General features: G+C 66.1%; 54 protein-coding genes and 1 pseudogene. 32 read left to right on the top strand and 23 right to left on the bottom strand.

Going from position 1 to position 49275, the window contains the following annotated elements:
- The first annotated feature begins 163 nt into the window (after nucleotides 1–163).
- Nucleotides 164–580, top strand: coding sequence for a hypothetical protein (locus ABT352_RS39125; RefSeq protein WP_350950109.1), 417 nt, complete (start codon nucleotides 164–166; stop codon nucleotides 578–580).
- Nucleotides 581–738: 158 nt separating this feature from the next.
- Here the strand turns inward: ABT352_RS39125 and ABT352_RS39120 are convergent, their stop codons facing one another.
- On the bottom strand, nucleotides 739–921 hold the full coding sequence (locus tag ABT352_RS39120) for a hypothetical protein (RefSeq protein WP_350950108.1): 183 nt from the start codon (nucleotides 919–921) through the stop codon (nucleotides 739–741).
- Between the two features lie 29 nt (nucleotides 922–950).
- Between ABT352_RS39120 and ABT352_RS39115 the strand changes: the two genes are divergently transcribed.
- Nucleotides 951–1658 (top strand): tyrosine-type recombinase/integrase, encoded by a 708-nt coding sequence (locus ABT352_RS39115; RefSeq protein WP_350950107.1) that lies wholly within the window; start codon nucleotides 951–953, stop codon nucleotides 1656–1658.
- A 250-nt stretch (nucleotides 1659–1908) separates the two neighbouring features.
- Here the strand turns inward: ABT352_RS39115 and ABT352_RS39110 are convergent, their stop codons facing one another.
- The 3 genes and pseudogenes from ABT352_RS39110 to ABT352_RS39100 all read right to left on the bottom strand — a co-directional run bounded on the left by ABT352_RS39110 (nucleotide 1909) and on the right by ABT352_RS39100 (nucleotide 2851).
- Complete coding sequence (locus tag ABT352_RS39110; protein WP_350950112.1) at nucleotides 1909–2205, bottom strand: helix-turn-helix domain-containing protein; 297 nt, start codon at nucleotides 2203–2205, stop codon at nucleotides 1909–1911.
- Nucleotides 2206–2298: 93 nt separating this feature from the next.
- A pseudogene (locus ABT352_RS39105) lies at nucleotides 2299–2529 on the bottom strand (cyclic nucleotide-binding domain-containing protein); the annotation flags it as partial.
- Nucleotides 2530–2656: 127 nt separating this feature from the next.
- Nucleotides 2657–2851 (bottom strand): hypothetical protein, encoded by a 195-nt coding sequence (locus ABT352_RS39100; RefSeq protein WP_350950106.1) that lies wholly within the window; start codon nucleotides 2849–2851, stop codon nucleotides 2657–2659.
- Nucleotides 2852–3659: 808 nt separating this feature from the next.
- Here ABT352_RS39100 and ABT352_RS39095 point away from each other — a divergent pair.
- Nucleotides 3660–3992 carry a Het-E N-terminal domain-containing protein gene (locus ABT352_RS39095; protein ID WP_350950105.1) on the top strand — a complete coding sequence of 111 codons (333 nt, stop codon included), beginning with the start codon at nucleotides 3660–3662 and terminating at the stop codon, nucleotides 3990–3992.
- A gap of 22 nt (nucleotides 3993–4014) precedes the next feature.
- On the opposite strand, the gene ABT352_RS39090 is transcribed toward ABT352_RS39095, so the two are convergent.
- The 3 genes from ABT352_RS39090 to ABT352_RS39080 form a co-directional block, all read right to left on the bottom strand.
- On the bottom strand, nucleotides 4015–5043 hold the full coding sequence (locus ABT352_RS39090; RefSeq protein ID WP_350950111.1) for an IS3 family transposase: 1029 nt from the start codon (nucleotides 5041–5043) through the stop codon (nucleotides 4015–4017).
- Complete coding sequence (locus ABT352_RS39085; protein ID WP_350950113.1) at nucleotides 5043–5471, bottom strand: hypothetical protein; 429 nt, start codon at nucleotides 5469–5471, stop codon at nucleotides 5043–5045. The genes ABT352_RS39090 and ABT352_RS39085 overlap by 1 nt, the downstream gene beginning before the upstream one ends.
- Before the next feature lie 265 nt (nucleotides 5472–5736).
- Nucleotides 5737–5904 carry a hypothetical protein gene (locus tag ABT352_RS39080; RefSeq protein WP_350950104.1) on the bottom strand — a complete coding sequence of 56 codons (168 nt, stop codon included), beginning with the start codon at nucleotides 5902–5904 and terminating at the stop codon, nucleotides 5737–5739.
- Between the two features lie 63 nt (nucleotides 5905–5967).
- Here ABT352_RS39080 and ABT352_RS39075 point away from each other — a divergent pair, with 63 nt between their 5' ends.
- Nucleotides 5968–6231, top strand: a complete 264-nt coding sequence (locus ABT352_RS39075; RefSeq protein WP_350950103.1) for a hypothetical protein — start codon at nucleotides 5968–5970, stop codon at nucleotides 6229–6231.
- A 107-nt stretch (nucleotides 6232–6338) separates the two neighbouring features.
- Here ABT352_RS39075 and ABT352_RS39070 read toward each other — a convergent pair whose 3' ends face one another.
- Nucleotides 6339–6593, bottom strand: a complete 255-nt coding sequence (locus ABT352_RS39070; protein WP_350950102.1) for a helix-turn-helix transcriptional regulator — start codon at nucleotides 6591–6593, stop codon at nucleotides 6339–6341.
- A gap of 142 nt (nucleotides 6594–6735) precedes the next feature.
- On the opposite strand from ABT352_RS39070, the gene ABT352_RS39065 reads away from it, so the two are divergent.
- Entirely contained in the window at nucleotides 6736–8097 is a 1362-nt protein-coding gene (locus ABT352_RS39065) for a hypothetical protein (RefSeq protein WP_350950101.1), read from the top strand.
- Between the two features lie 83 nt (nucleotides 8098–8180).
- Here ABT352_RS39065 and ABT352_RS39060 read toward each other — a convergent pair whose 3' ends face one another.
- Nucleotides 8181–8546, bottom strand: coding sequence for a winged helix-turn-helix transcriptional regulator (locus ABT352_RS39060; protein WP_350950110.1), 366 nt, complete (start codon nucleotides 8544–8546; stop codon nucleotides 8181–8183).
- Nucleotides 8547–8760: 214 nt separating this feature from the next.
- Here ABT352_RS39060 and ABT352_RS39055 point away from each other — a divergent pair, with 214 nt between their 5' ends.
- The 12 genes from ABT352_RS39055 (at nucleotide 8761) to ABT352_RS39000 (ending at nucleotide 24538) form a co-directional block, all read left to right on the top strand.
- Nucleotides 8761–9165 (top strand): hypothetical protein, encoded by a 405-nt coding sequence (locus ABT352_RS39055; RefSeq protein ID WP_350950100.1) that lies wholly within the window; start codon nucleotides 8761–8763, stop codon nucleotides 9163–9165.
- Nucleotides 9162–9815: a TnsB C-terminal domain-containing protein gene (locus ABT352_RS39050; protein WP_350950099.1), complete on the top strand. Its 654-nt coding sequence runs from the start codon at nucleotides 9162–9164 to the stop codon at nucleotides 9813–9815. The genes ABT352_RS39055 and ABT352_RS39050 overlap by 4 nt, the downstream gene beginning before the upstream one ends.
- Nucleotides 9805–10770, top strand: a complete 966-nt coding sequence (locus tag ABT352_RS39045) for a TniQ family protein (RefSeq protein ID WP_350950098.1) — start codon at nucleotides 9805–9807, stop codon at nucleotides 10768–10770. The genes ABT352_RS39050 and ABT352_RS39045 overlap by 11 nt, the downstream gene beginning before the upstream one ends.
- 118 nt (nucleotides 10771–10888) lie before the next feature.
- Nucleotides 10889–11665: a TnsA-like heteromeric transposase endonuclease subunit gene (locus tag ABT352_RS39040; protein WP_350950097.1), complete on the top strand. Its 777-nt coding sequence runs from the start codon at nucleotides 10889–10891 to the stop codon at nucleotides 11663–11665.
- 74 nt (nucleotides 11666–11739) lie between these two features.
- Nucleotides 11740–13761 (top strand): TnsB C-terminal domain-containing protein, encoded by a 2022-nt coding sequence (locus tag ABT352_RS39035; RefSeq protein ID WP_350950096.1) that lies wholly within the window; start codon nucleotides 11740–11742, stop codon nucleotides 13759–13761.
- Complete coding sequence (locus tag ABT352_RS39030; RefSeq protein ID WP_350950095.1) at nucleotides 13752–14792, top strand: ATP-binding protein; 1041 nt, start codon at nucleotides 13752–13754, stop codon at nucleotides 14790–14792. The genes ABT352_RS39035 and ABT352_RS39030 overlap by 10 nt, the downstream gene beginning before the upstream one ends.
- 14 nt (nucleotides 14793–14806) lie before the next feature.
- Complete coding sequence (locus tag ABT352_RS39025) at nucleotides 14807–15790, top strand: TniQ family protein (RefSeq protein WP_350950094.1); 984 nt, start codon at nucleotides 14807–14809, stop codon at nucleotides 15788–15790.
- Nucleotides 15791–15836: 46 nt separating this feature from the next.
- Complete coding sequence (locus tag ABT352_RS39020; protein ID WP_350950093.1) at nucleotides 15837–16940, top strand: tyrosine-type recombinase/integrase; 1104 nt, start codon at nucleotides 15837–15839, stop codon at nucleotides 16938–16940.
- 340 nt (nucleotides 16941–17280) lie between these two features.
- The gene (locus tag ABT352_RS39015) at nucleotides 17281–21738 is read left to right on the top strand and encodes an NACHT domain-containing protein (RefSeq protein WP_350950091.1); all 4458 of its coding nucleotides are present in this window, start codon (nucleotides 17281–17283) and stop codon (nucleotides 21736–21738) included.
- Between the two features lie 237 nt (nucleotides 21739–21975).
- Entirely contained in the window at nucleotides 21976–22140 is a 165-nt protein-coding gene (locus ABT352_RS39010) for a hypothetical protein (protein WP_350950090.1), read from the top strand.
- Between the two features lie 553 nt (nucleotides 22141–22693).
- Nucleotides 22694–23347, top strand: coding sequence for a hypothetical protein (locus ABT352_RS39005; RefSeq protein ID WP_350950089.1), 654 nt, complete (start codon nucleotides 22694–22696; stop codon nucleotides 23345–23347).
- A 477-nt stretch (nucleotides 23348–23824) separates the two neighbouring features.
- Nucleotides 23825–24538 carry an acyl-homoserine-lactone synthase gene (locus ABT352_RS39000; protein ID WP_350950088.1) on the top strand — a complete coding sequence of 238 codons (714 nt, stop codon included), beginning with the start codon at nucleotides 23825–23827 and terminating at the stop codon, nucleotides 24536–24538.
- Between the two features lie 383 nt (nucleotides 24539–24921).
- On the opposite strand, the gene ABT352_RS38995 is transcribed toward ABT352_RS39000, so the two are convergent.
- The gene (locus ABT352_RS38995; RefSeq protein WP_350950087.1) at nucleotides 24922–25878 is read right to left on the bottom strand and encodes a nucleoside hydrolase; all 957 of its coding nucleotides are present in this window, start codon (nucleotides 25876–25878) and stop codon (nucleotides 24922–24924) included.
- 351 nt (nucleotides 25879–26229) lie between these two features.
- On the bottom strand, nucleotides 26230–26817 hold the full coding sequence (locus tag ABT352_RS38990; protein WP_350950086.1) for a helix-turn-helix domain-containing protein: 588 nt from the start codon (nucleotides 26815–26817) through the stop codon (nucleotides 26230–26232).
- An 80-nt stretch (nucleotides 26818–26897) separates the two neighbouring features.
- Here ABT352_RS38990 and ABT352_RS38985 point away from each other — a divergent pair, with 80 nt between their 5' ends.
- The 3 genes from ABT352_RS38985 to ABT352_RS38975 all read left to right on the top strand — a co-directional run bounded on the left by ABT352_RS38985 (nucleotide 26898) and on the right by ABT352_RS38975 (nucleotide 28918).
- Nucleotides 26898–27962, top strand: a complete 1065-nt coding sequence (locus ABT352_RS38985) for an alpha/beta fold hydrolase (protein ID WP_350950085.1) — start codon at nucleotides 26898–26900, stop codon at nucleotides 27960–27962.
- The gene (locus tag ABT352_RS38980) at nucleotides 27959–28123 is read left to right on the top strand and encodes a hypothetical protein (RefSeq protein WP_350950084.1); all 165 of its coding nucleotides are present in this window, start codon (nucleotides 27959–27961) and stop codon (nucleotides 28121–28123) included. The genes ABT352_RS38985 and ABT352_RS38980 overlap by 4 nt, the downstream gene beginning before the upstream one ends.
- Nucleotides 28124–28345: 222 nt before the next feature.
- Nucleotides 28346–28918: a hypothetical protein gene (locus ABT352_RS38975; protein WP_350950083.1), complete on the top strand. Its 573-nt coding sequence runs from the start codon at nucleotides 28346–28348 to the stop codon at nucleotides 28916–28918.
- On the opposite strand, the gene ABT352_RS38970 is transcribed toward ABT352_RS38975, so the two are convergent.
- From ABT352_RS38970 to ABT352_RS38945, 6 genes are all read right to left on the bottom strand, one after another.
- A complete protein-coding gene (locus ABT352_RS38970; RefSeq protein ID WP_350950082.1) occupies nucleotides 28845–29171 on the bottom strand; it encodes a DUF1048 domain-containing protein in 327 nt (108 codons plus the stop codon). The two genes, ABT352_RS38975 and ABT352_RS38970, sit on opposite strands and share 74 nt — an antisense overlap.
- A 1-nt stretch (nucleotide 29172) precedes the next feature.
- Nucleotides 29173–29529: a DUF1048 domain-containing protein gene (locus tag ABT352_RS38965; RefSeq protein WP_350950081.1), complete on the bottom strand. Its 357-nt coding sequence runs from the start codon at nucleotides 29527–29529 to the stop codon at nucleotides 29173–29175.
- Nucleotides 29526–29855: a PadR family transcriptional regulator gene (locus ABT352_RS38960; protein WP_350950080.1), complete on the bottom strand. Its 330-nt coding sequence runs from the start codon at nucleotides 29853–29855 to the stop codon at nucleotides 29526–29528. The genes ABT352_RS38965 and ABT352_RS38960 overlap by 4 nt, the downstream gene beginning before the upstream one ends.
- Nucleotides 29856–30425: 570 nt before the next feature.
- Nucleotides 30426–31283: a phosphotransferase gene (locus ABT352_RS38955; RefSeq protein ID WP_350950079.1), complete on the bottom strand. Its 858-nt coding sequence runs from the start codon at nucleotides 31281–31283 to the stop codon at nucleotides 30426–30428.
- A gap of 489 nt (nucleotides 31284–31772) precedes the next feature.
- Nucleotides 31773–32060 (bottom strand): hypothetical protein, encoded by a 288-nt coding sequence (locus ABT352_RS38950; protein ID WP_350950078.1) that lies wholly within the window; start codon nucleotides 32058–32060, stop codon nucleotides 31773–31775.
- An 81-nt stretch (nucleotides 32061–32141) separates the two neighbouring features.
- Nucleotides 32142–33002, bottom strand: a complete 861-nt coding sequence (locus tag ABT352_RS38945; protein ID WP_350950077.1) for an alpha/beta fold hydrolase — start codon at nucleotides 33000–33002, stop codon at nucleotides 32142–32144.
- Between the two features lie 109 nt (nucleotides 33003–33111).
- Here ABT352_RS38945 and ABT352_RS38940 point away from each other — a divergent pair, with 109 nt between their 5' ends.
- Both ABT352_RS38940 and ABT352_RS38935 read left to right on the top strand, forming a co-directional pair.
- Complete coding sequence (locus tag ABT352_RS38940) at nucleotides 33112–33741, top strand: TetR/AcrR family transcriptional regulator (protein WP_350950076.1); 630 nt, start codon at nucleotides 33112–33114, stop codon at nucleotides 33739–33741.
- Complete coding sequence (locus ABT352_RS38935; protein ID WP_350950075.1) at nucleotides 33738–34997, top strand: glycosyltransferase; 1260 nt, start codon at nucleotides 33738–33740, stop codon at nucleotides 34995–34997. The genes ABT352_RS38940 and ABT352_RS38935 overlap by 4 nt, the downstream gene beginning before the upstream one ends.
- On the opposite strand, the gene ABT352_RS38930 is transcribed toward ABT352_RS38935, so the two are convergent.
- Nucleotides 34986–38789 carry a tetratricopeptide repeat protein gene (locus ABT352_RS38930; RefSeq protein WP_350950074.1) on the bottom strand — a complete coding sequence of 1268 codons (3804 nt, stop codon included), beginning with the start codon at nucleotides 38787–38789 and terminating at the stop codon, nucleotides 34986–34988. The two genes, ABT352_RS38935 and ABT352_RS38930, sit on opposite strands and share 12 nt — an antisense overlap.
- Nucleotides 38790–38960: 171 nt before the next feature.
- Between ABT352_RS38930 and ABT352_RS38925 the strand changes: the two genes are divergently transcribed.
- Together ABT352_RS38925 and ABT352_RS38920 are read left to right on the top strand one after the other, a co-directional pair.
- The gene (locus tag ABT352_RS38925) at nucleotides 38961–39128 is read left to right on the top strand and encodes a hypothetical protein (protein WP_350950073.1); all 168 of its coding nucleotides are present in this window, start codon (nucleotides 38961–38963) and stop codon (nucleotides 39126–39128) included.
- Between the two features lie 79 nt (nucleotides 39129–39207).
- Complete coding sequence (locus ABT352_RS38920) at nucleotides 39208–39492, top strand: hypothetical protein (protein WP_350950072.1); 285 nt, start codon at nucleotides 39208–39210, stop codon at nucleotides 39490–39492.
- Between the two features lie 181 nt (nucleotides 39493–39673).
- Here the strand turns inward: ABT352_RS38920 and ABT352_RS38915 are convergent, their stop codons facing one another.
- The gene (locus ABT352_RS38915; protein ID WP_350950071.1) at nucleotides 39674–40339 is read right to left on the bottom strand and encodes a GbsR/MarR family transcriptional regulator; all 666 of its coding nucleotides are present in this window, start codon (nucleotides 40337–40339) and stop codon (nucleotides 39674–39676) included.
- 95 nt (nucleotides 40340–40434) lie between these two features.
- A complete protein-coding gene (locus ABT352_RS38910) occupies nucleotides 40435–41175 on the bottom strand; it encodes an SDR family oxidoreductase (protein ID WP_350950070.1) in 741 nt (246 codons plus the stop codon).
- A 98-nt stretch (nucleotides 41176–41273) separates the two neighbouring features.
- On the opposite strand from ABT352_RS38910, the gene ABT352_RS38905 reads away from it, so the two are divergent.
- From ABT352_RS38905 to ABT352_RS38885, 5 genes are all read left to right on the top strand, one after another.
- On the top strand, nucleotides 41274–41825 hold the full coding sequence (locus ABT352_RS38905) for a TetR/AcrR family transcriptional regulator (protein ID WP_350950069.1): 552 nt from the start codon (nucleotides 41274–41276) through the stop codon (nucleotides 41823–41825).
- 156 nt (nucleotides 41826–41981) lie between these two features.
- The gene (locus ABT352_RS38900; protein WP_350950068.1) at nucleotides 41982–42194 is read left to right on the top strand and encodes a winged helix DNA-binding protein; all 213 of its coding nucleotides are present in this window, start codon (nucleotides 41982–41984) and stop codon (nucleotides 42192–42194) included.
- Nucleotides 42191–42427, top strand: a complete 237-nt coding sequence (locus tag ABT352_RS40825; RefSeq protein ID WP_502992947.1) for a hypothetical protein — start codon at nucleotides 42191–42193, stop codon at nucleotides 42425–42427. Before ABT352_RS38900 ends, ABT352_RS40825 begins: the two co-directional genes overlap by 4 nt.
- Nucleotides 42428–42473: 46 nt before the next feature.
- The gene (locus ABT352_RS38890; RefSeq protein ID WP_350950067.1) at nucleotides 42474–42716 is read left to right on the top strand and encodes a hypothetical protein; all 243 of its coding nucleotides are present in this window, start codon (nucleotides 42474–42476) and stop codon (nucleotides 42714–42716) included.
- 116 nt (nucleotides 42717–42832) lie between these two features.
- Nucleotides 42833–43774: an NADP-dependent oxidoreductase gene (locus ABT352_RS38885; RefSeq protein WP_350950066.1), complete on the top strand. Its 942-nt coding sequence runs from the start codon at nucleotides 42833–42835 to the stop codon at nucleotides 43772–43774.
- Nucleotides 43775–43912: 138 nt separating this feature from the next.
- On the opposite strand, the gene ABT352_RS38880 is transcribed toward ABT352_RS38885, so the two are convergent.
- Both ABT352_RS38880 and ABT352_RS38875 read right to left on the bottom strand, forming a co-directional pair.
- Nucleotides 43913–44050, bottom strand: a complete 138-nt coding sequence (locus ABT352_RS38880; RefSeq protein WP_350950065.1) for an SDR family oxidoreductase — start codon at nucleotides 44048–44050, stop codon at nucleotides 43913–43915.
- A gap of 189 nt (nucleotides 44051–44239) precedes the next feature.
- The gene (locus tag ABT352_RS38875) at nucleotides 44240–44920 is read right to left on the bottom strand and encodes a polymer-forming cytoskeletal protein (protein WP_350950064.1); all 681 of its coding nucleotides are present in this window, start codon (nucleotides 44918–44920) and stop codon (nucleotides 44240–44242) included.
- 260 nt (nucleotides 44921–45180) lie between these two features.
- Between ABT352_RS38875 and ABT352_RS38870 the strand changes: the two genes are divergently transcribed.
- From ABT352_RS38870 to ABT352_RS38860, 3 genes are all read left to right on the top strand, one after another.
- Nucleotides 45181–46533: a PLL family lectin gene (locus tag ABT352_RS38870; protein WP_350950063.1), complete on the top strand. Its 1353-nt coding sequence runs from the start codon at nucleotides 45181–45183 to the stop codon at nucleotides 46531–46533.
- A 293-nt stretch (nucleotides 46534–46826) separates the two neighbouring features.
- Nucleotides 46827–47702, top strand: coding sequence for an SDR family NAD(P)-dependent oxidoreductase (locus ABT352_RS38865; RefSeq protein ID WP_350950062.1), 876 nt, complete (start codon nucleotides 46827–46829; stop codon nucleotides 47700–47702).
- A gap of 9 nt (nucleotides 47703–47711) precedes the next feature.
- Nucleotides 47712–48197: a MerR family transcriptional regulator gene (locus tag ABT352_RS38860; protein ID WP_350950061.1), complete on the top strand. Its 486-nt coding sequence runs from the start codon at nucleotides 47712–47714 to the stop codon at nucleotides 48195–48197.
- 166 nt (nucleotides 48198–48363) lie between these two features.
- On the opposite strand, the gene ABT352_RS38855 is transcribed toward ABT352_RS38860, so the two are convergent.
- Nucleotides 48364–49185: an alpha/beta fold hydrolase gene (locus ABT352_RS38855; protein ID WP_350950060.1), complete on the bottom strand. Its 822-nt coding sequence runs from the start codon at nucleotides 49183–49185 to the stop codon at nucleotides 48364–48366.
- Between the last annotated feature and the right edge of the window lie 90 nt (nucleotides 49186–49275).

Raw genomic sequence — 49275 nt, 5'->3', positions numbered from 1 at the left:
ACCGGGTCGATCCAGACCGGCCGCGGTGGCACGTCGACCTGGGTGGGCTGGTGTCGGCGCGCGATGGCCCGATTCGGCGTTCTGACTCCTGATAAATGTTTTTTCTCAGGAGCCAGACCATCACCATCACCGCCCTCTTCGCATCGCCCCCACGGAGCCCCGCATGGACGGCACGACGACCGACAGCACGCCCCACACCACCCCCGCGCCGGAGGCCTGCCCACCGTGGTGCACCGCCCAGCACGCCACCGCACACCTTCGCAGGTTCGGTTTCATCGACACCCCCGACGGCGGCCTCATCGCCGTCGAGGTAGCTCAGCCGGTCGCGGCGGCTGACCCGCCGGCCGTGCTGGTCACCATCGTCGACAACGAGCAGCCCGATCTGACTTTGTCACCCAGCCAGGCGCGTGGCGTGGCCAGCGCGCTGGCCGCCCTGCAGTCCTGTCCGATTGTGGAGCACACCAGGTTCCCCGAGGACAGCCTGGAGGAGACGGCAGCACTGTCCGCGGCCGCTGTGGCGGACTTCACCGCGGCACTCGATGCAGCCGCCGACTTCATCGACACCCTGACAACCGGGTAAGCGATGACGAGTCCATCTCTTCCCGCCCCGGCGCGAGTGAGGTCCGCCTCCCCTCCGGCCACGCAGCCGCCTGCGACGCACACCGACGTCGACCACCACCTCACCCCGGCCGCCCGCGCCGCCATCGAGGCCGGCGTGCCGCAGTCGACCCGCCGCGCCTACGCCACCGACTGGACGGCCTTCACCGCGTGGTGCACGGCGACTGGCCGCGCCCCGCTGCCCGCCACCGCCGCCACCGTCACCGAGTACACCGCGCACCTGAGCGCCGCACCCTCGGCGCGCACCGGCCGCCCGCTGGCCCCGGCCTCCATCGAGCGGGCCCTGGCCGCGATCCGCACCATGCACGCCGCAGACCAAGGGAGCACGCAAGGTGCTGGCTGGCTACCGCGAGATGCTGGCCACCAGCACCGACCCGGCCACCCGGGCCCGCTCGCGGCCCCGCCGCGCCGAACCGGCCATCCCCCAGGCGCTGCGCGCCATGCTCGCTACCGTAGATCGCACCACCCTGGCCGGGAGGCGCGACGCCGCGGCGCTGCTGCTCGGCTACGCCTGCGCCGCCCGGGTCTCCGAACTGTCCGCCCTGGACATCACCGACGTTCGCGAGACGCCCGACGGATTGCTGGTGGGCCTGTATCGGCGCAAGCTCAAGCGCCACGACGAGGTCGCGGTCCCTTACGGCGCTGACCCGGCCACCTGCCCGGTCCGCGCCGTACGCGCGCTGACCGCCGCGCTCGCCGAGGTCAGCCGCCCCGGCGGGCCGCTGTTCGTGCGCGTCGATCGGCACGGCCACCTGGCTTCGCCCCTGACGCGGCGCGGCCGCCCGATCGGGGATCCGGCCGGGCGCCTCAGCGCCGAGGCCCTGGCCGACGTCGTGACCCGGATCGCCGCGGCCGCTGGCCTGGAGGGCCGCTGGAGAGGCCACTCCCTGCGCCGGGGGTTCGCTACCGCCGCCCGCCGCGCCGGCGCCGACCTGGAACGCATCGGCCGCCACGGCGGCTGGGCCGACGGCTCCACCGCACTGCTCGGCTACATCGAAGAGGCCGACCGCTGGAGCGACAACCCGGTCACCGGCCTGTGAGGGACGAGTTGAGCTTTCTCACCGCCACGGCCGATTCGGCCACCGCCAGCTGACCTCCAGGCAGATCGGCGCGGACAATGTCGACATCGTCGATGCCAGGCACACCGCCCTACATCGCGCGCCTCATCGCCGAGCGGGAGATGGAGAAGGTAAGACGTAGCGCCATCGTTCCGACGTTTTTCAGCCCATGGGGGACGCAACAAGGTCTCGGAGAGAACTCTCTCCGAGACCTTGTTGTGCTGAGGCGGTGTCAGGCGGAACGGCGATGTCCAGATGGTTGGAATGGCGAGGGGATACCAGCGATCCACATGATGTCGGCGGGGCGCAGGACCGTGATGCTGCGATAGCCGGTGTGCACGATGCCGCGAGCTCGCCAACCCCGCAGACTGCGCTCCACGGTCTCTCGGGAGGCTCCGATCCAGGAGGCGAGTTCCGCCTGGGTCAGGGGGAGCACAATCTCGCTGGATCCTGTCCGCATCGCTTTGTTGTGGTCGATGAGCGAGGCCAGAGCTTTGGCGAGACGGCGGTTGGCCCCTTCAGAGGCCATCGTCGCGAGCCGCATCTCAGCCTCGTGGACCCGGGAGCCAAGCTCCTTGATCAACGCGAGCGATACGGAAGGGTGCCCCACCACGAAGTTGGCGAACTTCAGGGCGTCGATTGTGAGCGCTGTGGCGTATTCCAGGGCCATGGCGGTCGTTTCTCGTGTGGTCGTGCCTCCGCGTTGCAGTGCTTCACGTTCTCCGAGAACTTGGCCCGGGTACCTGATGGCGAGCATCCCCCCTGACCGGGTCCCGGCGTTCATCATCTTGACGTGACCTGACTGCAGGAGGAACACGTGACGATCTGTTTCTCCCTGGTAATAGAGAATCGTGTCAGGGGGTAGTCCTGCCGCCTGCCGAGACTGAGGAGCCCCTCTCGGTCTTCCTTGGTCAGCTCAGCCCAAAAGCTCCCGTGCTGAACCGCGTTTCCTCGCACGACTGCGTCGCGATCCCAGGCGATCATCGGCCCGACCCCCGAATGGCCCTGATGATTCGAGGAATCACAGCGAGCAGGGCGCACAGCCCCCCGAACATGCCCCCGATCACAGCGGGATCCGCCGTGCCGAGCGCCTTGAGCGCGTACGCCCCGAGGCCGATGACGGCCAACGCCACCAGCCCTGCCACACAAACAACGAACCAGTTGTCGATCTTCACGACCGAGGTCGCCTCCTTCGCCGAGCCCGAATTTCAGCCGCCCTGCTTGATCTCCTTGGTAAAGGGAAATCGGTACATCACAGGGGGCTACGTACTGCATTTACGATACGGGCACGCAAAAAGAAGGCAAAGGCGAGCGAAACTCGCCTTCCCTGGATTTTCGCCAATGCGGGAAGGTGGCGGGCCCTCCGGGCTACCACCCCCGGAGGGCTCCTGCCTGCAGCGATAGCCGGGCTCGGCGAAGAGTCACGGCTGCTGACCTCACAAGTATGTCAAGAATTCGGATCAGCAGCTTCCGGCATATGCCGGAAACTGCTGCGCTCGGCTCTTAAAAGGGCGATGCTGCGAACACCTGCTCGGGGACCAAAGATTGCATTGTGCCTGGCCACCGCAGCCGAGCCCGATGCGACTGGGCAGGTCGATTCGGGGAAACCACTGATGCTGGCCGAACACCTATTTCACGGTGAGTGATCTCGTGATACGACCGTGTACACACACGGTCGTATACGGACGAGCACGTTCAGACAGGCCAGCAAAACAGATGAGGCGTGGTGGAGATTGAGCTGGGGACCGCAGGACGCGGCGCGGGCAGTGAGATCGCATTCGTCGTGGGATCAATCAAGGTGAAGTGCGGATCTGCGGTGGAACTGAAGCTGGAGGCCCGGGCTGAGATCGGGGTCCCGGTGGGGATGTTCAGCGCCGATACCGAGGCATGTGGTGATGCAGGGCATGGTGGTGCCCGTCGTCGATGGGTTGGACGAATCCGGTGCCACCAGCGAGCTGGGGGGCGAGGACACGGAGGTGGGAGATGGATCCGGTGACGCTCATCGTCACGGCACTTACTGCGGGAGCCGCAGCCGGTGTCGGTGACGCTGCGACCACCGCAGTTAAGGATGCCTATCAAGGGTTGAAAGAACGCCTGTTCGCGCGGTTTTCCGGCAAGAACACCGCTGAGATCGTCTTGGCTGCACATGAGTCCGATCCGCAGACTTGGGCGGCCCCGCTGGCCAAGGAGCTCCTCGCCAGCGGGGCCGACACCGACTCCGATGTGCTCGAGGTGGCACAGCGGCTGCTGGCCCTTGTCGATCGGGAAGGTAGCGGCGCCGGCAAGTACACCGTAGATCTGCGTGGTGCCCGGTAGATGCCAAACCGGATGACACACGTCATGCTGCGTTGCTTGCCTGTAGGGCCTCCGTGGTCTCGATGGTGGCGGGTTGCGGCTCGTTGATCCACGCCTTCTCGGGCAGGGCGGGAGGGACGGGAGCCCGGCGGAACCGCTCGGGGTGGGCGGCGTGGGCCGCAGCGAGGACCTGAGCGCGTCGGCGCTGCACCTGGTGCGCGGTGCCGAAGTGGACGGACGCGGGCGTGTGCAACCCGATCCCGGAATGGCGATGCTCGTGGTTGTAATACTCAAAGAACTCTTGACAGAATTCTCGAGCGTCCTGGATGGAACCAAATCTGTCCGGGAACGCCGGACAATACTTCAAGGTTCTAAAGTTCGCTTCCGAGTACGGGTTGTCGTTGGACACACGCGGCCGTGAATGCGACTGGTCAATCTTCAGCTCGGCGAGGAACTGAGTGACGTTCTTGGACGTCATGGACGTGCCGCGGTCGGCATGGATCGTCCTGGGGGCGGCGCCTCCGTTCTTGATGATGGAATTCTCGATGAACCGTCTGGCGAGTTCACCGTTCTCGGTCGGCCAGATCTCCCAATGGATCACGTGACGAGAGAAGATGTCCAGCATCACGTACAGGTCGAAATAGACGCCTTTGGTCGGTCCTTTCAGTTTCGTGATGTCCCAGCTCCACACCTGTCCCGGCCCGTCGGCGACCAGTTCGGGCCGGACCTTGGGCGGGTGAGTGGCCTGGCGGCGCCGCTCCCCGCTCTGCCCGGCGGCGGCCAGTAGCCGGTACATCGTGCGGATGCTGCACAGGTAGACGCCCTCGTCGAGCAACGTCGCCCACACCTGGGCCGGCGCCTTCTCCCAGAACCGCTCGGAGTTGAGCACGGCGATGACCTGCTCGCATTCGGCCGGCGACAACTGCGCAGGATGCGTCACGGGTCGTGGCGGGCCATGCTTTTTCGGCCGGGGGTGGCGATGCCGGTACACGGTCGACCGGGATTTCCCGAGCGTGTCACACGCGAACGTGGTGTTGCTGATCGGCTCCAGCTCGGCGAATGCGGCGTCGATTACTTCTTGCGCTTCTCGTCGGAGTCCGCACTCTCGGAGAGCATTTCCAAGAGTGCGTGTGCTTTTCCCACGATTTCCAGGGCGGCTTTCGTCTGCGCGAGCTCCCTGGCGAGTTTCTCTTTCTCGGCGCGTAGTCTCTCGTTCTCGATTTCGGCCGGACTGCGCCCTGGTGTGCGTTTCCTGGACTCCAGTGCCTTGAGTGCCCCGCCCTTGCGGTCTCTGCGCCATTCGGAGATATGGGAGGTCAGCAGGCGTTCGCGGCGCAACAGCGCGCCTTTGCCGACGGTGTCGGCCTGGTCGTACTCCTCCAAGATTGCCAGCTTGTACTCGGCGGTGAAGGTTCGCCGCCTTGGCCGGTTCGAGCTGGATGCGCTGGAGGAAGTACCCATCGGCTCATCATGCCCCGCCGTGCCGGTCAGGTCGGTCATGCTCAACGTCACGATGAAGAAGGTCCTGTTCTCGCCCCACTCGTTCCGCTTAAGGTCTGTTTGTCCTTATGTGTCACACCAGTCTGGCAGAGAGGGGCCCGAACAGTAATGAGCATGTGAGTTCCCAAGGCGTCGGGTGAACCGCCCCGAGTTTGTGGACCATTTGGTGTGTCCCGACTCCACCGGACTCGGGACACACCACAGTCTCCACCAAACCCGGGACGATTCACTTCCCTGTCGCACCAGGATGGTGCGCTGCGGATGTTCAGTCGTCGTCGCCTTGCTCGTCCTCCCCTTGAGACTCATTTCTGTCTGCGGCCGATTGAGCCCGGCGATCGAAGTCGTCTTGGGCGCTGTCGCTGCCGGGATTCCTAGCGGCCGCGGACTGAATGCGGGCACTGGCTTCTTTGTCCATCGGTGTGTACTTGCTCATGCCCATCGCCGTACCCGCGCGTCGATTCTCTGAGGAGACAGCGCTCCCCAAGTCTTCGGCAAGGTGGCGGCCCTGTACCCGCTCGTCAACCGCAACCTGGTCCACTACGGCAAGGCCGTGCTGTGCACGCCGAACGACAAGTACATCACCGTGATGCGCGCCGAGCAGACCAAGGCGAAGCGAGAGTGGCTGCGCATCTGGTCAGGCCGGTGCGACACCACCAACGCCCCGACCCCGAATCCGACATCCGCGCCCACTTCGACGCCGAATTCGCCCTCGAGCGGCAACGATCCTCGCTCCCCCACGCGCATCGTCTGCGAGTGCTAATCCTGACTCCCTGAGCTCCCGCCCGTCACAGACGGGAGCTCACGAGATATCCGGTGAGGTATCGCTCGGCCTGCTTGTCGGCGACCTGAATCCCCAGCCGGTGGCCTTTACTCGCCGCGCAGGACTTCGCAGCCGTCGAACAACTCGCTGACCGAAACCTCGAGAGCGTCGGCGATCTGGAAGACGTTGTCCAGCCGAGGGCTGTACATGCCGTTCTCGATGCGGTTGATGGTCTTGCGGTCGACTTCGGCGAGTTCCCCGAGGCGTTCTTGGCTGAGTCCTTGACCTTCCCGCACGTCGCGTAGCCGCAGGCCGAACTGTCTGCGCAGCTCAGCGAGGCGTGGCGAGGTCGGGGCGGGCACTTACCCAAGGTGGCGTGCATGATCCTCAAAGGTCTGTACCAAGTTTGGTACATATAACGGAGGGTGATCAGCCTCCGTCCCGCGCAGCCGGGAAGCTGACTGCGACCCCTTTGCTCACCTCGGCAAACCTGAAGAGGCAACCATGATCACAACGGAGTCGCGTCATCCCGCACGCACGATCGCCGTACCACGCCGCAACCACCACGGCGGCCACTCCCCCGCCTGGCTGCTCGTCCAAGCCGCCCAGCTGTCATGGGAAATCAACTCCATCCTGTCCCTCATCCACGGCGCACGCCTCAACCTCACCGAAGAACTCTCCATCCAGCACGAGGCGACCCAAGCGTTGATCAACGCCGCGCACGCCGGCGTCATCGTCGAAGCCCGCCTACCACTCGCCCCCTCCTGGAGCAGCGGGGTACCGCGCCCGCGCTCGGTGTTCGCCCAAGCCCGCGAAGCCGGCAGCGATCCACAGACGGTCATCCCGGAGATGTACGCCCCCGCCAAACCCGACATCCCCGCCGAACACCTGCAAGCGCTGAGCGAGGCCTCCCGCCCCGACCTCTTCCCGCACGCCCAGTGCTCCGGCGTCAACCTCAAAGGCGCGCGCTGCGCCAAGCGCATCTTCACCGGCATCGGCGCCGAACACTGCCACGTGCACCTGACCACCGCCGAACAGCAACGACGCGAGCAACTGCGCGCCGCCCGCGACAAGGTCCGCCAGGCCGAAGAAGACGCCATCGAGTGCCAGCGGCTGACCTTGGCCCACGACTGGATCGACCGCTACGGCCGCCGCCCCCACCGGGTGGAACTGCCCACCTTGCCGACGCGGCCGCACCAGATCACCCTCACCCACCCCGACGTCCCACGGCCTACGGATGCGCCGCATGCGGTCATCGGGGTGTACGAGACCGGCTGGCTGACAATCTGCCCCCGCGCCGGTGAGATCATCAGGGCCTTCCTCGATACCCCGCGCGCCTCGGCGCAGGAGATCGCCGCACACGCCGCAGCCCAAACCCCTGGACGGTGGGCTGATGGTGAGCAGTGGCTGGGCTCCAGTATCTGGGACGGCATCCAGCCGCCCTTGGATTACCTACCGGCTACCGGGGAGGTGCCTGAGCTGGATGAATACCCTGGCATCTACACGTTGCGACTGCAGATGATCGGCGATGAACACAGCTGGGCTCACTGGGACAACGGATTCTCCGCACTGGTCCAAGCCTGCGGCCACCCGGAGGTGGAGACCATGGCGGATCTGCTGGCGTTCTGGAAGCACGTGGGCATCCTGACCCAAACGCAGGGCTCCGGCACCGACTCGTGCGCCGAACCTGAGCTGATGATCGGGACAACGGTGCGCTCGCCCTGGCGGATCCTGCACGCGGCGGGACGCCCCGAGACTCCGTACGCACTGATGCAGGCGGTGCGCTTCCTGACCGAGGTGGCCACCCCATGGGATCGAGAGATTTCTCCGAGGGAGGTTTTGGAGTTGGCCCGCGTCGCCATATAGGCGCGCACTGCGGGTATCACATCGGGCCGTGCGGCTCCCGGTGGGAACGTGGTGGGAACCGGGGATGGTGGGGTGAGGTCGGCTCAGGAGGCGCGGACAGGGTGGTGCGTGGCCGCCCAGGCATCGATGTGATCAAGAGCGATGCGCAGGGCGGCCCCCTGCTCGGTCAGACAGTAGGTGATCCGGGTGGGCGGCCCGTCTTCGACGATGCGCCGCACCAGCCCTTGGTCGGCGAGTTCACGCAGCCGCTCGGTCAGCACTCGGCGAGAAAGGCCCGGCACCGCCCGGGCCAGCTCACTGAAGCGGGCCTCGCCCTGGCACAACAGGTACAAAACCTGCAAGATCCAGCGCCGGCTGAGCAGATCGATCGCCGCGGCGGTCGAAGGGGGAAGCAGAAAGTTGGGAGATTTCGCAGAATCGGTAGCGCCATCATCACCGACGGTGTTCACTTCCAATGAGTTACTCCAGATAACCAGGTGATCAGAGATACCCCCTCGCCGGGGTGGTCTGCGCCTGTGACCGGGCGGCTGTCGGCGCACACCAGCTTAGCTACCACGGTCGCAGACAGCGGGATCCCCACGGGTTGACCGATCACCCAGTACACGGGGGTATTCGGTGAGCACGCACACGCAGCACCCGGCGACATCAGCACACGCTCCGCGCGTGACAACGGTCAGCCGCCTGTCCGTCCTGGACGAGCGCAAAGAACTCACTACCGTTCATGTGCGCCTGTCGACTCGATGCGTCGGCGTGACCGCGCACACCATGTGGCGCCAGCTTAAACGAGCCCGAACCACCGGGCACTGCACCGCCCCAACCCGCCAGCACTTCACCATCGACACCTTCTTGCGTCGTGAACCGATCTGCCATCGGGGCAACGTCGCCAGCATGTACCGCGATCTGATCAACTCCGCGGCGTATGCGAGGTGCCGGGCTCGCGGCTTGTCCAGTGTGCGTCGGGCCATCCGTCCAGAACTCTCTCTCGCGGAGCGAGCGGGCCTGCGTCATGGCGAAGGCGCCACACACGGCTTCGGTATGTTCGGCCCTCTCAAGGAAGTCCCGGCATGAAAGGGCCCGTACAGTGCGGTTCCGTCTGGCAGGTCGATCACCAGCAGGCCCCTGTCGAAGTCGATGTCGGCGGCGGGATGCTCGTCAAGCCGTGGATCATCTGGTTCGTCGACAGCACTACCAATGCCATCTGTGGGATTACGGTCGCTCCCGGATCGCCCAACCGCGCCAGCATCCTGGCGGCACTGCGCTTCGTACTGCTGGAGCAAGAACCTTACAACCCGACGGGCACAGCGTCCATCATCGTGTACGTCGATCGTGGCAAGGACTTCCTGTCACCGACGGTCGCTAGCGCTCTGAGGGGTTTCGGCGCCACCGTCGAGTTACTTCCCGCTTACAGCCCTTACCTGAAAGGCGCGGCAGAAGTGACCAGCCGCGCGATGGAGGTAATGCTGCTGTCGTCCATGCCGTGCTACAGCAGCGGCCGAAAAACCGTCAACAACATCCCTGTCGATCTCGACCAGCTTGCGCTGTCGTTCGAAGACTTCGTCTGTGCAGTATTGAACTGGGCAACGTGGTGGAACTCCAGCCGCCGAAACCTTGCCCTCGGCGAGAGCGCTCCGTTGCAGGCCTGGCAACAAGGTCCCGCCTCGATCGAAAGTGTTGAGACCTCTGCCGACAACATACGAGCTCATAGAGATGAAAATTGACATATCAACAAGCTCGCCAATACAACTGCCCCGGTTGTCCGTGCGGGCTTTGCCGCGCTCACTACCTCCCGTGGCGAACGAGACAATCGGTTCTTTTGTTGCACGCCTCGCTTTCGTAAACCATATCAATTGCCGTGATTTAATAAGAGTTTTAGCTCCTACGTGTCGGAGTCAACTACGGGCCCCAGAAAAGATAGTTCGCCTTCACTTGCTGGCCGGCGCAACCGGAATAAAGTCCACACATCTGGCCTATGCGTTACCAGAAATCAGGGGTCAGCTCCTCGATCAAGGCGTCTCCGGCCTTAAAGGCATGACCATCGCCGGTCATCCAAATCGAATACATCCGGCATGCCGACTATGTATGGGCGCCAAAAACGTCGTTGGCCGCGTTTCCGTGTGGAGACGACCGGATCAGAACATCTGCCTGCGGCACGGAATATGGATCGGCCGGGACGTGACCACCCCTGCTGACCAGTTTTGCGTGAACGACCTGCCGGAAATGCTTCAGGCTCAACGACGCCACGGCAAGCTGATCAGCAGATACGGGCACCGCGCAGTTAACTACCACTATGGGCACGCGCACAACATCGTTGACGTATCGAGCCGACTCCCCTCCCCCACCAAAAGATGGAGCCGAATGCTCTATTTTTTCGAACGCGAAAAAGTAGAGCGTCTTCCGCGTAGCTATAGCAGTGCAGCCATGTATCCAGAGGCTGTTGCGCTCACCAACATACTGATATCACCTTATTGGCGGCACTCCGCAGTCCATGGTTCCCCCATTGAGCAAGATAAATTCTTTCGCCATATTCAGCTTAAAGATCTGACGAATGGGCCCCCGAATCTCGACAGGTCTCTATGGGGGTGGATCCGCGAGCATCAACCACAGCCCTGGAGACATACCGGGCAACAGTTTCTCGACCTTCGCACCCACCTGCGATCACCGGTGGCCGAATGAGATGCTCCAGCGCAGATCTTCATCCACGAACCGTACGGCAACCCCCGACATACAGAGCGAATCTCTTCAGACGGCAACGCCTAGAAACCTTTCCGGGACTTCGGGCCAGGAGGTCAGCGTGAATCAGGTTCGACACAGCACATCGTCTCGCGTTATCACGTCAGCTCTGCCTGCCAATGTCGATCTGCTCTATCTGCGACCTGGGAAACGTGGCACGGTCGAGCACCGGGAGCCGCTGATGCAGTGTTGGAGTATGAGATTCGAAAACTCGCCGCCCGTACGGACATTCCCCTCCCGCCTAGGCCGATCAAGTTTTCCAGGAAAGTGGTGGTCGGCCACCACCGGCGAGCATGTCGCATTTGAATCCTGGTCGAAGCGCGATCAGCTCATGATGCTTGACTTCTCCTCCGCGGTCACCGGGTTTTCCTACCAGCCGTTTTGGCTCCTATGGTCGACAAACGGCGAGGTGCGCAGGCATGCTCCAGACTTCTTCGCCAGGCGGCGCGACGGCACAGGCGTGGTGATCGACACCCACCTCGCAGAGCCGACCGATCTCAAGGACGACGAGACCCGCTTAGTGACCGCCGCGGCGTGCGCGTCAGTGGGATGGAGCTATCGTCAGCTCGGCGCCCTGGACCCGGTACTAGCGGCGAACATGCGATGGATCGCAGGCTATCGGCATCCCCGATACAGCAACGAGATCCACCGCCTGCGCCTGCAGGAGGCGTTCGCAGACCCCACGCCCCTGCTGCACGGAGCCGACGCCGCAGGCGATCACATCGCTGTGCTTCCGGTGCTCTTTCACCTGATATGGACCGGAGTGCTCATCACCGATCTCACCTTAGCTCCGCTGAGCGGCCGGTCATTAGTCCACACCCGTCAGGACACACCATGAGCGTCTCACGGCCGGCACACCTTCGGATCGGAGACGAGGTACGTCTGGCAGATCGAACCTGCACCGTCACGAGCGTGTTCGAGAACCATGTTCAGCTGACCGACGTGGTGGGGGCCGAAGTCACCTACACCTGGGCTGAATTGTTTCGCGCCCCCGGCTTCTCCGTCATCTCCCAAACCAGGGCACCATTACCACCACAAGGCCTGCTTGATGGCCTGCCCCCGGCCGTGGTCGAGCAGGCTCGCTGGTGGGAACACCATATCGTCGAAGTACTCACCGGTATCCCGCCCGAAACTGGGCCGGCGGCCGCGACGCAGCCGCAGTACGACCCGGCATCCTTGACATTGCGCCAGCGGGAAGTCGCCAAAATCGACGAGCTCAGCGCTGCCGGGCACTCGATCCGGTTGACCACCTTCCAACGGCTGCGGTTCGACTACGAAAAGCACGGCATCTGGGGCTTGGTCGATCACCGCATCACCCGCACCCAAGACGTCCGAACCGACGAACGGGTGCTGGAGGCCATCAGGCAAGCGGTAGCCGAGGAGACAAACGAGTCCACCGGCACCGTCGAAAGGCTGCGCCGTCGTGTCGAGCGCATCCTCATCTCCCAGTACAAGGTGGAACCGGTATCGGTGATGCCCTCCCGCGCGACGTTCTATCGGCTGGTGCAGCGCGTATCGGCCGGCAAGCACACCTTCGGATCAGCCCGTACCCGCCGGTCATTGGCCAAGCAACCGGCCGGGCCGTTCGGAACAGTGACCGTGCTGCGGCCCGGCGAATGGATGCAGATCGACTCCACACCGTTAGACGTCCGCGTGGTCTTGGACAACGGCATCGTCGACAAGGTCGAGCTCACCTGGCTCATCGACCTGGCCACCCGCACCATCGCCGCGGCGGTGCTCCGCCCCACCACCAAAGCCGTGGACGCCGCCCTGCTGTTGGCCCGATCCCTGACGCCAGAACCGATGCGCCCAGGGTGGGCCGATGCGCTGCGCATGTCTCGCTCGGTGCTGCCGCACCGGCGCCTGACCGACATCGATCAGCGTCTGGAACACGCGGCGGCCCGCCCGGTAATCGTCCCAGAAACCATCGTGTGCGACCACGCGAAGGTCTACATGTCACAGAACTTCCGAACCGCCTGCCGAGCCATGGGCATCAACTTCCAGCCCACCCACAAAGGATCCCCCTGGGAAAAAGGCACGGTAGAGAAAAGCTTCAGCTCCGTAGGAACACTCTTCGCCCAATACGTGGCCGGCTACGTCGGCAACAGTGTCGAAAACCGTGGAAAAAACGCCGACCAGAAAGCCGTCTGGTCGATGATCGAGCTGCAGGAAATTTTAGACGAATGGATCGTCGTCGACTGGCAGAACCGTCAGCACGACGGGCTGCGCCACCCGTTGATAGCCGCCAAGGCAATGACACCCAACGAGCAGTACGCCGCGCTGATCGAGATCACCGGATACGCGCCGGTGCCCTTGTCAGCCGATGACTACGTTGAACTGCTGCCAGCGAAATGGCGGGTCATCAACTCCTACGGCATCAAAATCAAGAACCGCAAGTACGACGGCAAAGCCCTCAATCCCCACCGCCGCGAACACTCAGGGGTCACCGCGGAAAATGGCCGCTGGGAGATCCACTACGACCCCTACGACGTCTCTCGCATCTGGGTCCGCAACCACCGTGGCAAGGGATGGATCTGTGTTCCCTGGACGCACCTGCGCAGCACACCCGTTCCTTTCGGGGAACAAGCATGGGATCACGCCCGCCAGATCCTCGCGCGCCGAGGAGAAAACCCGGCGACCGAGAAGGAGATCGCCGAAGCCGTAACAGCCCTGCTCGACAAAGCCGGCGATGGCCCCTCAGGGGGCAGCCCCTCCGTCAAGACCTCGCGGGTAGCGGGCCGCACCCGCGCGATGCCCCCCACCAGCAGCCCTGAACTCCCTTCAACCGATCCATCCCCGCCAGAACACGTCACCGTCCCTGCCGACGTCATGGCCAACCTCATCGCCGCAGACGAAGAAGACGATGACCAGCTCGCCGATGTCATACCGCTCAAGGTTTTTGACCCTAACAAGGAGGCCAAGAAATGGTGGTGAACACCTCACCCACCAACTTGGGTGAGACAGCCGATGTGCTGGACAACGTCCTGGACGCCGACCGGCGAGAGCCCACCATGACCCTGACCGGCTGGCGACGTTTCGTCGAGGCTCCCGTCGCCAGCATCGACCTGCTTCCCGAGCAGCAATGGGCGGACCTGACCGATGACCTCAAAGACGCCTACGACGAAGCGAGGATGAGCTACCACTCCGAACTCGTCGTGGTCTCCACCGCGACCGTCGAACAGGTCAACCGACAAGGACGGCTGCTGACGCGGTTGAACCGGCGTGAGATCAGCGCCCGCCGAGGGCTGATCGTGTCCGGACCGCAGACCACCGGAAAGAGCACCGCCCTTAAACAACTCGGCCGTACTCACGAGCTGATGATTCGTCAACGATACCCAGGACGAGCCATCGACCGTATCCCCGTTGTCTATGTCACCAGCCCACCTAAAGGCTCTCCTCGCAAGCTCGCGCTGGAGTTCGCCCGCTTCCTGGGCCTGCCACCGGTCAAACGCGCCTACAACACCACCGACATCGCCGACATCGTCTGCCAGATCCTCATCGACGCGAAGGTCGACTTGGTGCTCGTGGATGAAGTCCACAACCTCAACCAGGCCACCTCCGCCGGGGAGGACATGTCGGACCACCTGAAATACTTCACCGAGCATCTACCGGCCACTTTCGTCTACGCCGGCATCGACGTCGAGCGCACGCTTTTGACCGGAGTACGCGGCAAGCAGATCGCAGGACGATGCGTGCTCATCAACACCGGTCCGTTCCCCTACAACGATGACTGGAAATCGATGATCGCCACCCTCGAACAAGCACTGCGGCTGCACCGCCACAAACCCGGAACGCTGTTGCGAAACGCCCGCTACCTGCACCAGCGCACCGCAGGAATGATAGGCAGCCTGTCACACCTGATTCGCGGGGCAGCTCATCTGGCGATCTTGGACGGCGAAGAGGCCATCACCCGGAAACTCATGAACGACGTCCTTATCGATCATGTCGCCCAATCCGGTGAATAAAAATTATAACGGATATGGGTAAACCAGCGGAAAACCACGCCGACACGCAAAAGGCTAGCCGACCGTACACATCCCCCACGATGCTTCTGCGTCCGCTTCCTCGCACTGTCACCCCGTTCCCCAACGAAACAACGCAGTCTTACCTGAACCGACTCGCCCGCGCCAACCACCTTGACGGCGACCATCTGCGTTTCTACCTCACCGAAAGCCGAAAAAAGTCCTCGAAGGTACCCGCAGATCGTTTATCCGTACTCAGCGGCATTCCCGAAGTCACCCTTCTCCGAGCCCTTGACGACCTCCACGGCGAAGCAGATCCGATCTCCGCGACTGATGCTCAACCTCGTCGCGTAGCCTTAGGAAGAAGACCCTGCCAACTGTGTGCAGCAGGACGGGAATTCGGCGAGAGAATATATTGTCAGGGATGGCAGGACGTCGTGATCTGCCTTCTCCACCGCCGATGGATCGGCCCCGGGGACATCAGGTACGGCCACTCACAACCCGACCTCACCAACCAGCCGGACATCCTCCAAGCCACCAAACGCTATCGGCGCATCGTCAGACGCCATGGCCGCGTCAACGCCGCCCGCGCCTATGCGGAGGCAAGCGGTATCTGCCACCAATGGCGTCAATCAACCACCTCCGACGACGCCTTCATTCATAGAATGCAGATATTCCACGGAGAAGAGTGGAGCGTCCCCTGGGATGACGTCACAGTTCATGCCGCCATATATCCGCAAGTTATCGCATTGACTAGGATTCTAGTCTCGCCATATTGGCAGTCCATTACCCTGCAAGAATTTCCTATCCCGCACCGTTTTGTTAAGGAGGTCCAGCGCACTGTAAATCCTCTATATAATTGGGATTCTCCGTTTCATTCCAGGCGCCACGAGCCGCTCATTGACTGGGTCAATTCACAACGAAACCAAATGGGTAAGCTGAAAGAAAATTACCAGACGGCCGCGAATTCCGTCATACCCGACACTCTACGATCTGGATAACTTCATGGAAGATAAAGCGTCTTGCGGCTTCCCCGGGGGGTCGTCAATGAGCTCGATCACCGCTATCCCGGGTCTGCAGCTGCTTCATCCCCCCAGTGACGAGGATGACGTCCATATCATCGACAGCCTGACCGGCAACAGCTGGCACATCACCGCCTGCTGGCTGAAATCCGCCCCCACAATCAGCACCCGCCAGAGGCGACTCAACGCATTGGCCAGATTCCTGCGCTGGCTCAACCACCTCAGCCCCGGCATCGACCTGCTTTCAGTGGATGAAAGTCATTTGATCGCCTACCGCGACGCTCTGACAGCTGGCACCGCCACCGGAGTACGCCATCCCGGCCAGCCGCTGAAGCCTGCCACCATCGCCTGGCATCTGGCCATGCTCTCCAGCCTATTTCGCCACGCCCTGTGCCACTGCGTCATTAACGTCAACCCCGCCCAATACCTCCAGCGTCCCATCCCCTCACCGACGACTCCCAGCATCACCTCAACTCTCACATTCGAAGAACATCACGCCATAGTGGCTGGCATACAGGCCTTGGCCGCCACCCATCCGAAAGACGCCGCCGCAGTGGCCTTGCTGACCGACTGCCTGCTGCGCGCCAGCGAACTGATCCGGCTCACCGTGAACGACATCATCGATACCGGTGAACGTCTCCTCATCACCGTCAGCCGCCCCGTCAACGGCACCGTAAGCCATCGCACCGTGTCAGTGCCCGTCCGGACGTTGGCGTTACTGAAACCACTGCGAACCGGACGCGCCCCCGACGAACTGTTGCTCACCAAACACGACGGCCGTCCAATTGACCGCTGTTGGCTCACCACCGCACTCCGCAACGCCGCACTCGCCGGCGGCATCCCCGCTGACCGGGTCCTGCAGCTACATCCGAAGATCACCCGGCCAACCGCGATCGCGCTGCTGGAACACGAGACGAGCTCGCCGGAGTACCCGTGGAAGGTCACCGACTATGCATCACCGGGTGCCCTCGTACGCCACAAACGCCAGGTCCACAGCGGGAACAAACATCCTCTCTACGGGCAGGAGGGGTCGATCTTTAACCTGCTGGACGACCTCATCCGAGGAGCTTCCCCTCCCGAACCACCCATGAGCACTCCCCCACCCTTAACCGGCCGTGGTGACCGTTGAACGGAACGCTCCTCGCAAGGAGCGCGACGAACTGCAGCGCCCTCGGGACGCGTAGATCACCCCGACAAGAATGAGAAATTTCACCAGGCCCTCGCCGAGGTCGCTGTGGGTACCGAGCACGTGCGACACACCGATCACAAGTAGGGCAGCGATTGGCCGCCGCAACCTCGACCCAGGTTGGCCGTGGCCTCTCAAGGAGCAGGATCGAGCGTCGCGCAGGATCGCGAGCCAGCGCGCCCACTGACACTGGCCGATACACCCAAAACGAGCAAGTCTGGCCGGTACGCATGATTTTACGTGTAGCGACGCCGCGAGACCCTTGAGCGTAGAGAATTACGCCATGCCCGGAGATGTGTTCGCCTTCCATGTTCACCGCCTGTGCAGGATCCGAGGCGAGCATGCTGCGGCAGAAGAGTGGATCCCACGGGAATCCGAGGCTTTCCGGGCGGAACAACAACGAGTGGTCACCGATCCGGAGCGGTTGTCCGAAGGAGACCTGGCGACCCCGGAAGTCATCGCGGCGACCGGTGCCATGGTCGTCCTTGGTGAGCCAGGCGCGGGAAAGACCTCTGTCTTGAAAAGCCTGACCGACGCGGTACCCCGCGTCACGGGCATCTGGGAGGAGGACTCCGACGCATGCCTCTGGATCTCAGGTGGCGATCTTACCGAGAGTTCCTACGAAGCGGAACTCGGAAGCCATCTCAGTTCGCTTCCACCAGCGGAGGTCCCCCAGTCGGGACGGGGCACCCTGCTTGTAGTCCTGGACCAACTGGACGAATGCGGCCCCTTCCTGAAGCACCTGCCTAGGCGCCTGACACGATCGCTGCGCGGCAAAGTCGCCAGTCGCCTGCGCTTTCTCGTAGCTTGCCGGACAGCTGACTACCCGACGGCAATGACGGATGCGTTGACCAAAATTGTCGGTGCATGCCGCTGCGTCGACCTGGCCCCACTGAGTCGCGCTGAGGCGGTGGAACTGGCTGACAGCGCCGGCGTTCCAGGCGAAGCGTTGGTGACAGCCGCCGAAGTAGCCGGAGCCGCGGTGATGGCAAGCGTTCCACTCACGCTGGAACTGTTGGTCGTGACCTACCGGGCAGACGGTCACCTGACCGGCAAGCCGACGGACCTCTTCGCCCGAGGCGTCGAAGCGCTCGCACAGGAACCAAATCGCGATCGAGTCATCACATCGACGGTTACCACCAGCCATCAACGCCTGGCCATCGCCCAACGCATCGCGGCCTGGACGCTCCTTTCCGGCCATCGAAACGTCTGGCTCGGACGGACTCTCGAAGCGAGCGCCTTCGATCTGCCCGGTGACGTACTGGCTGACGGTACGGAAGCCACTGCCGGAGGTTCTTTCGACGTCACGTACGAGGCCGTGCGAGAGACGCTCGCAACGGCACTGTTCACCAGTTCCGGTGACAATCGGGTGGCGTTCCGTCACTCATCGGTGGCCGCGTACCTGGCGGCGCGGTATCTCACCGATCGGAAAGTCGGTCAGCGTCAACTGGAAAATCTCATCCTCGTCGGCACACCGGATGGTGACACTGCGAGCATTCCCATGCCACTACGCGAGACCGCCGCCTGGCTGGTGGCCCTGCGTCCTCATGCCACCGCCTGGTTGGCGTCCGCCGACCCCGAAAGTCTGGCGGTGCACAGTGCGATAGTGCGCTCAGACGAGGTACGGCGTCTCACAGTGGACCGTCTTCTGGAGCGAGCGCTGCAGGTGGAACTCGGTGACAGCCGTTGGCAGTTGTCCCGCTGGGATCTGCGTCATCCGCTTCTCGGAGCCCAACTCGCCGACGCACTGGAGACCGCTCCCGCCGAAGAACCCACGGATTGGGCGGTCACCGCGCGAGTCCGTCTGGCCATGCGCATCGCCGAACATGCCGCGATTCCTGATGCGAGGCTGGCGGCCGCGTTGCTTCGCCTGGTCGAGAACGACGCGTGGCACGCAACCGAACGTCGGCTTGCCGCGAGCGCCGCTTTCGCTTGCGGGGACAGCTGGGCGATGCCCGTCCTCAGGAGGACTCTGGCCTCGCTCAACGATGCCGATTACGCGGGACGCGTCGACTCGGAGCATGACCTGCGAGGCACCCTGCTGGACCTGTTGTGGCCCGACCACCTGGACGCCACAACGATGCTGGACGCACTGCGGCCACCGAACCCTCGAATCTTCAACATGTACGCACGGTTCCTCCGAAACGCGCCAACACAGTGCGCGGATGAGCATCTGCCAGATCTCCTCACGTGGGCGGAAAGAGCAGTTCGCGCAGACGAATCGACGTCGGGTGGCTTCAACTTCACATCCGACAGGATTGAGGTCGACTTCGTCGATGCGTTGATCGATCGTGCGCTCAGCAGTCCGGACGCGATCCATCTCACCAGCCTGCTCGCGAAGATCATCTTGCGCCTATTCGGCGCGTACGAGCAGATGCATCTCCCGGAATGTCTACAGCTCGGCGGCCAGGAGCCCTTGCGCAGGTCTCTGGCCAAAGCCCTAGTCGAAGAGGCTGTCCGAACCGGAAAGAACGCTCATGAAACGTCATGGCAGGTCGTTCACGACTGGAAGACGCAGGCACGGATACGGCATGATGCTGCCGAATCCCATGAACAACGGACCATACGACATCAACTCCTGGACGGAACCGACTTCGCCTGGGTCTTGGACCAAGCGAGAAGAGCAGCCGCATCGCCAGATGAGAGGCAGCTCGCTACGTGGGGAGAAATAGCCGCACGACTCTTCCCGCAGGATGATCATGAGGCTTTCGACCTGGCCTACGATGAAGATCATCCTGCGTGGCCGTATGTGAGCTTCGCGTATGAAGCGATCGACATCGATGGACGCTACGCGAAGGCGTTGCGGCGCAGCCATCAGGCTCGACAGCAGCGCCACTGGGAGGGCGGGGCGGAGTTCGCCTCCGAAATGGCCGAGCTGCTCACCCGCGCCAGGGCAGGCGACAACGACAGCCTGTGGCGGTTCGTTTGGCTCCTGCAGATAGATCCGCGAACCGGGCAAGCGGAACATCTGGCGGGTCTCATTCACACCTGGCCGGGAACTGCGGCGGTCGGTGATCTCCACGACCTTCCTGAGTTGGCCCTTCGCTACCTGACGACGGAAATCGACCACGCCGATTCATGGATCACGAATCGCAGCCACGACAAGCGTTCCTGGGTTGGATACGCCTTCCTGATCGACCTGCATGAAGCTGATCGCCTCGCTGAACTGCCTCCTGCGATCTGGGGCTCGTGGGCGGCCGCGATCTCCACCGAGACGCTGTCGAGTTCGACCGAAGGCATCAGAGGTAACCTGCTACGTCTGGCCGCGACCCATGCCGCTGAGCAGTTGGCCCACCGCCTCGTTCAGCACTGCCAAGCCGCACTCACGCAAGCCTGCGAGCCGTTGACGCTTCGGTACATCGATCCCTTGTGGGCGCCCGAGCTCCGCACCGCCATGGAATACCTGCTCACCAACCTGTCCATTTGGCTGGGGATCTTGCCAGGCACCGCGACTGATGTGAAGCCCGGACAACTACCCGACGGAGCGGACCCGCTCAACGCCGTGCTGAACACCTGGAACGGGCTTCTCCACGCCCTGCTGACCACGGAAAGCGAAATCCCCCACACTGTCATCGCCGCCGCACTCGACAACGACGCTGCTGACGACGCCCTTTCCCGAGCCGCCGTCTTGGCGGTCCAGGCGTTGCTGATCGTGGATGCGGAGACACATTGGGTACGCGTGTGGACCTATGTCAGAACAGGGCATGATGTCGGCCGCCGCTTCGTCGAGATGTCCATCAGAACCGAAACCGAGCATGTCGTCCAGAAGGTGCTCGACGAGTCGCAACTGGTGGACATGTACCTCTGGCTCAGCGAGCTGTATCCGCCGGAAAACGACAGGCTCCGTCAAGAAGCCCATTGGATGAACACGGAAGAACAGGCGTGGAGGTGGCGAGACAGTCTGCTGCAGGAGCTGAGCCGCCGGGCTTCCGCCGAATCCGTGAGCCATCTCCGGCAGTTGGCCGACAGCTATCCGGAGAGGCTCGCGATCACCGCGGCTCTCATCTCTGCTGTGACGCAGTATGCCGCTGCCCGCTGGAGCCAGGTCGCCGTGGACGATGTGATCAACATCCTGCGGGACCCGGCCCGCCGCGTTGTGCGCACAAGCACGGACCTGCTGAGAGTCGCGCTGGAGACGTTGAAAGAGATCGGCGATGCACTACCTCCGCAAGGAGAGCTGCTTTGGGATCGTATTCCGGGCAAGCGTAAGCGCGGAGCTGAACTCGATGTTCCCGACGTCTGGCAGCCGAAGCCCGAGGCGGCGTTGTGTGCTTACATCGCTCATGAGCTGAGGCTACGGATGACCCATCATGGTGTTGTAGTCAATCGGGAGGTGCTGATCCATCCGACCGATCCCTACGGTGCAGGAGACCGTACCGACATCCTCGTCGAGGCCCTTCCCGAAAACCTCGACGGGTTTCCCGGAGCAGCGGAACCGCTGAAACTGGTCATTGAGGTCAAGTGCGCCGGCAACGAAGGTCTGATGACAGCGCAGAAGACACAGTTGGTCGACAGATACCTGCACGAAACGAGAACCGATGTCGGCATCTACCTCGTCGGCTGGCATCCGATCGACCTGTGGACCGCCCCAAGCAACGCATACAGGCGACGGGCGCAACACCTCGCGCCTGACACGCTGCTGGTCGACCTGGAACAACAAGCGACGCACCTGTCCCGGACAGGCTTCGTACACGTTCGTCCACTGGTGATCACGGTCCCGAGACCGCACAAGCACGAATGAAGCCGTGATCCTCCCCCTCGTACCTCACCCAGAGACCGTCAGGTCGCGGCGATGCTCGTGAGCAGGACGGTGACTTCTTCCGGAGCGGCGACCATCCCTCGTGACCGATGACGCATTCGTGGACTGGTCAGCCCAGGCCGTAGCGCGTCCGGCGTACGGGAGAAGACACCCATCCAGCTCACGCATTCGGTAAACGTCGCCGGGACCTGGTCGGTCAGACGCAGAGGTTCGGTGTGGATGAGCCACCAGCAGGGGGTGAGCACAAAACCAGCCAGGCGAAATTTTATCGATCATGAGGTGGATCTTCATTTCGCTCGCCGCGATCGAGTCGATCATGCCTGTTCAGAACGTCGACTGCCTCAAGTAGATGAGAAAAACTATGAGATGCCTCAAGTTGAATGAGACAGTTTCAGCGCGACCAGGAGGCAAAACTGGCTAATGTGTTCGAAAAAGCGAGCCAAAACCAGATTTGTTGATATGCCTCAGATTGAATGAGACGAGACTGGATGAGTCGTCTCATTCAATCTGAGGCACCGCAGGTCAAGGGCTTCCCGGTGCCTCAGATTGAATGAGACAGGACAACGGCGTCGGGAGAGGCGTTCTCCGGCGTCGACGGCCGCCGCAGCGGAAGAGCGTGAGCGTCTCAGGCACGCTCAGAGAAGTCTCCGCGATGCGCAGGGGTCGTCTTCGCTCCAGTTGGAGGACGGCCCGGGACCACGGCGCGGCCGAGGCTCCGACCCGGCCGATCGGCCGACCCAAGGCCGACTCACACGACAAGAAGATCGGGGAGGCTGAAGTACTGCCCGGCCTTCCCCGGCCGGTCCGGCTCGCAGGTTCCGCGTCGACCTTCTTGCTTGCGCGGAGCAGGCTGGCCTGAGCCGGACGCTGACGTGCCTTGACAGCACCCTTCCGGATGAAAGGCTGAGGTTCTTCTTTCTGGTCAAGGAGGACCACGATGACCGCGACGCCCCCCGAAGCTCTCACCTCAGACCCCGCGGCACCGCAGATCGCACAGTCGCTGGCAGAGATCCGTGCCAAGGGCACGGGCCTGTTCTCCCGGGCGCTGGTGATGGCCAACGGAGACCTCTCCTTCGATGAGGCGCACAGCTACAAGACCCCGGTCGCGGGAGCGCGTTCCGGGGGGACGACGCGCTACTCCCTGGCGGATACCAAAGACGCCAGCCGCAGCTACCAGGGACGCGTCGACAAGGCGCAGGCGCGCATGTCCAAACAGGACAGCGAGGTCGCCGTCCTGCAGGAAGCCTGGGACTGGATCGAGGCGCTTCATTCCTCGTTCCCTCATGACGCCCACATCCGGGTCGTGGTGGTCGGCAACATCGGGCCGTGCACCGGATGCAAGGCCCGCCTGAAGCTGTTCCGGCAGGACCTCATCGGCGTGTTCGGGCCCGGGCGGGTGATCGTGGAAAGCGTCTACGACACCAGCCAGATGTTCATCACGAAGAACTACGAAGAGAAGTACGAGGACTACGAGACGGGGGCCACGAGCACGGTCTCGACGACCTACGGGTACGAGGGCGCGACGGTGGAGGCCTACCAGCCGCCGGGTGCTTCGCAGAGCGTGTCGTACTGGCTGTACCAGGTGGGGTAGGTGGTCCCGGGGCAGTACGGCTGCCGAACTCGTCGGCATGGTGATCACGCCGCCCACGACGCTTGGCCCTTTGAGCTGCAGCGAGGTCTTCCCCAGCGCCCGCGCCACGGAGGGGCCTGCCCCGGCGAGGGCGCGCGGCGCACTAACAAGATCCTAAAAGCGCAAGACCACCACATCGGAAGTCTCTACGGTTCAAGACATCGTCACTTCGCGACGATGCGGACACGGTCAGTTGCTCCCGGTTAATGCTGGTAGTAGCCACATCACACGGCAGACCACTAAAAAACGGCAGGCAACACCACACAACAGAATCACGGGGTGCTCCTGTCCTGGCGAGGGCATAGAAAGTGCTTGACCCGCCCCACCCAGGGCGTATGGTCCGATCAGGACGGTTTCTTACCGGTTCGCCGGTGAGGTGGTCACGCTGGGGGTGTAGCCGGACTGCTCGTCAACGAGTGGCGCGACAAGGCGCAGCGCATGCCAAACGCCAGCCAGTGGGTGGCGCGGGACCCGATCACTGGAGAGATCGACATCGACGCCGGTAACCATTCATTGACCAGCCCTATGGGGTGCGTACAACGGATTGTCGTCGGCCGCACGGATGATCTCCCGGCGTGGTTACTCACCGGCATGTTCCGCCTCCGCTACGAGGTGTTCTACGAACGCCTCCGCTGGGACGTCGACAGCCTCCACGGAATGGAGCGAGATTCCTACGACGACTGCGATCCGGTCTATGTGATCAGCCATGGGGAGGTCTGCCGGGAGGTCACAGGGTGCTGTCGGCTCCTGCCCACCGACGGTCCTTATATGATCCCCGACGTCTTCTCCGAGACGCTGCGCGGCGCCCCTGCTCCTCGTGATCCGAGCATCTGGGAGCTCAGCCGCCTGGCCACCGGCCGGGCCTGGCCCCGCACTACGGCAGCGGGTTTCGGCACGCTTGCTTTTGCGCTGCTCCGGGACGCGTTTCGCTGGGTTGATCGGTACGGTGACACGGTGGTCGCGGTCTCAGGCGTGGCCCTGGAACGGCGCCTGCATGTCATGGGTGTTCCCACCCGGCGTTTCGGTGACGGCAGGGCGACGCGCCTTGGCCGGCTTCTGTGTTCCGCCTATGCCGTCTCAACCCAGGCCTTCCTTGAGAACGCGCCTGCCGCGCCAACGGCGGCGACGATTCCCTGCCAGGACGAGTCCTAGGTAGTACTTCGTTAGGTTGGTTCGGGTAGGTGGTGTTCTGGCCGTTCTGCGGCGGTTATCAGGCTTCACCATTCTGGACAAGGTGCTGGGGATCGAGGTGGCGTTCATCACCGCTGTGACGCTCTGCGCTTACGCGCGCGAACATTTCGGACCCCGGTCGCCAGCCGGATCAGCCGCCTTGAAGCTGACCGCCCGCGGTGTCCGGGGCGGGTAGGTCGCGGATGGGCCGGGAGCCGGCTCGGGCAGGACGAAGGTGTCCGCCAGTGGCGGTAAGCCGACCGTCGGCAGGTCGCCAACACCACTGGCCGTTCGGTTGCTGATCAACCCCCATGGCCCGTATGTAGACCTGTCGTCAAAGGGGCGTCGACCCTGTGGAGTTGTTCTCACTGACAGCACGTGCAGATTCGCTGACACTTCATGCAGAATGCGCAGGTGGCAGTACTGACATCCCGCTGCAGATTTGCACCCTCACCGACGAAGACCTCGAAGAGCCGCTCGTGGTCGAGCGCGGTCGTGACGAACGTCCCGCTGCCCGCCGCCGGCAGCGCACCCCATCCGCCTTCCTCCCGGACCATCTCGACCTCGGCCCACGTGGCGATGGCGCGGTCGATGGCCACGCAGGCCGCGGTGGGGTCGTGCAGCAGCTTCCCCCCGGGCCGCTTGCGCAGGTAGTGCTTCATGCCGGCGAATATCAGGGCGAGCCCGGCGGTACGGTCGCGGTGTGGTCGCAACCGCTCGTGGAACTCGCCGTCGTAGGCGACGCCGTGAGTGACGTTCTTGGACACCAGCTCGCGCCGTGCGATCCCGGTCGAGGACAGAGCGAGCAGGGCCGCCCGGGGCTCACCGTTGAAGTTGAACGTCGGGCATACCGTGCGGCCCTCGAACTTCGTCAACCGGTGCTCGGGCGGTACGACGTTGTCGCCCGCGAACCCGCCCTGGGCCACCCACCGGCTCAGACTCACTCCCGGATACATCTCGAGGAACCTCCGGAGGTTGTGCAGGGGTCCGCCGGTGAGGAGCGTGGCCCCGGGGTGACACCGTAGGGTCTCGGCGATGACGTCGGCGGGCGGGGCGTCCGGCTGGGCCTCGGGAGGGGTGCCGAGCCAGCGGTCATGGAAGCCCGACACATGGCTCTTACCCGTACCGGGATCGCTGGCGCCCACCGCGACATCGTCTCGCTCCAGCCGTCGCAGGACGTGCCGGACCAGTCCCACCTGCGTCGGCGACCCCGGAGTGACGGTGACCGCGCGCAGTCGTACGGCCGGATGTCCCGCTACCAGGCACAGGGTCAGTACGTCGTCGGGATCCTGGGTCTCCAGATCGAAGATCAGGTCTAGCATCGCGGAGATGTCCTTCCGTGAGTCCAGGCGCCCCCAGAGCGTGCCGTGATCGTATTCATCCGCGACAAAGCGAAGCGACCGATTTAATCGGGGGCGCGGCTTCACCGGCCGCCGGGCGGACATCGAGGCATGGGGTCTGGGGGCCGGTCTCGGCCCGCGCCGGGGATGAGGGTGGTCGGGGCTCCTCCGCTCCCTGCTCGCGGGCCTGGGCGAGCGCGGCCTCGAACCGCGGGCGCATCCGCATCAGGGTGGAGATCTTCTCGGAGAAGACCTTGTCCCGGGGGATGCTGTCGCTGGTCGCGCCACCCTCGACGCGGCTTGGGTGAAATGTTTACTCCAGAGCCGGTTCGTTCAGGTGGGCGATGTCAGGAAGGGCGATAGGTGGGCGCGTTCGCCTTGCGCGCCGAAGAGCGTGAGCAGCTCCGCGGCCTGAGAGTCGGCGCTGCCGATCTGGTGCGGGATACGGGTGTCGAACTCTGCGGCTTCGCCGGGGCCTAGCTGGTATTCCTGGTCACCGAGGACGAGCCTGACATATCCGTTGAGTACGTAGAACCATTCGTACCCCTCGTGGGTCTGCAGTGTCGTCGTAGCCGATTTCCCGGCCGGTGGATAGATCACTTTGTAGGCCTGGATGCCTCCGGGACGTCTGGTCAGCGGCACGACGGTGAAGCCGGATCGCCGTACTGGCCGCAGGTGGATACGTGGATCGCCGGTGGGCGGGGCCGCGACCAGTTCGTCGAGCGGGACGCCGTGCGCCCGCGCCAGCGGCAACAGTTGCTCCAGTGTCGGGCGCAGTTTCCCGTTCTCGAGACGCGACAGCGTGCTTGCGGTCAGGCCGGTCTCTGCCGCCAAGGCGGCCAGCGAGATGTTCCGGGCCTGACGTAGTGCGCGCAGGCGCGGGCCGACGCCCGCAAGGACGTCGTGCGACGTGACGTTCATGAACCCATGATGCGGATCCGCAACGTTTCTCGCAAATAGGCAACGCTGCTGGTCATGCTGGTAGCGGAGGTAAGTAACCAATGCTCACATCAGCAGCAACTTCGAGACCAGCAACACGGTGGTCGCGCACCGTCGCAGCCGTCACGGCCGCGCTCGTCCTGACGACAGCTTGCACGACCACCGGCGGCAGGGCGCAGAACACGACGTCGCAGCAAGCGAGCGCCACCATCGCGGCAGGTTACGACGCGGCCACCCGGGATGACGCCCAGTTCAACCGTCGATTCAAGCACGAGACAGCCGACGTCGACGGCGTGAAGATGCACTACGTCACCGGCGGCACCGGCGAGCCGCTCGTCCTCCTGCACGGCTGGCCCCAGTCGTGGTACTCGTGGCGCGAGATCATGCCGGCGCTCGCCGAGAAATACACCGTGTATGCGCTTGATCTGCCGGGACTCGGCGACAGCGAGGGTGCGCCGTCCGGTTACGACAAGGCCACCCTGGCCCGCTACGTCCACCGGCTGCTCGCCGGCAAGCTGGGGCTGAACAAGATCAAGCTGGTCGGGCATGATCTCGGCGCCGGTGTGGCGTTCCAGTACGCCACACAGTTCCCGGACGAGGTCGTCAAGTACGCCCACCTCGACTATCCGATGCCCGGCCCCGCCCTCAGCGCGAACGCCTACCGGCAGGCGAGCTGGCACATGTCATTCCACAACCAGGACGGGTTCCCCGAGCTGCTGGTCGACGACGACGTCCGTGACTACCTGTCTCTTTTCTACGGGTATGTTGCCTATGGTGGGACCAGCTTCGGCGGGCCGGGCGCGAAGGCTCCCTTCACCGCACAACAGATTGACGAATACGCCCGCACATACCAGCGCCCGCAGGTCCTGACCGGTGGGTTTGAGCTTTACCGCGCCCTGGACCAGGACGAACGGGACAACAAGGCCGCGAAGCCGATCACCATGCCGACGATGCTGCTGACAGCCGAAGGCACGCTCGACTTCACCCGCTCGACGGTCCAGCCCCTCATGTCCAACATCACCCGCGCTGTCGAGGTGCCCAAGGCCGGGCACTGGCTGATCAAGGAGAACCCCGAGTTCGTCACCACCGAGCTGGTGAAATTCTTCGCGAGTGGGGCGGACCGATGACCGACGCACTCAATGCCGAGTCGTTCTGGGAACAGCACCACCCCGCCCGGCGCGGCGGCGGCACCGGGCACCCCAACCCGGTGTTGAAAGAGACAGCCGAGGCATTGCAGCCCGGCGATGCCCTCGACCTGGGATGTGGCGCCGGGCCGAGGCCCGGCTGAGGATCGCGACCTGGATCGCGGACTTCTACAACACGCGTAGGCGGCACAGCGCCAACGACGGGCTGCCACCGGTCACATTCGAGCGTCAGGTGATCGAGAACGGTCGTTGGCCTCGCCCTGCTCGCGTCAGACTGGGACGAGCAGGACATCGACCTGATCAAGCACATCGGTCTGCTGTCGGAGACCTTCGGCCCCCTGGCTGCACACGCGCTGAAACGGCGGATGGGCGGCGGCCAAGCGCTCCTTTGGCTCGCCCAGCGCACCGCGGGATGGGGCCGAGTCAACATCGTTGAGGCCCTCTGCCAGGTCGAAGGGCCCGCCGCCCGCCCGTGGCTGTTGCGCGAAGCCATCAACGGCGACATCCTCAACGGCTACTACGTCGGCGCCGTCGCCAAAGCAGCCGACGTCCACGAGGCCATCACCGCACCCGACCCCGACGATGACCTCATCGACCACACCGGCCGACTGCTCAGCCTCATGGCGAACAACAACGGCATGGGCCAGACCTGGGACTACTATCACGCGATCCGCCGGGTTCTGGACGCCCACGTCACCCACCTGGCCCACCAGCAACCGGTCGCGCGCCGCTACTACACCGCCGCCCACATCGCCGACCGAGCGGGAGGACTGGCGCGGCTTGGCGCGCGCAGCAGCAAACAGGGGGCTGAGGTGCTCTTTCGGCTCATCGGCCGGAGAACTCCGCCGGCACCGGGCGAGCGGGCTACTTCTCGTTCGCGCCGGGCTCCCCGCCGATGGATTCCCGGTAGATCTCCGCGTAGGTGGGAGAGTCCTTGATCAGGTCGTCGCAGAACGCGGCGACGTCGCTGCCGATGAGTTCCAGGACCCCCTTGCCCGCGGCGGCACCCTCCTCGAAGAAGTCGACGACCCCGGGGAGCAGTGGCCCGTCGGGCAGGTCGACCGGTCCGACCTTGAACAGGTACTTCTGCATCTCCTTGTAGACGATCCGGTAGTCGGGCGGGAGCGCCTTGACGCGTGCCGTGTGCGCCCGCCACTGCTTCTTGCCCTCGATGATGTCTTGGATGCCCACGTCAGCCTCCCAGCCGGCTCAGTTTCCTTGCGACGTTCCTGTTCAACTGCTTGCGCCACCGGTCGCGATAGGTGCGGGCCCCTTCTCCGCCGGTCAGCGCCGCGCAGAAGCCTGCGATGTCGTCGCCGAGCACCTCCTGGGCACTCTGCCTGTCCGCTGCCGTCTCCTCCAGCAGCCCCAGGACGGCGTCGAAGATCGGCATCAGGTTGCGGCCGGTGAAGCTTCCATAGGGGAACAGATGCCCTTTGATCTGCTCCCACGCCGCCCGGTGGTCGTCCGGCAGGGCCTCGGCCCGGGCTTCGAACGCCTTCCATTCTTTGGTGAGATCGCTGCCTGTGACGGTCTCCCAGAAGTTCATCTCCCGCTCTCCTTGAGGCTGTTGATGCGTGATGAGACGTATTGCCATTTCGCCCAGAACTTTGCGAGTTCTTCGCGTCCGGCGTCGTTGAGCGTGTAGAACTTGCGTGGCGGACCGACCTCAGAGGGCCGTTTCGTCGCCTGGATGAGCCCGTTCCGCTCCAACCGCAGCAGGATGGTGTACACCGTCCCCTCGACGACGTCGGCGAAGCCGAGTTCGTTCAGCCGGCGCGTGATGGCGTACCCGTAGGTCTCCTCGCCGCCGATGATTTCGAGCACGCAGCCCTCAAGTGTGCCTTTGAGCATCTCCGTCATCTGCTTGTCCATGGACCCCCTTCCAGCTACTCGGTACTACTGACTACCGGTACAAAGTAACACCAACTACCGCTATTCAGCAACACCGAGTAGCTGGGAATGTCAGCCGGGACCGCAAGCGCGTAAGGGCGGGTGGGCGGCTGGCCAACGCTGGGTGTCGGGAAAATGAGTAGCGGCGGGCGCGTTCGGCGCGGCGTATGTGACACAGAATCTGCATTACCTGTCGGGGTCCCCATAGCGAACAGCGAAAATCCAACAGATACGCCTCTGAGCTGCGGTTACGCAGGTTTCTGGGACGGTTGTCGATCTCCTCGACTACGGTTCGTCATGGTTGGTGTGTTCTGTGACGTACGAGGCGGTTGATGTCAACGCGGTTCCTGTCGGATGAGCAATTGGAGCGTCCGGGGGTGTCACCGGAATATGGCAGAAACGGGCCGCGGGACGGCAGGGCCGCTGCTCAGCGCTGGGCCAGCGCCTCGTAGGCAGTGGAGCGGCCGATCTTGAGGGGGCGGGCGGCCTCGGTGACCGAGACGCCGTCGTCGACCAGACGGCGCAGTGTGGCCAGTTCGGCGGGGGCGCCGCTCAGTGGCCGCCACCGGCGGCGTGCTCCCGGCGGTCGAGGTCGGCCTGCATCTGGGCGAGCCACTCCCGGCCCCTTCTGCGCCCGTCGGGGAGTTGGTCGTCGCGGTCCCAACGCCAGGAGACCGCGAGGGCGAGGCTGAGGATCCGGCAGTCGGTGAGCAGCCCGGAGTCGGCGCCTGGGTAGTGCGCGGCGACGTCCTCCGGAGCATGCGCGAGGTCGAACTCGACGGGTCCGCGGCAGGCGGTCTCCAGGTCGATGAAGAGCGGTCCGTCCGCGGTGGCGAGCAGGTTGCCGGGGTGCGGTTCGCCGTGCAGGAGCTGTTGCCGCGTGCCGCGGTCCAGGATCGCGCGGCTGATTCCGTGGAGGGTGTCGCTCAGCAGGGCGCGTTCCGCGGCGCCGAGGTCCGGGCTGACGGCGGGGTCCTCGACCACCCGGAGGGCGTCGGTGACGCGGTCGGTGAAGCGCGGTGCGGCGAAGTCGATGCGGCGCAGGCCGGCGTGCAGCCGGGCCAGGGCGTCGGCGTAGGCGGCGGGTGGATGGTTCTCGGGTGCGGCGGTGGGCTCGTAGTAGGTCCAGAGGGTGACAGCGAAGCCATCGCGGACATGGACACGGGGCTCGGCCCTCGGATCCAGACCCGCCACCGGGCTGCCGGTCCCGACGAGGCGCCGGGCGATCTCGACCTCGAAGTCGAGGCGGTGCGCGAGGGGCGCGACCCGGGCGAGCAGGCCGCTGGGCCGCAGCCGGACGGCGATCCGGTTCGAGTTGTGCAGCACGGCGGCGTCGTCGGCGCCCAGACCGTACTCGGCGGCCGTGTCGACGGCCGCGGCCACCGCCCGCGGGATCTCGGTGTCCTTCACGTGTTCGGTGCCTCTCCCTGCTGGAGGTGATGTGTGCGGCGCAGGCCCTTGGCCCGGCCGAGTGTCTGATGCGTCTGACCAGGTCAGCACGGCCGGGCACAGCGGACCTCGAGGCCGTAGTCGTCCCGTGCCGTCAGGGGCCGGTCACGGAGAGCGCTCACGTCCGGATCATTCCGAAGCAGCGCCGTGCGCTACACCCGCCTCGGCGGCGAGGCCGTGGCCGAGATCACCGGCTCCTCGCCCTACCACGCCGAACCCACTAACCGCAGGTCAGATCCATATCCGTTGGATTTTCGCTGTTCGCTACGGGGCCCCCTGGCGCACTGGCATCCGCCGGGCCGCTCCCACCCGGCTCTCCATCGGCCGGACCGGAGGCGACTCGGCAACGTCATGTGTCACATCCTCCCGCGGAGGTCTCGTGTCTGTCGTCGTGTTCCCCGGCTACCCCAACCCGTCCGGCGTTTGCACCATCACGGCCGCCGTCGACCGCTATCTGGACCAGATCCCCGCCGTCACCACCGCGCCAGCTACGACGACAGCCTCGCCCAGCTCATCGACGTCGGCGGCGCCAGCCCCGTCGCGGACCTGACGCCCGAAGGCTTCGCCGCAGTGATGGATCGGTGAAACGGAGCGGCGGCCGCCGGCCGCACCGCCGCCGAACTCCAGGCCGAGTCCCGCCACCAGCACCCGGCCAGCCTCGGCACCTATGTTCGCCTTGGTGAACAGACCTCGGTCAAGGTCACCGCCGACGCTGACCCCGCAAGCTCGCTGAGCCACCTGCTGACTTGTCGGCCTCGTCTTCCTGTCGCTACTGACCGTTCCGATCCTCCTCGCGGGCCTACTCCGGCCGCCCCGTGCTCAGGCCGTGGCGAGGAAGTCTTTGATCTTCTCGGTGATCGCGGGGTAGTCGGGGGCGAACCAGATCATGTGACCATCGGCCCGGCTTTCCACCAGTTCGGCCTGGGAGATGGCCGCGGCGAGGGATTCGGCGTGGGTGAAGGGGACCGAGCGGTCGGTGCGGGTGGCGATGATCAAGGCCGGTTGGGTGACCTGCGTGGTGCAGTCGGGCACAGGCAGCATGTCGTTGACGAAGCCCGCACCGGAACGCATGAGAGTGAACAGTGCGAGGAGTTCGGCCTGGTCGTGCTCGCTCAGGCCGTCCATGACCTGGCGAACGGGCCGGGTGGACAGGTCGTGCAGCAACAATCGCAACCCCGCCCGCGGCGCCGCGCGCATCAGCAGCCGAACCACCGCCCAGGACGCCGCTTCGACGCGGGCGTTGAACACCAGACGGCCCCCCAGATAGGTGCGTCGGTCGTCGGGCCAGGGGCCGAAGCCGACCGCGCTTTGCAGGATCACCCGGCGCACCAGGTGCGGGTGGCGGGCGGCCATGGTCACAGCGGTGCGCCCGCCCGCCGAGATGCCCACCACCGCGGCGACCTGCTCGGTGCCCAGAGTGTGGCACAGGTCTGCGGTGACGTCGGCGAAGGCGGCGGGCGTGGTGGCGGTGGCCAGGGGGGTCCGCCCGTATCCGGGGCGAGAAGGCGCGAGCACCCGGTGACCCGAGGTGGTGAAGACCTCCTCGCCCAGAGCCAGTGCGGCCCGCATGTGACCACCGTGAAAGATCACGACAGTCTGGGGGCCGTCACCTTCCAGCCGGTACTCCACCGGCCCCGCCGCCAGGTGGGCGGTGATCGTCTCTCGCTCCGAGATCGTCATGATCGCAATGCTCGCATGCCTGCCACCGGCGATATAACCGGTTCGTTGACGCGTATTTGACGCCTCACCCCCTTCCCTCATGACTGAACGTTTGTTTAGCATGCTGAACATGCGTTTAGACAATGATCTCACCGCGCGGGCCAGGATCGGGAACGCGGCCCTGGAGTTGTTCGGTTCTGAAGGCGTGGGCCGGGTGAGCATCCGGGCCATCGCCGCCAAAGCCGGGGTCTCGCCCGCCCTGGTGGTACACCACTTCGGCTCCAAGGAGGGCCTGCGCGCGGCGTGCGACCAGTACGTGATCTCGCTGGTGCGCGGTGACCCCGACGACCCGGTCGACCTGGCAGACGCCTCCGGCCTGGCCGCCATGCTGGAGGAGGCCGAACCGGTGCGGCGCTATCTGGCTCGCGCCTTCCTCGACGCCACCCCCGAGGCGGCCGCATTGTTCGACGAGATCGTCGAGACCACCCAAGCATGGCTGGACCAAGGCAGCGCCGAAGGGTGGGCCCGCCCCACCGGCGACGCCCGGGCCCGCGCCGCTTTGTATGTGACCTGGCTGCTGGCGCCGCTGGCCTTCGGCGAGCACCTGTCCCGAGTGCTGGGCGTAGCCGACCTGCACAGCACCGACGCCACCTTGCGCTATTCGCAGACCTCCCTGGACATGCTCACCCACGGCGTGTTCACCGACGAGCGCCTGCTCAGCGCTTGGAACTCCGCCGCCGCGAACCGAGGAACGCCATGAAAGTCCTTATCCTCACCCACGGCACCCGCGGCGACGTCCAGCCGTACGCCGCCCTGGCCTTGGCCCTGCAGAACGCCGGCCATCACGCGGTGCTGGCCGCTCCGGCCGCCTCGGCCTCCCTCGCCGAACCCCACAACCTGCCCTTCGCGCCGGTGCACGACGGCCCCAACACCCTCCTCGACGCCCCCCACATCCGCCAGGCGATCGAGACCAACTACCGCGGCCTGGCCGGCAAGAAGGTCGCCCTGCAGGTCATGCGGGCCAGCAAGCCGCTCATGGCGCGAGTGTTCACCGACATGGTCACCGTCGCACAGGCAGGCGCCGACCTCGTCGTGCACGGCCCGAGCATCCCGGGCCATCGCATCGCCGAGGCCTTGGGCGTGCCCGCCGTGGCGGCGCTGCTGCAACCGGTGTGGGTGCCCACCGCCTCCTTTGCCAACCCGATGATCCCGCTGCCGCTGCCGCGGGCGCTGAACCGCGCCTCCTACCTGCCGTTCCGCATGATGCTGCGCTCCTTCGGCGCGGTGGCCGACAAGATGCTCGACCTGCCCCGCCGGCGCGGCCGCCACGATTTTCTGCGCCGCCCTGACGGTGGCCCGGCCACCGTGCTGCACGGCTTCAGCCGCCACCTGCTGCCCCCCGGCACTGATTACCCGGCCTGGGTGCACACCACCGGGTTCTGGTTCCTGCCCGCGGCCTCCACCTGGAGGCCGCCCGAGGACCTGGCGGCGTTCCTGGCCGCCGGAGCGCCACCGGTGTACATCGGGTTCGGCAGCATGGCCGGCACCGACCCTCACCGCATCGGCCGCGTCGTCACCGACGCGATTCGCTTGACCGGCATGCGCGCGGTGCTGGTGTCCGGGTGGGGCGGCATCGCCGTCGACGACCTGCCCGCTCGGACCGAGGAGGTGTTCGTGCTGGACCAGGCCCCGCACGACTGGCTGTTCCCGCGGATGGCCGTGATCGTCCACCACGGCGGCAGCGGCACCACCGGCGCGGCGCTGGCCTCGGGACGGCCGCAGGTCATCTGCCCCTTCGTCGCCGACCAACCCTTCTGGGCCGCCCGAGCCCACGCCGCAGGCGTCGCCTCCGCACCCCTGCCGCAACGCCACCTCACCGCGCAAGGACTCGCCGCCGCGATCCGCCAGGCCACCGGCGAGGAGACCATGGCCCGGCGCGCCGGCCAGCTCGCCGACGCCATCCGCGGCGAAGACGGCACGAAGAGCGCGATCACCGTCTTGGAATCACTGGCCTGACCGCCTACGACGTCGCGGCGTGGGACTCGAGCGACATCGTCGGTCTCGACCCGCACCAGCTGCGCCATTCGGCATAACAGCGTCCGCCTTGGCCAGCGCGTCCACCCGGAGTGCTTCGGTGAAATTTCCGAGCGAGGTCAGCGTTTTGGTCAGTCCGCCGTAACTTCGCGTCAGGAACTCGCGGAATCCCGGATCCTTGGTGACCAGGCGACGTGCGACCTCTACCTGTCGGCGCGCCACGGGCAGCGCATCCTCGATGCGTTCCGCAAAAACCAAAGTCGCGCGCAGGCTCTCGAGCGATCCGGCGTACCTGCCCAGGTAATGATCTTCGTTCGCGTCGGCGAGCTGTTCGTAAATCTGGTTGCCTTGCCGGCAACTGTCGGCGGCCTCGTGGTACTGGCGGGTCACGACCTGGAGGTCGGCGAGACTGTGCAGGGCTGCGGCGAGACCGGATCGGTGGTAGTCGCTGGCGTCGGCTTCGGCGAGTTCCCGATAGAGCTGCACCGCTCGGGCGAGGGGAGGAAGTCCGTCCGCGGGTCGTCCGAAGCTGCGGTGAATCTCGCTGAGCACTTTCAGGGCGTAGGCGTAGTCGATGCGGTGCCGGGTGGGATCGGACTGGTGTACGGCTTCGCTCAGCAGCACTGCCTTGAGGGCCGCGGCCAGCGCTTCAGTGCGGTGGTCGAGACGAGCGTGCCGGTCGGCGAGCTTGGCCAGGGCGGTCGCGAGCGCGGCCGGTTGGTCGGCCGTGCGCAACAGTTCTATCCCTTCCGCGGTGTGTAACAGCGCCTCTGGGAAGTGCTGCAATCGTGCATATCGGTCGCCGAGGTTGACCAAGGCACGTGCCAGCCTCGAATTTTCGGAGGTGTCGAGCCGTCTCGCGAAGTCCGTGGCCTCGCGCGCCGTGTCCAGGGCTTCGTCCGGTCGGCCGATGTTGTCCAGAACCTGACTGAGGTCGGTCAGCGCCGAGACCAGCAGGGAAAGTAAGTGCCGCCGGGAGTCGATGAGCCGCCGCAGCAGTGGTTCGGCTTCCAGGCAGACCGGCAAGGCGTCGGCGTATCGGCCCAGGCTGGTGAGCACCTTGATGAGCTGTGCCAGCGACTCGGCGAGTTCTGCTTCAGTGCCCTGTCTGGCGAGAACGACCGCTTCTTCGACCGCTGCGACCGCCTGCTCTGGCTGGGCGAGTCGGAGGTGAAGCTGGGCAACCTGGTTGAGGTTGCGAATCAGCAGGATCCGGTGGCGTCGTGGGTTCGCCGCGCAAGCCTCGCGGCTGATGGCGACCCCGCGAGCCGCATCCGCCAGCGCGTCGTCGTAGCGGCCGAGATTCTCCTTCCCGCGCGACAGGTTGTGCAGGCCGTATTGCAGGAGGGCCAGATCGGTGTCCGGCGACTGCTCGGCCAGGCGCTCACGCAGCCTAAATGCCTCAGTGATGGCGGCCAGGGCCTGCTCGTATCGGTGTTGACCGGTCAGGATGGCACCCCGGTGGGTGAGGGCTTCAGCCAGCAGGGGCAGATAGTAGCCGTCGCCCTGGTCGGCAAACCGTTGCAGCACAGGCAGCGCCACGGCGTTGGAGACCAGCGCCTGGTCATAGTTACCCAGCTCCACCTGAATACCGCTCAACCGGTGCAGTGCGATGGCGAGCCCGGTGTCCTTTCCCCCGCCACGCTCGGCGAGCTCTCGTTGCAGCGTGACGGCTTCTTCGGCGACCGCAAGCGCTTCCCGGCTCTGGCCGAGTTTTATGTGGGCGGCGGCGAGATTACTCAGATCGAAGGACAGTTGCGCAAGATACCGGTCGCGATCTCGGTCGACGAGCTGCCGACTCACCCGCACACTTTCCAGGTTCCACTCGAGCGCCTCCTCGGGCTGGCTCGCCTGCCCGCTGCGGAGGACCAACAGGTGCAGTGCCACGTGGAGAGCGTCAAGGCCGTCTTCTGGGTCGATCTTGGCCACTCCCCGGAAGACGGGTAGCGCCAACCGCATCGTGGTGTACAGCAGTTGCGCGCCACGTTCGTGGTGGGTGGGGACGGCCGTCTGAAGGTAGGCGCAGGCGAAGGCGAGTTTCAGTTCGGGGTCTCGTCGCTCACCGCAGAACACCAGTGCGCTGTCCAACATGGTCGCCAGGTGAGCGTCGGGGTCATCCAGCGCCTGCTTCAGGAGCGCAGGAAGGTTCTTGACCAGGTAGCCGCGTAGCGGTGAGAACACACCCGGTCGCCGCTCCGCGGCCAATCGCAAGGTCGCGAGCAGCCGACTGCGATGGCGTGCGCTCGTCGCGCCGTGGTCGTGCACGGCGGCGATCACATCGTCGAGGTCGGCGGTGCTGCCGGCCGCGGAATCGAGTAGTTGCTCGACCAGCAAATCCGGCCCGAACGATGCCAGCGGCCGCTGTCCTGGATAGAGGTCGGCCAGCCAGTAGCAGATACGACCACGCCGTTCCCGTTGCGCCGACCCGGAAAACTCCGGCAGGGCCGCGAGCAGCTCAGCCGCCTCACCGGCTGAGGGCCCGGCCAGCACCACGGCCAGCACGGCGCGCACAGCATGCGTCTCGTGCAAATCGGCGAGCTGGTGCGCGGGCCGCAGACGAGCCCATCGGCTCTGCTCCCGAGCCAGGAGGTACGCCAGCACTTCCTCACGCATGGAGCCGGCGGACTCTGTTCCGCGGCGCCGACCGTGCACGGCCAGCAAGGAGGCCACGTGCACGAGCAACGGATTGGCGAAGTCGTCGTCGGTCAGATCAGGCACTGCCCCGACCTCGTCGATCCCGAGGTAGCGGCCGAATGCCCGCATCGCGGTCTCGGCGTGCTCCCGGCGCTCGTTCGGGGAAAGCGCATGAGCGCCCAGGTCGAGGTGCAAATTGCCGAACCCCGTCGCGGTCCGGTGGCTGGTCCGGTCAAGTTCAGCCCACCAGTGCGACCGCGCCGCCTGTTGGCGGGTCAGCAGCAACACGCGCATTCGGGGCCCGGCCACTCGGCTGGCCAGCTGTTCCAGCACGCGGCCGAGGACGGCGAGCAACTGCTCCGGGTGGTCGATCACCAGCAAGGTGGCAGACCTCGGAGTGAACTCGGTCAGCGCCTCGACGTTCGGCACCTGGCCGCAGTCCCACCCGCGCTCCCGCATCCGGGTGCCCAACTCAGCGGCGAGCCGGCTCTTGCCGGACCCACCCTCGCCAGAGACGACGCCGATGCTGAACATGCGGTCCTCGGCGCACCACGCCTCCAGCTCCTCAAGCAGACCTTCTCGCGCCAAGTACGGCACCACGCCGAAGCGGGGCTGTAACAACCACACTTCTGGCGCACCCGGGGGCAGCGGCTGATACAGCGGATCAAGCGATGACGGCGCTGTCCGGGGTGTTTTCGACTCGGCCGTCCGCCCCTCGTCGGCCGCGAGCAGCAAGCCCCCTGGACTGGGGCGGTCCTCATCCTCCCGGTCCTCTCGCCGCAGGGCTCTGCGGGGGCCAGAGGTGCCTGCCTTCTCCCAGTGCGTCTTCCACCAGCGAAACTCACTCAGCCACAAGGGGTGCTTCGGGTCGTACGGCGGCAGGCGCCCGGTCAGCTCCACCATGACCTGGAGCAGCACCCACAACTGCCGGAAATCCTGGGCGACGCTGCCCCTGGCCAGCCAGCCGCTCACCGTCTGCGGGGCCAGCACCTCCAACCCGAGCTCGGCAAGCCGCCGGTTGGCCAGGTTGATCAGATCCTGTTGGGACAGCTTTCGGCTGTTCTTGGTCTGGTCCCGCAGCGCCCGCAGCGCGTCACGCAACCTCTGCCGGTCGGGCGGCAGCTGCTTGGGCCCGCTCATGGGCCTCCCGCCCGTACGGCGCATCCGGCCCATCCGGCGTGAGAGGCCCCGGACACCCCCACCACCTGGGGCTTCATCACCTCCCTCCGGCGTCTCCGACCGTTCTTCCCGCCCTGCCAGCCATTGGCTGAACTGAGGAACGTCGCAATCGGACGAGAAAAGGACGACTCGATGAACCTTGACCCTCTGGCGCTGGCCCCGATCATCGGTGTGATGTGCACGGCTCTGGCCGCGGTGCTGATGGTCCTCATTACCACCCGCGCTTCCCGATCGGCCGACCTGGCTCAGGTGTTGCGCGCTCTTGCCGAAGTACTACGCGCCATCTGGGGCAGGCGATAACGATACGTACCGTAACCGCAAGACTTCCTCGCGTCGAGATCTCAGGCATGGTCGGCTCGCTTCCCCCGACCGTTACCTGTTGCACGCCTCCCAGCGCGGTGGTGGCCAGGGGCTCGCGCTCGCCATCTCTCAGCGCGAGCACACCAAACCGCCCAGCGCATCCTGGCCGAGCACCTGCGCTGCCAGGATCCGCCTGCCCACCCTTGGTCGCGAACGTCAGCTCCAGGGGCAGCCCGGTGGTGATCGCCTTGATCGGGTCGCTGATCTGCTCGGCGGGGATCCACTGCCGCGCACCGATCAACGCGTGCCCGACGCCGGCGGGGGTGAGGAATCGATGGAGCAGCAGCGGGAGGCCGGCGGCTGAGGAGGCCAGGGCGGTAGCCTGCCGTTCGATCTCCCGATTGATGTTGCCAAGTCCACGAGCGGACCGTGGTGGATCAGCTCCACCGCCGGGACGTGCCCTGCGACGGTGGCAACATCCGCCACCTCTTCCTTCCAGCCAGCGGCGAGCGGCCCCCTCATCGCACGAGTCCCGGGGAGCATTTTCAGGGCTGAGGTCGCTCCAGCAGGCGGGCCTGGAGCGCTTCGCGCTGGGCGGCGGTCAGCCGGTCGGGCCTGGGCTCCATGGTGTAGGTGCCGCCCTCAGCCTGCAGCATGAGCGGGTCGGCCAGGTCCGGATGCCGATCGATCGTGTCGAGGGCCTCGGCCGTACGCTCGGGTGGCCACCCCAGGGGTGCGGCGAGTTCGTCCAGGGTGAGCGCTCGCGCGCCGTACACCAGTGCGGCGATGACGGTCAGGGCGTCACGCACGGCGGCATCGGTGAGGCTGCTGCCGTGCATCTGCTCGCTGAGCCTGGCGAAGAAGTGATTCATCTGGGTGAGCCGGGCCCCGGCGGGCGTGTCGGCGCCGAAGAGCTCGATCCCGCGCCGGGTGGCCTCCGTGACGTTCGCGTGCGCCCTGGTGTCGGCCTGCCAAGCCCGCAGCCAGGCGTCCTCGTGGACGGTGTAGCGCTCCCGCCGCCCGCCGGGGTCGGCGGTCCGCCCCACCAGTTCCATCGTCTCCAGGTAGCCGATGGACTTGGACACCGAAGCTGGGCTTACCCGTAGCCGTTTCACCAGGTCGGCCGCGGTGAGGCCGTCGGCTTCCGCAGTGAGCAGGCCGGCGAGGACCCGAGAGGCCATCCGCTGCAGGCCGGTCCCTGACAGCAGCACCGCGAACTCCTCCACGAACTCACGTACTCGCTCTTGCGCGGCGTCCGGCCGGGACGCGTATCGGAGGGCATCGCCCCTGGCCGCGGGCGACCGGCTCAGTTCTGGGTCGTCGGGCGGATGACGATCTCGCTGATCTCCACGTCGCGCGGCTGTTCGATGGCGAAGGCGACGGCACGGGCGACGGCTTCCGGCGCGATGGCGTACTGGTCCATGGTGCGGCGGATCTCCTCGCGGACCTCGAGGTTGTCGATGGAGTCGGCGAGTTCCGTATGTACGTAGCCCGGCGAGATCGCCGTTGTCCGCAGCACGCCGTCGGTGGACTCCTGCCGCAACCCTTCCAGGAGGGTGCGCACGGCGTTCTTGGTCGCGGCGTAGACCGCCATCGTAGGGGTGATCTTCAGACCGGCCGTCGACACCGTGGTCACGAGGTGGCCCTGCCCCTGCTCGCGGAACACCGGCAGCGCGGCGGCGATGCCGTGCAGCACGCCGCGCAGGTTGACATCGATCATCGCTGACCAGCCGGCCACGTCGAGGTCGGCCACGGGACCGATCTTGCTGATGCCGGCGTTGCCCACCAGCACGTCGAGCCGCCCGAACTCCGTCACGGTCAGGCCGACGAGCCGTTCGAGGTCCTCGCGGGCGGTGACGTCCACGGCGCGGGTGAGGGCGCGTCCGCCGCGGTCGCGGATCTGGCGGGCGATCTCGTCGAGCCGCTCCGTCCGCCGTGCGCCGAGCACGACGGCGGCGCCTCGCTCGGCGAGCAAGCGCGCGGTGGCCTCGCCGATCCCGCTGCTCGCCCCGGTGATGGCCACGACCTTGCCGCTGATGGCTGACATGGGGATTCCCTCCACAGTAAAATGGACACGTGTCCGGTTGGATGCTCTCACCGTACCGGACACGTGTCCGTTTAACCGGCCCGCGATGCAGAGGACCGATGAACGCATCCCGCCGCCGAGCCGACGCCACCGAGAACCGCGCACGGATCCTCCAGGCCGCGCGAGAGGTCATCGCCAACGCGAACGAGGTGAGACTCAATGAGATCGCCAAGCGGGCGGGCGTCGGCCAGGGCACCCTCTACCGACACTTCCCGACCCGCGAGGCCCTGCTCGCCGAGGTCTACCGCAACGACGTGGACGACCTCGTGGCCGCCGCGCCGGGACTGCTCGCCGAGCACGCGCCGCTGCCCGCCCTGGCCGCCTGGCTGGACCGGGTGGCCGAGTACGCGAAGATCAAGCGCGAGGTGTTCGCGGCCGTCGAGGTGGGGGTGTGGCAGGACCTGTCCGCACACAGTCTCGGCCCGATCGGCGAGGCGCTGACCAGGCTCCTGGATGCAGGCAAGGCCGAGGGCGTCATCCGCCCCGATGTGGACGCCCGCGACGTCATCCTGCTCATCGGCTACCTGACCCGCCTGGAGCCCACGGAGTGGGACGCCCGCGCCCACCACCTCCTGCGCGTCATCCTCGACGGCCTGCGCCGTCACACCTGAAGCGATCGGATCGGGCCGGGTTGCTCTCGGCGTCGAGATCATCGAAGACGTCTGGTCCGGCCGGCGCCGGCAAAGCGCAGGTCCTCGGCTTGAACCAGGTGCGAGCCGAACGCTTCCCCGTGCCCGGCTCGCCGACGCGCGCGGGGCGAGCTGCGGATGACCGACCTGGCCGACGATGTCGTGTACAGCCGCAGCGGGCCGGCCTATCAGGCGGGCTCGCTGGACAAACGCGGCCTGATCACCCGCTCTCCGTCGCCGGGTGACGAGCGCAGCGTCATGGCGGCGGCCACCGCCGTCGGCCGCGCCCTGTTCGCCCAGGTGCTCCCGGGCATGCCGGCCGCGTCCGGCACCTGTTGTTCGAACCCTTGACCGGCGACGACGTCACCGCGCTCGACGCCGTCCTGGGCCGGGTCCGCGACCACATGCGCGCCGCTCCCCCCGCTCCGCCAAGCCTCGCGCTCGGCACAACCACACCGACCGAGGAGAGAGTGATGGACCGCGCGTTGCTGGCGGACTTTCTCCGGGCCCGCCGGGAAGCACTGCAGCCGGAGGAGGTGGGGCTGCCGCGGGGCGCCCGGCGTCGTACCGGTGGGCTGCGGTGATTACCTCCGGACCGATGGATCGTCGCCTTTTCTGGTCGATCGCTGGTTGAGCGACCCGTCGGCGCGTGAACGCTACCTCGTCGAGGCGGGTGTCCCCGTTCGACACCGCCCGAGGTGCTATCGGCATGTCGCACTGGGCGGGTCGGCACTGTATCGCCACCTGCTGATCTGTCCGGCGGAGCGCCAGACGCTGCTGATCTTCACGGCTGCCCCCGGCTCCGCCGGCCACGAGAAGCTCCGTGCTCCGGCCGCCGCGAGCAACGAGGAGAGTTCTGCCGACCGGCGTTAACCCCGGCCGAGACGGATGTCACCCGCCACATCACATTTGCTTCGAATTCGAAACATGCTAGTTTCAGAAGTGCTTCGAAGTCGAAGCACAACGGATTCAGAAAGACGAGGCTCGTCATGAAGGCAGTGCGTTTCCACGAGTACGGCACCCCCGAGGTCCTGCGCTACGAAGACGTGGACCAGCCGGTCCCCGGCGCCGGCGAGGTCCGGATCCGGGTGGCGGCGACGTCGTTCAACCCGGTCGAGGGCAACATCCGCGCCGGTGTCATGCAGGGCCCCATCCCGATCCGGCTGCCGCACACCCCCGGCATCGACATCGCGGGCACGGTCGACGCGCTCGGCGAGGACGTGACCGGCTTCGACGTCGGCGACCGGGTGATCGGCGCCCTGCCGCTGACCAGCACCGGCGCGGCCGCCGAGTACGTCATCGCCCCGGCCCGGATTCTGGCGGCAGCCCCCACGAGCGTCCCGCTGGTGGACGCCGCCGGACTACCGCTGGTCGGGCTCACCGCGTGGCAGGCGCTGTTCGACCACGCGAAGCCGACCACCGGCCAGCGGGTGCTGATCAACGGCGCGGGCGGCGCCGTCGGCGGCTACGCGGTGCAGCTGGCCAAGAACGCCGGCGCGTACGTGATCGCCACGACCGGCCCGCGCAGCTCCGAGCAGGCCAAGACGGCCGGCGCCGACAAGATCCACGGTCCCGGGATCCCGGAGCTGTCCGAGCCGGTCGACGTCGTGCTCAACTTCGCCCCGATCGCCCCGGAGCAGATGGCCGCTCTAACCACCGTGATCCGGGACGGCGGCGTGCTGGTCAACACCACCGTGTGGATGCCCGCTGCGTCCGACGAGGCCCGCGGCGTACGGGGGATCAATCTTTTCTTCCGTCCCGACGCCGAACAGCTCACCCAGCTGGCGACCCTGCTTGACGCCGGCAAGCTGCACCTCGGCGCGACCCGGCGGGTGCCGCTGGCCGGACTGGCGCAGGTGCACGCCGAAGTCGCCACCGCCCCGATCAACGGCAAGGTCGTCTTCGTCGCCCCCGGCGCCACCCTCGACTAGAGGAAGGCACTCGGTCCCCACCGCGCGTTCGCCGCAGTGCTCGCCCCTATGGCTGAAGCCGTGGCGGGTTGCACACCCCGGTGGCCGGTGACGTCCCCGCACACCGGCCACCGCGGACCGGATCCGTGTACCTCCTCGTCAGAGGAGTACGCCGCCGGAGACCTCGATACGCTGGGCAGTGACCCAGCGCAGGCTCTCGGAGGCCAGTGCGGCGATGGCGTCGCCGATCTCTTCGGGTTCGCCGACGCGGCCGAGCGCGTCCTGGCAACGTGACACCGGCGACACCGGCGACACCGTCGCACGACCTCAGGCCGGGGACCTGCGCTCCGGGCTGACGTCCATTGGTCACCGCTACGCCGACCAGAGTGCGGGCCAGTGCTCCGGCCTTCAGGCCGGAGGTTGAGGCCCGCGCGGGAACGCCCGCCATGGCGCGAGCGTGCCCTGACCTTCCTGCGACGACGCGGATCAGAGGGTCGCGGCGAGGGGAAGACCGGCCAGCAGGCGGTCGCGCAGGGCGTCGCCGCGGATGCCGAGCTCGGCAAGGTCGTCGGGGCCGGGGGCACCGGTGACCAGCAGTTCGGGTACGAGGAGGCGGCTGAGCGGAACCTCGGGTGCCGGGTCGACCAGAGCGCCGATGGAGGCGGTGGACAGGTCGAGGTAGGCCGGCGCGAGGGTCCTGCCGTGGAGGGTGCCGGTGACCAGGTCGGGGCAGAACTCGTTCCAGAAGAGCGAGACGGTGGTGCGCAGGTCCCCATGGATCATCACCAGCTTGTCGGTCATGTCGCCGACGAAGGTCTCGGCCGTCACGTGGCCGCGTACGACCAGCTTCGCGTCGCCGGCCAGGTAGATGTTCCGCGCCCGCAGGTTCCCGAGGACGACCAGAGCGGCGGCCCCGTCGTCCACATCGGTGATGTTCCCGTCGACGACCAGGTCACCGTCCACGATGTACCCGGTTGCCGCCTCGGGCGTGCCCTCCCGCCACGGCGTCCGCTCGTGCTCGTCGAGGGGGAGTTCTCCGGTCACCGCGGCCGACCCCGGAACCAGGATGTACTCCTCCTCGTAAAGGTTCTCGTAGGTCTCCTTCGGCAGCCCGCGCTGCTCGAACAGGTCCACCGCATCGTCCCAGGCGAGGTAATTCGATCGCATGCGCGCGACCATAGCAATGAAACGCAGTCGTACCGTCTCGAAACCGACGTTGGATGTGGCGCGTACATTGCTGCGGCCCCCAACGATCGAGCGGAGGCCCAGTGGCCTGCTCACGTATCCAACCGGCCCGCGACGGTCCGTTATGCCCGTGGCCTCATTCGGCCACCCGCACGCCCTTGCCGGTAGTGGGGCACGGCCGGATACTCAAGGCCGCTGACGAGCTTCGCGGCGGATCCTCCTACGGAATGGGACGTGATCGCATGCCCGATGAAAGCACCAGCCGGGACCAGGCCAGAGCCGAGGCCGACGCCCTCGCCGCTTGGCAGGCCATCCCGTACTCCGTCTCCCCCGAGGAGGCGCAGCGGATCTCCCGGGCGTATCTGGACGAGGCCCGCGAAGAATTCGAGGAGCAGACCAGCCGGCTCCCCCAAGCCGACCAGGACAGGACTCGCCAGATCGAGGCGCAGCTGAACGCCAACGGCAGGCAGGTGTACGCCAACGCGAGATGGTGGGGTTTTGAGATCGTCCTCAACGCCGCGGCCGCCCAAGCCGCCGCCGAGATCTCGGAGTTGGTAGGGGAGATCGTGGCCATGGCCGTCCGTCCCAGGACGCTCGGCCGGTTGATCGAGCTCTCCTTCCAGATCCGTTCTCTCATCATCCAGATCGTCGGCAGGGACCACGGTTGTCGGCTGGTGTCGCCCTGGTTCGCCCCGGGGATGCTTCTTCCCATCTCTCTGGCCCCCAGGCAGGACACCTCGCTGTGGTGGACGACCATGAACACCTCTCACAACTGGAGCGAGAACGAGAGATTCCCCGGCCACCTGTCCAGGTCCAATCCGGCGCTGGCCGAGTTCCGCGGCCGGCTGTACGCCGTGCACCGCGGTGACCGGGACGAATCGCTCTGGTGGACCGCCTACGACCCCGGCAGCAACGAGGGCTGGAGCGACAATGTCCCCTTCCCCGCCCATCGCAGCGCCGACGGCCCTGCCCTGGCCGTTTACAACAACTTCCTGTACTGCGTGCACCGCGGCGGCGGCAACGACAGGAGCCTGTGGTGGACCCGCTTCGACGGCAACCGCTGGAGCCCCGACACCCGCATGAACGGCGCGTCCAGCCGAGGCCCGGCCCTGACGACCTTCAACGGCATGCTGTACTGCGCCTACCGGGACGCCAACAGCGATCAGATGTGGTGGACCCGCTTCAACGGCACCAGTTGGAGCAACGACCAGCCGTTCGGCAGCCACTTCACGGCCTCCAACCCCGCTCTGGCCGTCTACGGCGGCGTGCTGTATTGCGTGTTTCGCGGTGGAGGCTCCGACCACTTCCTGTGGTGGACCAGTTTCGACGGCACGCGCTGGAGCAGCGCACGTCGGCTGCCCGCCCACCGGAGTGCGGAGGGCCCCGCCCTGGCCGTCTTCAACAACAGGCTGTACTGCGTGCACCGAGGCTCCGGCGACCAGAGCCTGTGGTGGACCAGCTTCAACTCAGCCAGCTGGAGCCCCGACATCCGGCTGCCCGGCCACCTGAGCGCTCAAGGTCCCGCCATCGTCTCCTACCGCGAACCCTACGGCACCGAAGACCAGCTCTTCTGCGTGCACCGCGGTCATGGGTAGAAGCCGCCACTGCCGCCTGTGAAAAGGCGTGCTGCGCGTTCTTCGCGTTCCACGTCACCAGCGACGGCGAGCAGGTGATCTGGGACTGCGCCGTCAGCGACAACGACGCCGCACGCGCCCTGCTGGAGGAAGTACTGCGATACCCATCGCGAACGGTTCGGTGTGGAATCGATCTGTGCCGTGCCGGAGTTCGCGCCGTCCACGTACTGGGCGGGTGCTGTCAGGGCCGTCGACGAGCGGCGGCGGATGCCGCGCTTGCGTTCGAGCGCGCTCGAACTCCTAGCATCGCCGGCATGACATCTCAACCAGGGACCCGGCGGACATGGATCATCACTGGCGCGTCGGCGGGCTTCGGTCGTGCCATCGCCGAGTGCGCGGTCGGGCGGGGCGACAACGTGGTGCTGGCCGTGCGGCGGCCCGGGGCGGTGGCCGACCTGGTGGACGCCCACCGCGACCAGGTGCTGGTCGCCGAGTTCGACGTGCGTGACACCGGGCGCGCCGGGGACGTCGTACGGTCGGCGGCCGAACGGTTCGATCGGGTGGACGTGCTGGTGAACAACGCCGGCCGCGGGGTCGTCGGCGCGGCCGAGGAGGTCGGCGAGCAGGAGCTTCGCGCGTCTTTGGAACTGCACCTGCTGGGTCCGGCGGCGCTCGTGCGGGCCGTCCTGCCCTACTTTCGCGAGCAGGGGTCGGGCACGATCGTGCAGATGAGCAGCCAGGGCGGGCGCGTCTCCTTCCCCGGCGTCGGCGCCTACTCGGCCGGCAAGTTCGCGCTCGAAGGCTGGTCGGAGGCGCTGGCCGGCGAGGTCGCGCCGTTCGGGGTCCGGGTGATGATCGTCGAGCCGAGCCGGTTTCGCACCTCGTTCAACGCGCCCGGCGTGCTCGGGGTCGCCGACGCCGGCGCCGTGTACGCCGGGCTGCTGGAGGCCGTCCGCAACGACATGGCGAGCGCCGACGGGATTCAGGAGGGCGATCCGGTACGGGCCGCGGAGATCATCGTGGACCTGGTCGCCGGTGAGGAGCCGCCGCTGCGCCTTCCGCTCGGGCGTGAGGCGGTCGAGCGCATCGGAAGGTCCTACCGGCAGAACCTGGAGGAGCTCGAACGCTGGGCCCCTGCCGCGCGTGCCGCCGACTTTCCCGGCGCCCCCGCGTCCGTCCGGCCGATCTAGAGTGTCGCCATGGCCACGGACGATCTGATGTCGAGGGCGCTCGCCGCCCTCGACGAGGTCGACGGCCCGATGTCGGTCGAGGTGATCCACCGCCTCGTCGACGTCGGCGCCGCCACCGACCTCATGACCATCGCGGAGGTCGCCGACCTGCTTGACATGTCGCCGCACACGCTGCGCTACTACGAGCGGATCGGACTGGTCGAGGTGGCCCGCGACGCCAGCGGCCACCGCAGCTACGACGCGGAGACGGTACGGAGGCTGGTGTTCCTGACCCGCATGCGCCTGTCCGGGATGGCCATACGCGACCTTCAGCACTACGTGCGGCTGGCCGATGAGGGCGACGACACCGTCCCCGAGCGCCTGGACCTGCTGCTCGAACACCGCGAGACGATCCGCCGGCAGCTCAAGGAGCTGACCCTGTCGCTGGCGGCGACCGAATACAAGATCGCCACCTACGGCGGCCACGCCGGACCGTCGTCAGCGGGCAAGGCCTGACCCGTTCGGCACCGAACCGCGCCGAACGGGTCCACCGCGCCCAGTCGGCACGGTCCGCCTCGTCACTGCGGCGAGAGGCAAAGCCCCATCATCGTCCTGGCAGTTCTTGACGGTGGTGCAGCCGTGTCCGCCCTGCTTGAGCACGGCTGCGGACCTGTCGCAGCGATCAGTCACCTCGTTCCCGGCCGAGGAAGCACGACAGGAGTCGCCTGAAGTCGTGCGGGTGCTCGAGCGCCGGCACGTGCCCGCATCGGCCGAGCACGTGCAGACGGACATCGGCCAGGTGTTCGAGCAGGGGCAGGGCTGCCGTCTCGAGCGGGGTGACTCGGTCCTCGGCGCCGTGGACGAGCAGCACGGGCGCGCGGATCCCTGCCAGCGTCTGCGCCGAGAGGGTGAGATCGTCGGCCCAACGTGCCCTGGGAGGAGGGAACAACGACGCGAATGCGGCCGCCCCCTCTCGCATCGCGGCCGCACGGGCGGCGACGGCCGACTCGGTCACGAGCGCTTGGTCGAGGACGAGGCGACTCAACATGTCTCGTGCCCCGGGCACGCCGGCGGGGGCGGCCCAGAGCGCGTCGAGGTCGGCCGACAGCGGCGCCCCGGGGGCGCCCATCGTCGAGACCGCCACGACACGGGTGACCTGCCGGGGACGCGCGGCCGCCAACGCCAGCGCCACGGCACCGCCCATGGAGTGGCCCACCACGGCGTAGTGCTCGACACCGAGAGCATCCATCAGGCCCGCGGCCTGCTCGGTCCACAGCCGGAGCCCACCCCTGGAGCCCGCCGGCATCGGGGTACGGCCGAACCCCGCCTGGTCAGGAGCCACCAGGCGCCAGGACGTGCCCAGCGCCTGGGCCGTCGTCGCCCAGGCTCCGGACCCGGTCGTACCGGGTCCGGAGCCGTGCAGCATCAGCACCGCGGGCCCGGTGCCGCTCTCCATGACGTGGACGGGAGAGCCGTCGACGGTGACGGTCCGAAGTGTCGTCACCGAGACCGGCCAGGTGTGCTCATGCGGACGCGGAGTTGATGGACTTGGAGAAGACGTCCATCATCGCCCGGCCGAACTGCGGCATGTCGG

The sequence above is a fragment of the Streptosporangium sp. NPDC000563 genome (genome assembly GCF_040299985.1).
In the GTDB taxonomy this organism is placed as follows: domain Bacteria; phylum Actinomycetota; class Actinomycetes; order Streptosporangiales; family Streptosporangiaceae; genus Streptosporangium.
This window is presented reverse-complemented; position numbering and strand designations above follow the sequence as displayed.

Excerpts from the sequence above, each read along its gene's own strand:
- ABT352_RS39125 (WP_350950109.1), top strand. The coding sequence starts at position 164 with ATGGACGGCACGACGACCGACAGCACGCCCCACACCACCCCCGCGCCG.
- ABT352_RS39120 (WP_350950108.1), bottom strand. The coding sequence starts at position 921 with ATGGTGCGGATCGCGGCCAGGGCCCGCTCGATGGAGGCCGGGGCCAGC.
- ABT352_RS39110 (WP_350950112.1), bottom strand. The coding sequence starts at position 2,205 with ATGGCCTCTGAAGGGGCCAACCGCCGTCTCGCCAAAGCTCTGGCCTCG.
- ABT352_RS39095 (WP_350950105.1), top strand. The coding sequence starts at position 3,660 with ATGGATCCGGTGACGCTCATCGTCACGGCACTTACTGCGGGAGCCGCA.
- ABT352_RS39085 (WP_350950113.1), bottom strand. The coding sequence starts at position 5,471 with ATGACCGACCTGACCGGCACGGCGGGGCATGATGAGCCGATGGGTACT.
- ABT352_RS39080 (WP_350950104.1), bottom strand. The coding sequence starts at position 5,904 with ATGAGCAAGTACACACCGATGGACAAAGAAGCCAGTGCCCGCATTCAG.
- ABT352_RS39065 (WP_350950101.1), top strand. The coding sequence starts at position 6,736 with ATGATCACAACGGAGTCGCGTCATCCCGCACGCACGATCGCCGTACCA.
- ABT352_RS39050 (WP_350950099.1), top strand. The coding sequence starts at position 9,162 with ATGAAAGGGCCCGTACAGTGCGGTTCCGTCTGGCAGGTCGATCACCAG.
- ABT352_RS39045 (WP_350950098.1), top strand. The coding sequence starts at position 9,805 with ATGAAAATTGACATATCAACAAGCTCGCCAATACAACTGCCCCGGTTG.
- ABT352_RS39030 (WP_350950095.1), top strand. The coding sequence starts at position 13,752 with ATGGTGGTGAACACCTCACCCACCAACTTGGGTGAGACAGCCGATGTG.
- ABT352_RS39025 (WP_350950094.1), top strand. The coding sequence starts at position 14,807 with ATGGGTAAACCAGCGGAAAACCACGCCGACACGCAAAAGGCTAGCCGA.
- ABT352_RS39020 (WP_350950093.1), top strand. The coding sequence starts at position 15,837 with ATGAGCTCGATCACCGCTATCCCGGGTCTGCAGCTGCTTCATCCCCCC.
- ABT352_RS39015 (WP_350950091.1), top strand. The coding sequence starts at position 17,281 with ATGCCCGGAGATGTGTTCGCCTTCCATGTTCACCGCCTGTGCAGGATC.
- ABT352_RS39010 (WP_350950090.1), top strand. The coding sequence starts at position 21,976 with ATGAGCCACCAGCAGGGGGTGAGCACAAAACCAGCCAGGCGAAATTTT.
- ABT352_RS39005 (WP_350950089.1), top strand. The coding sequence starts at position 22,694 with ATGACCGCGACGCCCCCCGAAGCTCTCACCTCAGACCCCGCGGCACCG.
- ABT352_RS39000 (WP_350950088.1), top strand. The coding sequence starts at position 23,825 with ATGCCAAACGCCAGCCAGTGGGTGGCGCGGGACCCGATCACTGGAGAG.
- ABT352_RS38995 (WP_350950087.1), bottom strand. The coding sequence starts at position 25,878 with ATGCTAGACCTGATCTTCGATCTGGAGACCCAGGATCCCGACGACGTA.
- ABT352_RS38990 (WP_350950086.1), bottom strand. The coding sequence starts at position 26,817 with ATGAACGTCACGTCGCACGACGTCCTTGCGGGCGTCGGCCCGCGCCTG.
- ABT352_RS38985 (WP_350950085.1), top strand. The coding sequence starts at position 26,898 with ATGCTCACATCAGCAGCAACTTCGAGACCAGCAACACGGTGGTCGCGC.
- ABT352_RS38980 (WP_350950084.1), top strand. The coding sequence starts at position 27,959 with ATGACCGACGCACTCAATGCCGAGTCGTTCTGGGAACAGCACCACCCC.
- ABT352_RS38975 (WP_350950083.1), top strand. The coding sequence starts at position 28,346 with ATGGGCGGCGGCCAAGCGCTCCTTTGGCTCGCCCAGCGCACCGCGGGA.
- ABT352_RS38965 (WP_350950081.1), bottom strand. The coding sequence starts at position 29,529 with ATGAACTTCTGGGAGACCGTCACAGGCAGCGATCTCACCAAAGAATGG.
- ABT352_RS38960 (WP_350950080.1), bottom strand. The coding sequence starts at position 29,855 with ATGGACAAGCAGATGACGGAGATGCTCAAAGGCACACTTGAGGGCTGC.
- ABT352_RS38945 (WP_350950077.1), bottom strand. The coding sequence starts at position 33,002 with ATGACGATCTCGGAGCGAGAGACGATCACCGCCCACCTGGCGGCGGGG.
- ABT352_RS38940 (WP_350950076.1), top strand. The coding sequence starts at position 33,112 with ATGCGTTTAGACAATGATCTCACCGCGCGGGCCAGGATCGGGAACGCG.
- ABT352_RS38935 (WP_350950075.1), top strand. The coding sequence starts at position 33,738 with ATGAAAGTCCTTATCCTCACCCACGGCACCCGCGGCGACGTCCAGCCG.
- ABT352_RS38930 (WP_350950074.1), bottom strand. The coding sequence starts at position 38,789 with ATGAGCGGGCCCAAGCAGCTGCCGCCCGACCGGCAGAGGTTGCGTGAC.
- ABT352_RS38925 (WP_350950073.1), top strand. The coding sequence starts at position 38,961 with ATGAACCTTGACCCTCTGGCGCTGGCCCCGATCATCGGTGTGATGTGC.
- ABT352_RS38910 (WP_350950070.1), bottom strand. The coding sequence starts at position 41,175 with ATGTCAGCCATCAGCGGCAAGGTCGTGGCCATCACCGGGGCGAGCAGC.
- ABT352_RS38905 (WP_350950069.1), top strand. The coding sequence starts at position 41,274 with ATGAACGCATCCCGCCGCCGAGCCGACGCCACCGAGAACCGCGCACGG.
- ABT352_RS38900 (WP_350950068.1), top strand. The coding sequence starts at position 41,982 with ATGACCGACCTGGCCGACGATGTCGTGTACAGCCGCAGCGGGCCGGCC.
- ABT352_RS38885 (WP_350950066.1), top strand. The coding sequence starts at position 42,833 with ATGAAGGCAGTGCGTTTCCACGAGTACGGCACCCCCGAGGTCCTGCGC.
- ABT352_RS38875 (WP_350950064.1), bottom strand. The coding sequence starts at position 44,920 with ATGCGATCGAATTACCTCGCCTGGGACGATGCGGTGGACCTGTTCGAG.
- ABT352_RS38870 (WP_350950063.1), top strand. The coding sequence starts at position 45,181 with ATGCCCGATGAAAGCACCAGCCGGGACCAGGCCAGAGCCGAGGCCGAC.
- ABT352_RS38865 (WP_350950062.1), top strand. The coding sequence starts at position 46,827 with ATGACATCTCAACCAGGGACCCGGCGGACATGGATCATCACTGGCGCG.
- ABT352_RS38860 (WP_350950061.1), top strand. The coding sequence starts at position 47,712 with ATGGCCACGGACGATCTGATGTCGAGGGCGCTCGCCGCCCTCGACGAG.